42 protein-coding genes and 2 rRNA genes (2 of these 44 cut by a window edge) are annotated in these 57,671 nt (G+C 72.4%); 23 read left to right on the forward strand and 21 right to left on the reverse strand.

The genetic code is table 11. The features are described from left to right. Positions 1–1,133, reverse strand: partial view of a glycoside hydrolase family 18 protein gene (locus AC5L3C_RS31750; protein WP_493652517.1) — the 5' portion only. Its footprint begins 100 nt before the window's first position; only the first 1,133 of its 1,233 coding nucleotides appear in the window; its start codon is at positions 1,131–1,133; its stop codon lies beyond the left edge, outside the window. A gap of 310 nt (positions 1,134–1,443) precedes the next feature. On the opposite strand from AC5L3C_RS31750, the gene AC5L3C_RS31755 reads away from it, so the two are divergent. Next, positions 1,444–2,616 carry an acyl-CoA dehydrogenase gene (locus tag AC5L3C_RS31755; protein WP_493652519.1) on the forward strand — a complete coding sequence of 391 codons (1,173 nt, stop codon included), beginning with the start codon at positions 1,444–1,446 and terminating at the stop codon, positions 2,614–2,616. Here AC5L3C_RS31755 and AC5L3C_RS31760 read toward each other — a convergent pair. Continuing rightward, entirely contained in the window at positions 2,579–2,821 is a 243-nt protein-coding gene (locus AC5L3C_RS31760; protein WP_185930895.1) for a hypothetical protein, read from the reverse strand. The genes AC5L3C_RS31755 and AC5L3C_RS31760 overlap by 38 nt on opposite strands. A gap of 114 nt (positions 2,822–2,935) precedes the next feature. Then, the gene (locus tag AC5L3C_RS31765) at positions 2,936–3,370 is read right to left on the reverse strand and encodes a hypothetical protein (protein ID WP_493652521.1); all 435 of its coding nucleotides are present in this window, start codon (positions 3,368–3,370) and stop codon (positions 2,936–2,938) included. A 215-nt stretch (positions 3,371–3,585) separates the two neighbouring features. Between AC5L3C_RS31765 and AC5L3C_RS31770 the strand changes: the two genes are divergently transcribed. The 4 genes from AC5L3C_RS31770 (at position 3,586) to fxsA (ending at position 8,101) form a co-directional block, all read left to right on the forward strand. Then, positions 3,586–4,026: an Lrp/AsnC family transcriptional regulator gene (locus AC5L3C_RS31770; RefSeq protein ID WP_125508282.1), complete on the forward strand. Its 441-nt coding sequence runs from the start codon at positions 3,586–3,588 to the stop codon at positions 4,024–4,026. 361 nt (positions 4,027–4,387) lie between these two features. Then, entirely contained in the window at positions 4,388–5,992 is a 1,605-nt protein-coding gene (locus tag AC5L3C_RS31775) for an amidohydrolase (protein ID WP_493652522.1), read from the forward strand. Positions 5,993–6,570: 578 nt separating this feature from the next. Beyond that, on the forward strand, positions 6,571–7,446 hold the full coding sequence (locus AC5L3C_RS31780) for a polyprenol monophosphomannose synthase (RefSeq protein WP_493654108.1): 876 nt from the start codon (positions 6,571–6,573) through the stop codon (positions 7,444–7,446). 73 nt (positions 7,447–7,519) lie between these two features. Next, positions 7,520–8,101: an FxsA family membrane protein gene (fxsA, locus tag AC5L3C_RS31785; RefSeq protein ID WP_493652524.1), complete on the forward strand. Its 582-nt coding sequence runs from the start codon at positions 7,520–7,522 to the stop codon at positions 8,099–8,101. A 126-nt stretch (positions 8,102–8,227) separates the two neighbouring features. Here fxsA and AC5L3C_RS31790 read toward each other — a convergent pair whose 3' ends face one another. From AC5L3C_RS31790 to yczE, 4 genes are all read right to left on the reverse strand, one after another. Further along, entirely contained in the window at positions 8,228–8,602 is a 375-nt protein-coding gene (locus tag AC5L3C_RS31790) for an RNA polymerase-binding protein RbpA (RefSeq protein ID WP_003977404.1), read from the reverse strand. Between the two features lie 278 nt (positions 8,603–8,880). Next, positions 8,881–10,227, reverse strand: a complete 1,347-nt coding sequence (locus AC5L3C_RS31795) for an MFS transporter (protein ID WP_493652526.1) — start codon at positions 10,225–10,227, stop codon at positions 8,881–8,883. Between the two features lie 48 nt (positions 10,228–10,275). After that, complete coding sequence (locus tag AC5L3C_RS31800) at positions 10,276–11,043, reverse strand: glycerophosphodiester phosphodiesterase family protein (RefSeq protein WP_493652528.1); 768 nt, start codon at positions 11,041–11,043, stop codon at positions 10,276–10,278. Continuing rightward, positions 11,040–11,705, reverse strand: a complete 666-nt coding sequence (gene yczE / locus AC5L3C_RS31805; protein ID WP_493652530.1) for a membrane protein YczE — start codon at positions 11,703–11,705, stop codon at positions 11,040–11,042. The genes AC5L3C_RS31800 and yczE overlap by 4 nt, the downstream gene beginning before the upstream one ends. A gap of 100 nt (positions 11,706–11,805) precedes the next feature. Here yczE and AC5L3C_RS31810 point away from each other — a divergent pair, with 100 nt between their 5' ends. Next, entirely contained in the window at positions 11,806–13,305 is a 1,500-nt protein-coding gene (locus AC5L3C_RS31810; RefSeq protein ID WP_493652532.1) for an SCO1417 family PLP biosynthesis transcription factor, read from the forward strand. Between the two features lie 1,234 nt (positions 13,306–14,539). Here the strand turns inward: AC5L3C_RS31810 and AC5L3C_RS31815 are convergent. Together AC5L3C_RS31815 and AC5L3C_RS31820 are read right to left on the reverse strand one after the other, a co-directional pair. Then, positions 14,540–16,276 carry a P-loop NTPase family protein gene (locus tag AC5L3C_RS31815; RefSeq protein WP_493652534.1) on the reverse strand — a complete coding sequence of 579 codons (1,737 nt, stop codon included), beginning with the start codon at positions 16,274–16,276 and terminating at the stop codon, positions 14,540–14,542. 50 nt (positions 16,277–16,326) lie between these two features. Beyond that, complete coding sequence (locus tag AC5L3C_RS31820; protein WP_024887312.1) at positions 16,327–16,521, reverse strand: hypothetical protein; 195 nt, start codon at positions 16,519–16,521, stop codon at positions 16,327–16,329. Between the two features lie 261 nt (positions 16,522–16,782). Between AC5L3C_RS31820 and AC5L3C_RS31825 the strand changes: the two genes are divergently transcribed. Then, positions 16,783–17,175 (forward strand): ankyrin repeat domain-containing protein, encoded by a 393-nt coding sequence (locus AC5L3C_RS31825; RefSeq protein WP_493652536.1) that lies wholly within the window; start codon positions 16,783–16,785, stop codon positions 17,173–17,175. 300 nt (positions 17,176–17,475) lie between these two features. Next, complete coding sequence (locus AC5L3C_RS31830; protein WP_493652538.1) at positions 17,476–18,894, forward strand: HEAT repeat domain-containing protein; 1,419 nt, start codon at positions 17,476–17,478, stop codon at positions 18,892–18,894. Between the two features lie 838 nt (positions 18,895–19,732). Here the strand turns inward: AC5L3C_RS31830 and AC5L3C_RS31835 are convergent. The 5 genes from AC5L3C_RS31835 to AC5L3C_RS31855 form a co-directional block, all read right to left on the reverse strand. Then, entirely contained in the window at positions 19,733–20,602 is an 870-nt protein-coding gene (locus AC5L3C_RS31835; protein WP_493652539.1) for a 5-oxoprolinase subunit C family protein, read from the reverse strand. Continuing rightward, entirely contained in the window at positions 20,599–21,234 is a 636-nt protein-coding gene (locus AC5L3C_RS31840; RefSeq protein ID WP_493652541.1) for a 5-oxoprolinase subunit B family protein, read from the reverse strand. Before AC5L3C_RS31840 ends, AC5L3C_RS31835 begins: the two co-directional genes overlap by 4 nt. Further along, entirely contained in the window at positions 21,231–21,989 is a 759-nt protein-coding gene (locus tag AC5L3C_RS31845; RefSeq protein WP_493652543.1) for a LamB/YcsF family protein, read from the reverse strand. Before AC5L3C_RS31845 ends, AC5L3C_RS31840 begins: the two co-directional genes overlap by 4 nt. 85 nt (positions 21,990–22,074) lie before the next feature. Next, a complete protein-coding gene (locus AC5L3C_RS31850) occupies positions 22,075–22,920 on the reverse strand; it encodes a putative hydro-lyase (protein WP_493652545.1) in 846 nt (281 codons plus the stop codon). Further along, positions 22,917–24,236, reverse strand: a complete 1,320-nt coding sequence (locus AC5L3C_RS31855) for an MFS transporter (RefSeq protein ID WP_493652547.1) — start codon at positions 24,234–24,236, stop codon at positions 22,917–22,919. The genes AC5L3C_RS31850 and AC5L3C_RS31855 overlap by 4 nt, the downstream gene beginning before the upstream one ends. Before the next feature lie 133 nt (positions 24,237–24,369). Between AC5L3C_RS31855 and AC5L3C_RS31860 the strand changes: the two genes are divergently transcribed. The 4 genes from AC5L3C_RS31860 to AC5L3C_RS31875 all read left to right on the forward strand — a co-directional run bounded on the left by AC5L3C_RS31860 (position 24,370) and on the right by AC5L3C_RS31875 (position 32,320). Continuing rightward, a complete protein-coding gene (locus AC5L3C_RS31860; protein ID WP_493652548.1) occupies positions 24,370–25,074 on the forward strand; it encodes a GntR family transcriptional regulator in 705 nt (234 codons plus the stop codon). Between the two features lie 100 nt (positions 25,075–25,174). Continuing rightward, positions 25,175–26,701 (forward strand): hypothetical protein, encoded by a 1,527-nt coding sequence (locus tag AC5L3C_RS31865; RefSeq protein WP_493652550.1) that lies wholly within the window; start codon positions 25,175–25,177, stop codon positions 26,699–26,701. A 52-nt stretch (positions 26,702–26,753) separates the two neighbouring features. Continuing rightward, positions 26,754–27,635, forward strand: coding sequence for a hypothetical protein (locus AC5L3C_RS31870; protein ID WP_493652552.1), 882 nt, complete (start codon positions 26,754–26,756; stop codon positions 27,633–27,635). Positions 27,636–27,667: 32 nt separating this feature from the next. Then, positions 27,668–32,320, forward strand: coding sequence for a hypothetical protein (locus AC5L3C_RS31875; protein WP_493652553.1), 4,653 nt, complete (start codon positions 27,668–27,670; stop codon positions 32,318–32,320). A gap of 36 nt (positions 32,321–32,356) precedes the next feature. Here the strand turns inward: AC5L3C_RS31875 and AC5L3C_RS31880 are convergent, their stop codons facing one another. Continuing rightward, entirely contained in the window at positions 32,357–32,950 is a 594-nt protein-coding gene (locus AC5L3C_RS31880) for a hypothetical protein (RefSeq protein ID WP_493652555.1), read from the reverse strand. 421 nt (positions 32,951–33,371) lie between these two features. On the opposite strand from AC5L3C_RS31880, the gene AC5L3C_RS31885 reads away from it, so the two are divergent. Genes AC5L3C_RS31885 through AC5L3C_RS31905 form a run of 5 tightly spaced genes read left to right on the forward strand, consistent with a single transcriptional unit; the run spans position 33,372 to position 41,483 of the window. Further along, a complete protein-coding gene (locus AC5L3C_RS31885; RefSeq protein WP_493652557.1) occupies positions 33,372–36,356 on the forward strand; it encodes a nitrate- and nitrite sensing domain-containing protein in 2,985 nt (994 codons plus the stop codon). Continuing rightward, positions 36,353–36,787 (forward strand): roadblock/LC7 domain-containing protein, encoded by a 435-nt coding sequence (locus AC5L3C_RS31890; RefSeq protein ID WP_125508323.1) that lies wholly within the window; start codon positions 36,353–36,355, stop codon positions 36,785–36,787. The genes AC5L3C_RS31885 and AC5L3C_RS31890 overlap by 4 nt, the downstream gene beginning before the upstream one ends. 9 nt (positions 36,788–36,796) lie before the next feature. Beyond that, a complete protein-coding gene (locus AC5L3C_RS31895; RefSeq protein ID WP_125508324.1) occupies positions 36,797–37,192 on the forward strand; it encodes a DUF742 domain-containing protein in 396 nt (131 codons plus the stop codon). A 24-nt stretch (positions 37,193–37,216) separates the two neighbouring features. Further along, positions 37,217–40,900: a hydantoinase B/oxoprolinase family protein gene (locus tag AC5L3C_RS31900; protein WP_493652559.1), complete on the forward strand. Its 3,684-nt coding sequence runs from the start codon at positions 37,217–37,219 to the stop codon at positions 40,898–40,900. After that, entirely contained in the window at positions 40,881–41,483 is a 603-nt protein-coding gene (locus AC5L3C_RS31905; RefSeq protein ID WP_125508328.1) for a GTP-binding protein, read from the forward strand. The genes AC5L3C_RS31900 and AC5L3C_RS31905 overlap by 20 nt, the downstream gene beginning before the upstream one ends. A 78-nt stretch (positions 41,484–41,561) precedes the next feature. Here the strand turns inward: AC5L3C_RS31905 and glpK are convergent, their stop codons facing one another. The 3 genes from glpK to AC5L3C_RS31920 all read right to left on the reverse strand — a co-directional run bounded on the left by glpK (position 41,562) and on the right by AC5L3C_RS31920 (position 45,202). After that, a complete protein-coding gene (gene glpK / locus AC5L3C_RS31910; protein ID WP_493652561.1) occupies positions 41,562–43,073 on the reverse strand; it encodes a glycerol kinase GlpK in 1,512 nt (503 codons plus the stop codon). A gap of 34 nt (positions 43,074–43,107) precedes the next feature. After that, on the reverse strand, positions 43,108–43,833 hold the full coding sequence (locus AC5L3C_RS31915; protein WP_493652563.1) for an MIP/aquaporin family protein: 726 nt from the start codon (positions 43,831–43,833) through the stop codon (positions 43,108–43,110). 334 nt (positions 43,834–44,167) lie between these two features. Then, on the reverse strand, positions 44,168–45,202 hold the full coding sequence (locus AC5L3C_RS31920) for an IS110 family RNA-guided transposase (RefSeq protein ID WP_493650086.1): 1,035 nt from the start codon (positions 45,200–45,202) through the stop codon (positions 44,168–44,170). 249 nt (positions 45,203–45,451) lie between these two features. Here AC5L3C_RS31920 and AC5L3C_RS31925 point away from each other — a divergent pair, with 249 nt between their 5' ends. Both AC5L3C_RS31925 and AC5L3C_RS31930 read left to right on the forward strand, forming a co-directional pair. After that, positions 45,452–46,261 carry a M15 family metallopeptidase gene (locus tag AC5L3C_RS31925; protein ID WP_493652565.1) on the forward strand — a complete coding sequence of 270 codons (810 nt, stop codon included), beginning with the start codon at positions 45,452–45,454 and terminating at the stop codon, positions 46,259–46,261. Positions 46,262–46,322: 61 nt separating this feature from the next. After that, on the forward strand, positions 46,323–46,841 hold the full coding sequence (locus AC5L3C_RS31930; RefSeq protein WP_493654109.1) for an NUDIX domain-containing protein: 519 nt from the start codon (positions 46,323–46,325) through the stop codon (positions 46,839–46,841). On the opposite strand, the gene AC5L3C_RS31935 is transcribed toward AC5L3C_RS31930, so the two are convergent. Then, positions 46,832–49,210, reverse strand: coding sequence for a glycoside hydrolase family 31 protein (locus AC5L3C_RS31935; protein WP_493652567.1), 2,379 nt, complete (start codon positions 49,208–49,210; stop codon positions 46,832–46,834). The genes AC5L3C_RS31930 and AC5L3C_RS31935 overlap by 10 nt on opposite strands. Positions 49,211–49,423: 213 nt before the next feature. Between AC5L3C_RS31935 and AC5L3C_RS31940 the strand changes: the two genes are divergently transcribed. After that, a complete protein-coding gene (locus AC5L3C_RS31940; protein WP_493652569.1) occupies positions 49,424–51,391 on the forward strand; it encodes an acetoacetate--CoA ligase in 1,968 nt (655 codons plus the stop codon). Positions 51,392–51,492: 101 nt separating this feature from the next. Further along, the gene (locus AC5L3C_RS31945; RefSeq protein WP_493652571.1) at positions 51,493–52,383 is read left to right on the forward strand and encodes a DUF8829 domain-containing protein; all 891 of its coding nucleotides are present in this window, start codon (positions 51,493–51,495) and stop codon (positions 52,381–52,383) included. Between the two features lie 73 nt (positions 52,384–52,456). Here AC5L3C_RS31945 and ptsP read toward each other — a convergent pair whose 3' ends face one another. Then, the gene (ptsP, locus tag AC5L3C_RS31950) at positions 52,457–54,127 is read right to left on the reverse strand and encodes a phosphoenolpyruvate--protein phosphotransferase (protein ID WP_493652573.1); all 1,671 of its coding nucleotides are present in this window, start codon (positions 54,125–54,127) and stop codon (positions 52,457–52,459) included. Positions 54,128–54,205: 78 nt separating this feature from the next. Then, positions 54,206–54,655: a PTS sugar transporter subunit IIA gene (locus AC5L3C_RS31955; RefSeq protein ID WP_493652575.1), complete on the reverse strand. Its 450-nt coding sequence runs from the start codon at positions 54,653–54,655 to the stop codon at positions 54,206–54,208. Between the two features lie 565 nt (positions 54,656–55,220). Between AC5L3C_RS31955 and AC5L3C_RS31960 the strand changes: the two genes are divergently transcribed. Beyond that, positions 55,221–56,748 (forward strand): 16S ribosomal RNA (locus tag AC5L3C_RS31960). A gap of 309 nt (positions 56,749–57,057) precedes the next feature. Continuing rightward, a 23S ribosomal RNA gene (locus AC5L3C_RS31965) occupies positions 57,058–57,671 on the forward strand (it continues 2,510 nt past the right edge of the window). Together the 16S and 23S rRNA genes form the textbook arrangement of a ribosomal RNA operon.

A 57,671-nucleotide genomic window follows, 5' to 3' on the forward strand; every position in this document is an offset into this window, starting at 1 on the left:
GTCGCGATGGTGGCCGGGGTGTCGTAACTCCACCATTCGCTGCCGCACTTGGCGTAGGCGGTGCCGCCGACCGTGCCGGTCGCCGGGCACTTTGCCCTGAGTACCTTGTAGTCGTCGATCCCGGCCTCGTAGGTGCCCGGCGCGGGTCCGGTCGCCGTGCCGCCCGGCGCCGACTGCGTCACCCCGGTCCACCCGCGGCCGTAGAAGCCGATGCCGAGCAGCAGCTTGCCGGCCGGTATGCCGAGGCCCTTGAGCTTGGCGATGGCGGCCGCGCTGTTGAACTCGGCCTTCGGGATGCCGTCGTACGAGGTCAGCGGGGAGTGCGGAGCGGTGGGCCCGGCGGCGTCCCAGGCGCCGAAGAAGTCGTACGTCATCGGGTTGTACCAGTCGACGTACTGGGCGGCGCCCGCGTAGTCCGCCGCGTCGATCTTGCCGCCGGCTGTGGCGTCCGCCGTGATCGCGGCGGTGACCAGGTTCCCGGAGCCGAACTCGGCGCGCAGCGCCGCCATCAGGTTCCGGAAGGCGTCCCGGCCGCTGGAGTCGCAGGTGGCACCGCAGGCGTTCGGGTACTCCCAGTCGATGTCGATGCCGTCGAAGACATCGGCCCACCGGCTGTTCTCGACCAGTTCGTGGCAGGACCGGGCGAACGCGGCCGGGTCCTTCGCCGCCTCGCCGAAGCCGCCGGACCAGGTCCAGCCGCCGAAGGACCACAGGATCTTCAGGTCGGGGTGCTTCTGCTTCAGTTCGCGCAGTTGGTTGAAGGTGCCGCGCAGGGGCTGGTCCCAGGTGTCGGCGACGCCGTCGACGGACTCGGCCGCGGTGTAGGTGCGCTCGGTCGCGGCGAACGAGTCGCCGATCGCGCACTTGCCGCCGGTGACGTTGCCGAAGGCGTAGTTGATGTGGGTGAGCCGGTCCGCGGAGCCGGAGGTCTCGATGTTCTTGACGTGGTACTGCCGGTCGTAGGTGCCCCATTCGGTGAAGTAGCCGATGACCTTGGAACCGGCGGCCTCCTGAGCCGAGGTCGCGGCGGCGGTCGGGGCGCCCGCGCCGGCGAGCAGTCCGGCACCGAGCACGGCGGCGCAGGCGGCGGACAGAAGCGCCCGCAGCGTGCGGGGGCGGTGGGGGGATGGCATGTCGATGACTCCTCGTGGGGGAGGGGAGCGCGCGCATCGGTGGGGCCAAACCCTAGGAGGACTAGACCATTTGGTCAATGGTGCGTACCAATCCGGATCGCTGAAAGGGTGTGGCGAAGGTATCTTTGGTGAGCGGTCGTTAACTGGTGACTCGATGCCCCCGATCGGGCATACTCACAGCGCACAGCCGCTGGTCAGCAGCTTCCGAGACCCGGGAGCGCGAGCATCGGCCAGGCACCGACAGACCCGGCGGAGCGGCCCCCACCCAAGGCGCACGCCGATGTGCCCGAACAGGGAGGAGAGCGTCGCCATGACCGACCGCGCCCCGCAGCCGGTGGACCGGCAACTGCCCACGGACGAGGCCCGGGACCTGATCTCACTCGTCCGCGACATCGCGCAGCACGAGATCGCTCCCCGGGCCGCCGAGGAGGAGGCCGAGGGGCGCTTCCCGCGCGAGCTCTTCACCCGGCTCTCCGAACTGGGCCTGCTGGGTCTGCCCTACGACGCCGAGCACGGCGGCGGAGAGCAGCCCTACGAGGTCTACCTCCAGGTCCTGGAAGAACTCGCCATGGCCCGCCTCACCGTCGGTTTGGGCGTCAGCGTGCACACCCTGTCCTGTTACGGGCTCGCCGCCTTCGGCACCAAGGAACAGCGGGCCGAGCACCTCAGCGCGATGCTCGACGGCGGTCTGCTGGGCGCCTACTGCCTCTCCGAGCCCGCCTCCGGCTCGGACGCGGCCTCACTGCGCACCAGGGCCGTGCGCGACGGCGACGCCTGGGTGATCACCGGCAGCAAGGCCTGGATCACCCACGGCGGCATCGCCGACTTCTACACGGTCATGGCCCGCACCGGCGAGGAGGGCCCGCGCGGGATCACCGCGTTCCTCGTGCCGGGCGACGCGGAGGGGCTGAGCGCCGCCGCGCCGGAGAAGAAGATGGGCATGAAGGGCTCGCCCACGGCCCAGGTCCACTTCGACGGCGTCCGGGTCCCCGACACGCGGCGCATCGGCGAGGAGGGGCAGGGCTTCGCGATCGCCCTGTCGGCGCTGGACGGCGGCCGGCTCGGCATCGCCGCCTGCGCCATCGGCCTGGCCCAGGCGGCGCTCGACGAGGCAACCGCGTACGCCACCGAGCGGCGGCAGTTCGGCAGGCCCATCGCCGACTTCCAGGGGCTGCGCTTCATGCTCGCCGACATGGCCACGCAGATCGAGGCGGGACGGGCGCTGTATCTGGCGGCGGCCCGGCTGCGCGACGCGGGACGTCCGTTCGCCAAGCAGGCCGCCATGGCCAAGCTGCACTGCACCGACACGGCCATGCGGGTCACCACCGACGCCGTGCAGATCCTCGGCGGCTACGGCTACACCGCGGACTTCCCCGCCGAGCGCTATCTGCGCGAGGCCAAGGTGCTGCAGATCGTCGAGGGCACCAATCAGATCCAGCGCATGGTCATCGCCCGCCACCTCGCGGGGCCGGAGACGCGCTGAACTGGCCGAGCCCCCGCCAGGGCGCGGCGAGCCGGGTCCACTCCGGGTCGTGCCGCCCGGGCAGGGTGCGGCCCCGGTCGGCCCAGGTCCGCAGGAGATCGCGGTAGATCGGCGGATCGGGAAGCCGGGGCGCGGCCGCCTCCAGGGGAGGCGGCACGAAGACATGGCGTTGACGCCCGGTCGTCGAGTACGTGGGGGTCGTCATGCCTGGGCAACGCGGGAGCGGCCGGGCGAGTCACCGAACGCCGGAATAGGGCGTGCGTTCAGGGGTGTCGGGCGGACGAGGGCGGCGGACGGTCGCCACCCCCGCCCCGGGGGCTCAGGCGGCGTGGTGCCGCATCACCGGGACCCTGATGGGGCGCGAGCCCGGGCCCCCGACGTGCGAGAACGGCTGGGTGCGCCAGTCGAGCCCCTGAGGGAGCGTCAACAGCAGGGCGGTGTCCTGCTCCTGGGGCGCGACGGACTCGTCGGCCGGCCGCGCCTCGGCGGCCGGACGGCCGGTACCGGCGCAGACGGTGAGTCCGAACGGGTTCCACGGCGAAGCGCACAGCGCGTGCTCCGGCAGGACGTCCTCGTCCGCCAGCAGGGCGATGGGCTGTGCGCAGTCCGGGCAGATCACCCGGTACATCTCGAAGGTGTCGTACGCGTCGGGTTCGTCGTCCAGGGCGTCGGGTTCGACGTACTCCGGCTCGGGCGTGACGGCCGGCTTCTGCCGCTTGGACGTGGTACGACCAAGGCGCTTAAGACTCTGCATTGGGTTCTCCCCCTCGGGCTGGGCCGTGAAGGCGCTGCGGCCTCGACCACAGCAAGCACTTCCCGTCGCCCTGAGGGCGTAATCACGAGAACATCACGAAGACCGTCCGAAGGTTGTGGCGTTCGTCACATGCCGCTCGCAGGTGCCCGCACGGCGAGTCCGCGGCCCGCGCTCAGGTATCCGGGACGATCACGTGCACTGTAGGTTCTTGCGCCATGGAGGAGCTGGACCGACAGATCGTGCAGCTGCTCGTCAAGGACGGGCGGATGAGCTACACAGACCTGGGCAAGGCCACGGGCCTGTCCACGTCGGCCGTGCACCAGCGGGTGCGGCGGCTGGAGCAGCGTGGCGTCATCCGCGGCTATGCCGCGGTCGTCGACCCGGAGGCCGTCGGCCTGCCCATGACCGCGTTCATCTCGGTCAAACCGTTCGACCCCAGCGCTCCGGACGACATCGCGGAGCGCCTTGCCGGGGTGCCCGAGATCGAGGCCTGCCACAGTGTGGCGGGCGACGAGAACTACATCCTCAAGGTGCGGGTGTCGACGCCGCACGAGCTGGAGGAACTCCTCGCGCGGGTGCGGTCGCTGGCGGGGGTGTCGACGCGGACGACGGTGGTCCTGTCGACACCGTACGAGGCGCGTCCGCCGCGGATCTGAGGCGCGCGCCGGGGGTGTGTCGCACACTCGGCGTTTGAACAGGTGCCCGGTGTCGGCGCCGGCCGGGGGTGGGTCGCGCAGCCCGGCGCTTACGGGGTGCCTCCACCACTCTCGGCCGGCGCGGCCGCCCACGGATCGCACGGATCGCGGCAGACGCCGACGGCGGGGAGGGGGTGGGGTGGGGGTGTTCGCCCGCAGTGGCTGGCGCGTCCGCGCCGTTCAGCCCCACCAGCGAACTCGATCGCGCCAGTCCGAGGACGGACACCCCCACCCCACCCCCGCACCACCCACCCACCCCAGGCGGCGGCGCCGGTGGAACCCTGCGTGCCGCGCGCACGCGCCGACGCGGGAGACTGTGGGCATGAGTGAACGCACCGCCGAGTCCCGCACCGTCCTGCTCCGCCGCGGAGAGGTCCACAGCCCCGCCGACCCCTTCGCAACCGCGATGGTCGTCGAACGCGGACAGGTCGCCTGGGTAGGCTCCGAAGGCGCCGCCGACGGCTTCGCTGACGGGGTCGACGAGGTGATCGACCTCGACGGCGCGCTCGTGACCCCCGCGTTCACGGACGCACACGTCCACACCACGTCCACCGGCCTCGCCCTCACCGGCCTCGATCTCTCCGACGCCCCCTCGCTGGCGGCCGCGCTGACCCGCGTACGCGAGTTCGCCGCCGCCCGCCCCCACGACCGCGTGCTGCTCGGCCACGGCTGGGACGCCGCCCGCTGGCCCGGCGGCCGCCCCCCGGCCCGCGCGGAACTCGACGAGGCCACCGGCGGCCGCCCCCTCTACCTCACCCGGATCGACGTGCACTCCGCGGTCGTCACCACCGCGCTGCTCGACCTCGTCCCCGGCACCGTGACCCGCGAGGACCGCCCGCTCACCGGAGACGACCACCACGCGGTGCGCGCCGCCGCCCTGGGCGCCGTCACACCGGCCCAGCGGACCGAGGCCCAGCGGGCCGCCCTCGCCCATGCCGCCTCCTTCGGTATCGGCACGGTCCACGAGTGCGGCGGCCCTGAGATCTCCTCCGAGGACGACTTCACCGGCCTGCTGCGGCTCGCCGCCGACGACAGCGGCCCGCGCGTGGTCGGCTACTGGGCGGAACAGGACGTCACCAAGGCCCGCGAGCTGGGCGCGACCGGCGCCGCGGGCGACCTCTTCGCCGACGGCGCCCTCGGCTCGCACACCGCGTGGCTGCACGAGCCGTACGCCGACGCCGCCCACACGGGCACCGCCCACCTGGACGCCGCGGCGGTGGCCGCCCACGTCGTCGACTGCACCGAGGCGGGCCTCCAGGCGGGCTTCCACGCCATCGGAGACGCCGCCGTCGGCGCCGTGGTCGACGGCGTCCGCGCCGCCGCCGAGAAGATCGGCCTCGCCCGCGTCCGCGCCGCCCGGCACCGCGTCGAGCACGCCGAGATGCTCACCCCCGAGACCGTGGCCGCCTTCGCGGAGCTCGGCCTGACCGCCTCCGTCCAGCCCGCCTTCGACGCCCTGTGGGGCGGGGACGCGGGCATGTACGCCCGGCGCCTGGGAGCGGAGCGGGCCCGCACCCTGAACCCGTTCGCGGCGCTGCTGCGGGCCGGCGTGCCCCTCGCCTTCGGGTCCGACAGCCCGGTCACCCCCTTCGACCCCTGGGGCACGGTTCGCGCCGCCGCCTTCCACCGCACGCCGGAGCACCGGATCTCCGTCCGCGCCGCCTTCACCGCCCACACGCGCGGCGGCTGGCGCGCCGTCGGGCGGGACGACGCGGGCGTCCTGGTGCCGGGCGCACCCGCCGACTACGCCGTGTGGCGCACCGGCGAGCTCGTGGTCCAGGCGCCCGACGACCGGGTGGCCCGCTGGTCCACCGACCCCCGCTCCGGCACCCCCGGCCTGCCCGATCTCACCCCCGGCCGTGACCTGCCGGTCTGTCTGCGCACGGTGGTCGGCGGTCGCACGGTCTTCGTACGGCCGGGCGAGTGATCTACGGGGACGGCGCGGTGACGATCATGCACCGCGCCACTCGTGCGCGACCTGCGCATCCTCGTCGCTGACCAGGCATTTGAACCACATTACGCAGGTCAAACGACTGTTGACAGGCGGCGGCGGGGGGCCGGTAGGTTCGGCCGGGTCCACCACCGGACGCCCGACCGGGGAACTTCCGGCCACTCGGGTCAGCGCCGCTGGGTCAGGGACGGTGTGCCGCACCGGCGCACCGCCACTGGGAGCCAGGCTCAGCGTCGGCGCCGTACCGAGGGAACGTTCCAGCCGGCCGGGGAGGTGCGACCCCGGGTGGGGCCCGGGCGCTCAGTAGACAACGGCTTCAGGTCGATCCGCAGCCGGCGGATCCCAGGCCGGCCCGAAGGGCGCCGGGCCCCCATCCGCTGCGGCATCCCGCGCGGCCCCCTGGTCCGAAATTCCTGGTCCGCAACCTCTGGTCCGAAACCCCCATGGCTACCCGATCTTCGGCCAACGACACCACCGTACGAACGTCCTGTCGCGTCGACGCGGACCGCGCCGACTATGGTGGGATCCTGCGCACAGGACATGAAGGGGCAGCAGTGGACGACGGCGGCGGGACCCTCGAGGCGGGATCCCAGGGGCGGAGCTTCGGCCCGCTCGGTACGGCTTTGGTGATCATCCCGACCTACAACGAGGCGGAGAACATCAAGGCGATCGTCGGCCGGGTGCGCGAGGCCGTCCCCGAGGCGCACGTGCTCGTGGCCGACGACAACAGCCCCGACGGCACCGGCAAACTCGCCGACGAGCTGGCCGCTGACGACGATCATGTCCAGGTGCTGCACCGCAAGGGCAAGGAGGGCCTGGGCGCGGCCTATCTCGCCGGTTTCCGCTGGGGCATGGAGCACGGCTACGGCGTGCTGGTCGAGATGGACGCCGACGGCTCCCACCAGCCCGAGGAACTGCCCCGCCTGCTGACCGCGCTCAAGGGCGCCGACCTTGTGCTCGGCTCGCGCTGGGTGCCCGGCGGCCGGGTGGTGAACTGGCCGAAGTCCCGCGAGTTCATCTCGCGCGGTGGCAGCCTCTACTCGCGGATGGCGCTCGACCTCCCGCTGCGCGACATCACCGGCGGCTTCCGCGCGTTCCGCCGCGAGACCCTGGAGGGCCTCGGACTGGAGGAGGTGGCCTCGCAGGGGTACTGCTTCCAGGTCGACCTCGCCCGTCGCGCGGTCAAGGCGGGCTACCACGTGGTCGAGGTGCCGATCACCTTCGTGGAGCGTGAGCTCGGTGACTCCAAGATGAGCCGTGACATCCTCGTCGAGGCGCTGTGGCGGGTCACCGCGTGGGGCGTGGGGGAGCGCGTCGGCAAGGTCCTGGGACGCGGCGACGACAAGCGCCCGAAGGCGGACGCCCGGCAGCCGCAGGCGCGACCGGAGGCCCGGCGTTCCGAGGCGGAAGTCGGGCAGCCCAAAGCGTAGGCCCACGACCGGGGAAACCGGTGCCGGCCGCCTGCTTATCCCGCTCTGAGCCGGACCCAGGCACACTGGGAGCATGACGACTGGCGCTCAGACCCCGCATTCCGTCCGGCCCCGGCGCTCCCGGCTGCGCGCGTTCCTGCCGCTCGCCGTCGCCGCGTGGTTCGTTCTGGAGATCTGGCTGCTCACGCTGGTCGCCGGGGCGTCGAACGGCCTGGTGGTCCTTCTCGTCCTGATGGCCGGCCTGATCCTCGGCTCGGTCGTGATCAAGCGGGCGGGCCGGCGGGCGTTCCAGAACCTCACCGAGACGCTGCAACAGCAGCAGAGCGGCGCGCTGCCCGAGCCCCGGCCGAACAGCGAGGGCAACGGCCTGATGATGCTGGGCGGCCTGCTCCTGATCATCCCCGGCCTCGCCTCGGACGCGCTGGGGCTGCTCCTGCTGGTGCCGCCGGTCCAGAAGGCCGTGAGCCGCTATGCCGAGCGCACCTTCGAGCGCAAGCTCCGTGAGGCCACCCACGGCTCCCTGGGGGATGCCTTCCAGCAGGTCCGTATCCACCGGCCCGACGGCAAGGTCGTCCAGGGCGAGGTGATCCGCGACGAGTCCGGCGGCACTCCGGGTGACGCCCCGCAGGACCCGCGTCCGCCGCTGACCCGGTAGTAACTCGACCCCGCGATCCCCCGCCGCGCGGGCATGCGGACAGGACCGTGGGCGCCGTACGGATACGGCGCCCACGGTCCTGTTACCGCTGCGCGATGGTGCTGTGCGCCCGGACCCCCGCAGGGATCAAGCCGACTTGCGGCTGTCCCGGGGGTGCACCGCGATGTTCATCGCACCGGAACGCAGAACGGCTAGACGCTCCTCGAGGACCTCTTCGAGCTCCTCTCGGGTGCGCCGCTCCATCAGCATGTCCCAATGCGTACGCGCGGGCTTGGCCTTCTTCTCCTCGGGGCCGTCGCCGTCCACCAGGAGTGCCTGGGCACCGCAGACCTTGCACTCCCACTCCGGCGGGATCTCCGCCTCGACCGAGAAGGGCATCTCGAAGCGGTGCCCCTTCTCGCATGCGTACTCCACGGCCTGGCGCGGGGCCAGGTCGATGCCGCGGTCCGTCTCGTAGCTGGTCACCACGAGGCGCGTGCCGCGAAGAGCTCGCTCACTCATGAATCGTGCCTCCCGGGCTTGTCGCCCACAGGACAGGTGTCGCTGTCGTCGTCATCCGGTCAACGTCCGGTCGGCGGTAAAGATTCCCGTTCCGTGTCCCGTTCCGGGTCCTGCGTCGCCGTCGTAGCCGCAGCCTTGTCAACCATTGCAGTACCCACCGACGCCCGATTTGTCACATCTGCTAGTAGATGTGACACAGCGTTTCGGCATCTTTGACGCGCAGTAACGGTACGCCTGGCAGGCCAAACGCGTACACTACAGCCCTTTCGTGCCGAGTGCTAAATCCGTTCGGGGACGGGGTTGCCCGCGTCGGCGATCGCCCGCCGCACCGGCACCCGCGCGAGCAGCACGAAGCCCAGCACGAAGAAGGCGACCAGCGAGATGATCGCGTCCCGGTAGCTGCCCGTGAGCTGGTACGTCAGCCCGAACAGCAGCGGCCCGAGCCAGCTCATGCCGCGGTCGCTCAGCTCGTACGCCGAGAAGTACTCGGCCTCCTTGCCGGGCGGCACGAGGTGCGAGAAGAGCGAGCGGGACAGTGCCTGGCTCCCGCCGAGCACCAGGCCGATGCCGGCCGCCAGCACGAAGAACCACACGGGGGCCCCGGCCGGCAGGAAGTACCCGGCGCCCAGCGTCAGGGTCCAGGCCACCAGCGACCCCAGGATGGTGCGCTGCGCGCCGTACCGCCGGGCCAGCCGGCCGAGCGCCAGCGCGCCCGCCACCGCCAGCACCTGCACCAGCAGCACGGCGACGATCAGCGTCGACTGCCCGAGCCCCAGCTCCTCGGAGCCGTACACCGAGGCCTGGGAGATCACCGTCTGGATGCCGTCGTTGTAGACCAGGTACGCCAGCAGGAAGGCGAGCGTCAACGGGTGTCGGCGCATGTCGCGGACGGTCGCCGCGAGCTGCCGGAACCCCGGCAGGGCCGCCTCCCGCGCGGGGGCACGGCGGTCGCGCAGCCGGCGCAGCGGCACCAGTGCCCAGGCGCCCCACCACAGACCGGCCGACGCCAGACAGATGCGCACCGCCATGGACTCGGAGACCCCGAAACCGGCGTGCCCGCTGTAGAGGGCGAGGTTCAGTACGAGCACCAGCGCCCCGGCACCGTAGCCGAAGGCCCACCCGCGCGAGGAGACCGCGTCGCGCTCCTCGGGCGCGGCGATCTGCGGCAGATAGGAGTTGTAGAGCATCATCGCCACGGACTGCGCCGCGTTCGCCACGACCAGCAGCACACCGCCGAGCAGATAGCGCTGGCCGTCGAGGAAGAACATGCCCGCCGTGGCCGCCGCCCCCGTGTACGCCGCGGCCGCAAGCAGCGGCTTCTTCCGGCCGGTGCGGTCGGCGGCGGCACCCACCAGCGGCATCGCCAGCACGGCCAGGATCACCGACAGGGAGACCGCGTACGCGAAGAAGGATCCCGCGCGCACCGGGATGCCCAGCGGGTGGACGAACCCGTCCGCGTCCGCCGCGGCCTCGGCGACCGACGTCAGATAGGGGCCGAGGAACACGGTGAGCACGCTGGTGGAGTACACGGAGCACGCCCAGTCGTAGACGTACCAGCCGCGCTGCTCGCGTCGCCGGCCGGCGGCCTCGTCGTCCGCCGGTGACCGCACGGTCTCGGTGCCCACCCGCCGCCTCGCTTCCCGTGAACGCGGAGGCGACGGGGCGCGGGGGTCTCAGACCCAGATGCCGCGGTCCTCCATGACCTTGCGCAGTGTGTCGATGTGATCGGTCATGATGCCATCCACGCCGAGGTCCAGGAGCCGGTGCATGTGCTCGGCCTCGTTGACGGTCCACACGTGGACCTGCAGCCCCCGCGCGTGGGCCGCCCGCACGAACCGGTGGTCCACCACCCGCACACCCGACTGCACCTCGGGGACCTGGGCGGCGACGGCCGAGCGGCGCAGCGCCGTCGGCATCCCCCACGACCGCAGCCGCAGGTTCAGCACCCCACGGGTGCCGTACGACGTGGCCAGCCGCGGCCCGGCCAGCCGCTGTGCGCGCACCACGCGGGCCTCGGAGAACGATCCGACGCAGATGCGGTCCCACGTGCCCGTGCGCGCGATGAGGTCCAGCAGGGGCAGCAGGGCCGGCTCCGCTTTCACATCGATGTTCCAGCGTGTGGCGGGGAAGGTCTCCAGGAGTTCCTCGAACAGGGGGACCGGCTCCTCGCCCGCCACGCGGGCCTGCGCGACGTCGCGCCACGGCAGGTCGGCGATCCGGCCCGCGCCGTCCGTCACCCGGTCGAGCGTCGCGTCGTGGAAGGCGACGAGGCGGCCGTCGCGCGTGGCGTGGACATCGGTCTCGATGTACCGGTAGCCCGCCTCGACGGCGCACCGGAACTGCCGCACGGTGTTCTCCAGACCGTCCGCCGCCCCGCCCCGGTGGGCGAAGGCGAGGGGGCCGGGATGGTCGAGATAGGGGTGGCGTATCCGCGGGGTCACGGACGCAGTATCGCGCGCCGCGGCCGGCCCTCGGCAACGACCCGGCTGCCGTCGGACTCCGACGGGACGGTGAAGAGACGCAGGAACACCTGCGCCAGCGGGCCGATGGCCACCGCGTACAGCAGGGTGCCGACGCCCACGGTGCCTCCGAGGAGGAAGCCCGTGACCACGACCGTGATCTCGATGGCCGTACGGACCAGGCGGACCGACACCCCCGTGCGCCGGTTCAGCCCCGTCATCAGGCCGTCGCGCGGGCCGGGACCGAAGCGGGCGGCGATGTACAGCCCGGTCGCCGCTCCGTTCAGCACGATGCCCGCCGCCATCAGCACCACCCGTGCGGCCATGGCGTGCGCGTCCGGCAGCACGGCCAGCGTCGCGTCCATCGCCGCGCCGATCACCAGGACGTTGGAGACGGTGCCCAGTCCGGGACGCTGGCGCAGCGGGATCCACAGCAGCAGCACGGCGGCGCCCGTGATGGTCAGCACCAGCCCCATCGACAGACCGGTCCGCTCGGACAGGCCCTGGTGCAGCACGTTCCAGGGTTCGAGACCGAGCCCTGAGCGCACCAGGAGCGCCGAACTCGCCCCGTACAGCGCCAGCCCGGCGTACAGCTGCAACAGTCGTCGTGCGACATGTCCGTGCCGGGACGAGTACCTGGCCAAAACGTGCCCCCCTGTGGTGGAAGTGGACCGATGCGTGTCACCCTGTTGCGTGACTGGTCATGCCATCCATGGCCAATCCGGGGAAGGTGGACTGATTATCATGGCGCAGTGGACCTCGGCAGTGGGGGCGGCGCAGCTCGCCCGGCTGCTCAACTCCCAGCAGGACCGGCCGGCCGGCCCCGGCACCCGGCGCCCGCCGGCCTACCGCGCGCTCGCCGACGGCATCCGGCTGCTGGTGCTCGAGGGGCGCGTGCCGGTCGCCGCGCGGCTGCCCGCCGAGCGGGAGCTGGCGCTCGCGCTGTCCGTCAGCCGCACCACCGTCGCCGCCGCCTATGAGGCGCTGCGTGCCGAGGGCTTCCTGGAGTCGCGGCGCGGCGCGGGCAGCTGGACCGCGGTCCCGGCGGGCAACCCGGTCCCCGCGCGGGGACTGGAGCCGCTGCCGCCCGAGGCCCTCGGCTCCATGATCGACCTCGGGTGTGCCGCACTCCCCGCCCCGGAGCCCTGGCTCACCCGTGCCGTCCAGGGCGCCCTCGAGGAGCTCCCGCCGTACGCGCACACGCACGGCGACTATCCCGCCGGGCTCCCCGCGCTGCGGTCGATGATCGCCGACCGCTACACCGCGCGGGGCATTCCGACCATGCCCGAGCAGATCATGGTGACGACCGGCGCGATGGGCGCGATCGACGCCATCTGCCACCTCTTCGGCGGCCGTGGTGAACGCATCGCCGTCGAGTCGCCGTCCTACGCCAACATCCTCCAGCTGATGCGGGAGGCCGGCGCGCGGCTCGTCCCCGTCGCCATGGCCGAGGGGCTGACCGGCTGGGACATGGACCGCTGGCGCCAGGTGCTGCGCGAGGCGGCCCCGCGGATCGCGTACGTCGTCGCCGACTTCCACAACCCGACCGGTGCGCTCGCCGACGAGGACCAGCGGCGCCGGCTGGTGGACGCGGCCCGCTCCGCGGGGACGGTGCTGGTCGCCGACGAGACGATGAGCGAGCTGTGGCTCGACCCGGACGTGGAGATGCCGCGCCCGGTGTGCGCCTTCGACCCGGCGGGATCCACGGTGATCACGGTCGGCTCGGCGAGCAAGGCGTTCTGGGCCGGGATGCGCATCGGCTGGGTCCGCGCGGCGCCCGATGTGATCCGCAGCCTGGTCGCCGCACGCGCGTACGCCGACCTGGGCACGCCCGTGCTGGAACAGCTCGCCGTGAACTGGCTCTTCGGCACGGAGGGCTGGGAACAGGCGGTGGGGATCCGGCGGGCCCAGGCCCGGCAGAACCGGGACGAACTGGTGAGCGCGGTGCGGCGTGAGCTGCCCGACTGGGAGTTCGAGGTGCCGCGCGGCGGCCTCACCCTCTGGGTGCGCACCGGCGGCCTCTCCGGCTCGCGCCTGGCCGAGGCGGGGGAGCGGGTCGGCGTACGGGTGCCGTCCGGACCCCGGTTCGGAGTGGACGGGGCCTTCGAGGGCTACGTCCGGCTGCCGTTCACCGTGGGCGGCGCGGTGGCCGAGGAGGCGGCGGTACGGCTGGCCGCGGCGGCCCGCGTGGTCGAGTCCGGCGGCACCTCGGGCACGGAGGCCCCGCGCACGTTCGTGGCGTAGCCGCACGGCAGGGTGACACGGCCGCCGTCGACCGCCGTGCTCCGTAGCCGTCCGCGCCTCAGGCCGGTGGCACGCCCCACCGGAGACGCCGGCGGGACCGCCGCCGGTACGGCCCTCACCCGGACCGGCCACGCGTACCCACCAGCGACCGGCCTCCGCCCGTCGCTTCCGCACGGGGCCCCCACGCGGGGCCCCCACGCGGGGCCCGCATCCGGACGGCCGGCATGCACGCGGGCGCACGCCGGCCCGCGCCAGTTGGCCGGCCGCGAGCGGCCAGGCCGGCCTTGCCCCCGGGGGCAAGGGTGTCGCGGGGCAGCCGGGGCCGGTGGGCGCGGCACGGTTCGGCCCCGTGACGGCAAGGTCAGCGGGTGCACGGCGGCCGGCTCGCCGCGCGAGCCACGGCCTCCGCGGGCCCGGGGCGGGAACGGTGTTGTGGGGGAGTCGGGAGTCCGGTGCGGGCGCGGTGTGGCCCCGTGCCCGTGATGGAATGCGGCGCACGCGGGCCCGGTCGGCGTGCGGGGGCGCGGGTCGGAATGGTGACGTGGGGAGTCGGGAGTCCGGTGCGGGCGCGGTGTCAGCGGGTGCACGGCGGCCGGCTCGCCGCGCGAGCCACGGCCTCCGCGGGCCCGGGGCGGGAACGGTGTTGTGGGGGAGTCGGGAGTCCGGTGCGGGCGCGGTGTGGCCCCGTGCCCGTGATGGAATGCGGCGCACGCGGGCCCGGTCGGCGTGCGGGGGCGCGGGTCGGAATGGTGACGTGGGGAGTCGGGAGTCCGGTGCGGGCGCGGTGTCAGCGGGTGCACGGCGGCCGGCTCGCCGCGCGAGCCACGGCCTCCGCGGGCCCGGGGCGGGAACGGTGTTGTGGGGGAGTCGGGAGTCCGGTGCGGGCGCGGTGTGGCCCCGTGCCCGTGATGGTCTGCGGCGCACGCGGGCCCGGTCGGCGTGCGGGGGCGCGGGTCGGAATGGTGACGTGGGGAGTCGAAGTCCGGTGCGGGCGGCGGTGCGTTCCCGTGGCCGCAAGGGTCGGCGGGTGCATGGCGGCCCGGTTGGCGCGTGGGCTTCGCCCCCCGGGGAGCGGGAACGGTGTGGTGGGGCAGTCGGGAGTCCGGTTCGGGCGCGGCGCGGTGCGGCCCCGTGGCGGCAAGGGTCTGCGGGCGCGAGGCTTTGCCCTCCGGCGGCGAGGGGCGGCGGCGTTGGGGGAGTCCGGTGCGGGCCGGTGGTTTCGTGACCACAAAGGTCAGGAGGTCTCGGCGACCGCCGCTTCCGCGGGGACGGGTTTCTCGGGGGCGGAGTCGGAGGCCGTCCGGTCCGTGGGGGCTCCGGTCTCCACGGGGACCTTCTCCGTCGTCACCTTGTCCAGGCGCACGGACTCCCCGGACCCCGCCCCCGGCGCCGCGGTCTCCTCGTCCAGCCGCTCCGGCTCCTTGTCCAGCCGCTCCGGCTCCTCGTCCACCGGTGTCGTCCGGGGCGGCAGCAGATCCAGAACCGCCTGCCGCTGGGCGTCGCTGGTCGCGTCGTCGTACGGGTCCGGCGTCGCCGGCACCTGGAGACGGTGCACCGGCCCCGAACCCAGGCGGGCGTAACCACGCCCCGGCGGAACCTGGTCGACCGGCGTGGTGTGCGGGGGCGCGCCCAGGACGGCCGCCAGCTGCTCGGCCGTCGCGGGCCCGAGGACGACACGCGCGCGCGTGTGCTGCCGTACCGGGCCGGCGAGCGCCTCGAGGCTGTCGAACTGTTCCGCGACGACCACGGTGACGTTCGCCGCGCGGCCGTGCCGCAGCGGGACCTGGAGCAGCGACTGGGGATCCTTGCGGCCGTCGGCGTCGGCGACCTGGGTGAACGCGGTGGGCCGGTCCAGCAGGAGCCACAGGGGTCGCCTGGTGTCCTCCGGCGGAGGGTCGCCGGCCTGGTGCGCACGGTTCGCGGCGATCAGCCGGCGCTCCGTCTCGTGCGCGGCCCACTCCAGGCTCGTCAGCGCCCCGGCGAGCCCGCACTCCACGGCCAGCACGCCGTCCCGGCCGGTGAGGCAGGCGTACTCGCCGGTACCTCCGCCGTCGACGATCACCACGTCGCCGTGGTGGAGGGCCTGCAGGGCGACGGAGCGCAGCAGCGTGGAGGTGCCGCTGCCCGGCTGGCCGACGGCGAGCAGATGCGGCTCGGTCGAGCGCAGACCGGTGCGCCAGACGACGGGCGGCACGTCGCGCTGCTCCTCGCCGTGCACTCCGTGAGTGAGCGGGAGTGTGCGCTGCACCCGGATGGGGTCGGTGAAGCCGAGGACCGTCTCGCCCGGGGCCGTGACGAAGGGCTGCGCGGCGATGTCCGTGGGCAGCGGCGCGAGAACGCGGACGGTGAGCTGGTTGCCCTCCTCGTCCCACGCGAAGTGGTATTCGCGGCCACGCCCCGACTTGGCACCGAGCAGATGCTCGATCCGCGCGCGGGACTCCGGCTCGCCGTCGGTGAAGTAGGCGGGGTACGCGATCACCAGATGCGTGATGCGGCCGTCGCCGTCGAAGTCGTACTCGGTGAAGACCTGCCCCCAGTCGCCGCCGTGGGCGTAGAGCGGTTCCGGGTCCTCGGCGGTGGAGAAGTACGGGACCAGGGCCTCGTAGAGCGACCTCAGGCGCTGGGCCCGGGTCGGGTCGGGCCCGTCCGGTGCGGCGGGGGCGCGGTCCCGGCCCTGCCAGGCCGCGGCCGCCATCAGGCTGATGACGGCGAACAGCGGGCCGTACGGCGCGAGCGCCACGACCAGCAGCACCGAGGCCGCCAGGAAGAGCAGCGCACCGCGGTGGTCCTTCGGTGTGTCGGCCCATCTGCGCCGCCCGGCGGAGGCCAGCCGGCGCAGACCGCGCGTGATGGTGATCAGCGGATGGAGGACATCCGTGGCGCTGTCGGCCGCCGCCTTGGCCAGCTCCCGGCTCCGGGCGAGCTGTGTGCTGCCGTTGCTCAGAATGCGGGGGAGGGGGCGCCGGGCCACTGCGGTCTCCAGGGGGTCGTACGGGCGGGCGGGGCGTGGGCGAGGGCGGGTCAGAACTTGAATCCGCCCAACAGGCCGGCCAGGCTCTCGCCGCCCGCCTTGATGCTGGGCGCGATGGCCGTGCTGGCCAGATAGAAGCCGAACAGCATCGCCACCAGGGCGTGCGACAGCTTCAGTCCGTCCTTGCGGAAGAAGACGAAGACGACGATGCCGAGCAGCACCACGCATGAGATCGAGATGATCATGTGAGTTCTCCTGGTTCGCGGGGACAGTCACCATGAGTACTTCCAGGATCACAGAATGTATCTATACGATAAAAGGTGCAACTGGGTGGATTTTCGTCGAATGCGCCCGGACGGGCCCGCCGTGATCTTTCCCGCGGGCGGTACAGGTCATGTGCCGCCCGAGCCAGTACGCTGGCGATTCACCCGTACGGCTTGCACCGCTCGCAGACGTACGTCCTGTCCCCGATGCGTGAAGCAAGTGCAGTGAGAGGCGGTCCGGCGATGACTGAAGCCCCCGACCCCGAGGTCGTGGAGCTGGCGACCAAGATCTTCGACCTGGCCAGACGCGGCCGGACCGAGGAACTGGTGGCCTACGTCGACGCGGGCGTGCCTGCCGACCTCACCAACGACCGCGGCGACTCGCTCGTGATGCTCGCCGCGTACCACGGTCACGCCGGGGCGGTACGGGCCCTGCTCGAGCGCGGCGCCGACGCCGACCGTGTCAACGACCGGGGCCAGACACCACTCGCGGGGGCGGTTTTCAAGGGGGAGACCGAGGTGATCGAAGCCTTGTTGAAGGGCGGCGCCGATCCATCCGCGGGCACCCCCTCGGCCGTCGACACGGCCCGGATGTTCGGCCGTACGGAACTGCTCGAGCTGTTCGGCGAGGGCTGAGCGGCCCGCTCCGACCAGCAAGGACACGGAAAACGGGGGAGGCGGTACAGGGCCGCCGAAATTTCGGTCGCGGTAGATGTGACCGCCGGGTCATCATGACGACGTGATTCACGGACGCGATGGCTGGGCAAGTGTTGCCGCACCGCGCGGGCCGTGATGCGGTCCGCATGGGCCACCGACGAGAGGCAGAGAGAGATGGTCTACAGCAAGCAGGAAACGGCGGGCGCACCGACGTGTTGTCACGCGGCCAGGTAACGCACGTCCCCGGTTGCGTCGACGCTTGATGTGAGGCTGTTTCCCATGTTCGATCCGGTCATAGCGCCCAGCGGTACGTTGCTCGGCCTGCTCCAGCGGGGCCGCGGCGACGGCACGCTGCACGCGCTCACCGCCCCGCGCTCCGAAGCGCTCGCGGCACTGAACGACTGTGTGCTGCGCGACCCGCGCCACGACTGGCAGGTGGAGAACCGCTCCCTCTACTACGCCCGCCTCTACCTCGATCTCCACGGTGAACTGGACGCGATCGAGTCCCACCTCTTCGACCCCGAGGATGTCGTCGACACCGACGAGTCCCGCACCGGGCTCGCCCTCGCCGTCCTGGGCCACCTCGCCTCCTACGGCAGGCGGGACGCCCTCGAACTGCTGCGCAGGTACGCCGCCCACGGCACCAACTGGGCCTGGGCCCTGGACGAGCTGGCGCTCCGGGACGACGACGCGGGCCTGCGCGCCCTGGCGGCCCCCGTCCTCGCGCGGTTCGCCACCGACGCCGAGGGCGAGGCGGAGCTGGCCGCCACCGTCCGCGACGCCTTCGAACCACGGCCCTGGCGGCTATGGGCCGACGATCCGCGCGCATCCATCGCCACGCGGGTGCGTGCCGCCCAGGAGGCCGGCTGCTTCGACCGCTGGCAGCGCCAGATGCGCCCCAGCGGGCCGCGCCCCGGCTGGAGCGTGCAAGCGGTGTTCGAATGGGCCCAGCAAGGCGTCGAACGCGGCGCCGCGCTCCATGTCCCGGCCGCCCGATGTCTCGGCGCTGTCGCGGGCCCCGAGGACCGGGCCGAGATCATCCGGGCCGCCGAGGACGGCAGCGAGGGAGCCCGCTGCACCGCCTTGCGGTACCTGGCCGACTGCAACGACCCCGACGCCCTGCAACTGATCGAGCGCGCCGTGGCCACCGGCTCCGCACCCGTCGTGGACGCCGCCGTCGACGCCTTCGAACGCATGTGCAGTCTCGCTGCCATCGACCGGGCGCGCGGCTGGGCCCGGCGGCCCGACCCCCTGGGCGCCGCCGCGGGCCGCGTCCTCGCCTGCCGGGGCGGGCTCCAGGACCGTGACCTGGTCCTCGCGGCGCTCCGGGAGGCCGTACGGGGCGACGGACCCGACACGCCCACCCTGTGGACCCTCGTCGACGGCGCCGGACGGCTCGGCATCGCCTGCGCCGCCCCCGTGCTCCGCCACATCTACCGCGAGACCGCCTCCTCCCACCTGCGCGGCAGGGCAGCCCGCGCCCTCGCCGCCACCGACCCCTCCTTCGCCACCGGCTTCGCCGTCGAGTGCCTGTGGGACTGCGAGGAGACCACCCGCGAGATCGCCGCCCGGCACGCCGAGACCGGCGACACCCGGGTCGTCGACCGCCTCCGCCGCCTGGCCGCCGACCCGGCCGAGGAGGCCGAGGTCCAAACCGCCGTCCGAAGCCGAATCACCCCCGGCGAGACCCCCGTGTAACCCCCGCCCGGCGAGACACCCGCCGGAACCCGCCCCCACCGGCGGCGCGCCCCGCATCCCCCGCAACCGGCCACCGGGCCCACCCACTCCGGCCGCCGACGCGATGCTCCACCGCACGGACGCGAGCATGCGCCTCGGGCGCGGTCGCGGGGGTCCCCGGCGCGCCGGGGGCGGCACGCCCTTGCAGGTCCGCCGGCGGGCTGTCCGGCTCTTGCCGTTGGTGCGATGCACGTCCGGGTGCGGTGCGAGGCGCGGTTCCGCCGCAGGTCGGCCGGTGGCGCCGTGCCAGGCCTCCTGCCGCGTGTGCCCGCCCCGGTGCCGGCGCGATGCACCGAAAGCGTCGGCCGGATGGCCGGCGGTCGCCGGAGCGCTGTTGGTCGGTCGCTTCGCGTGATGCTGCCGGGCTTTTTCGCTCACCGGACGTCGGCGCTATGTGCCACGGCTCGCGGGCGAGAGCTTGCGCTGGGCCTGCCTGCCCCTGGTGCCGGCGCGATGCGCCGCAGCGTCGGCCGCACGCCCGGCGTTGCTCCGGCGCCGGATCGTCGGCCGCTCCGCGTCGTGCCGCCGGTCCTGCTCGCTCTGGTCCTCGGTGCCGGTGCGCCATCGCGCGAGGCCCCATTGCGGGTCTTTGCAGCGCCAGGTGGTCGGCCGCTCTGCGGCTTGCCGACGTGGCCGCTGAGGGCATGAGCACGTGCCCCCGCCCCCGTTGAGGGCGGCCTTCTGGCGCGGGCGCGGCATGCTGCTCCTGGCCGCTGTCCCCCTCCGCCGGCTCCGGTCGCGCAACGCGCCGTCGCGTGGGGTGCGGTTGCGCTTCCCTCCTGTTGCGGGGCGACCGCCTTCAGCGGCGGCTCGCCGGTGTGAAGCGGAGTGGTGTGCCGGGGCGGGATTGGGCTGCGGCGGGGAGGCCGGTGGGGTGGACGACGGCGATGACCGGGTAGCCGCCGGTTGTCGGGTGGTCGGCCAGGAAGACCACCGGCGTGCCGTCGGGGGGGACCTGGACGGCGCCCAGGACCATGCCCTCGCTGGGGAGTTCGTCGTTCCGGGCCCGTTCCAGGGCCGGGCCGGTCGTGCGCAGTCCGATGCGGTTGCTCGCGGGGGACACGTGGTACGTGCGGGACGTCAGGAGCCGTACGGCGTCGGGGGTGAACCAGTCGTCGCGCGGGCCCGGGGTCACGCGCAGCACGAGTTCCGCCGGAGGTGCCGGCTGCGGGGCGACGTCCACGGGCGCGTGGACGTCGCGCGGAGTGCCGAGGGGGAGCACGGCACCGTCCGTGAGGGGGGCCGGGCCGAGACCCGAGAGCAGGTCGGTGGAGCGGCTGCCGAGCACCGGTTCGACGGCGACCCCGCCGGAGACGGCGACATAGGCACGCACACCGCGCACCGCCGCGCCCACGTCGAGCACGGACCCCGCGCGCACCCGCACCGGCGCGCCCCAGGCGACCGGACGGCCGTCCACCGTGACGGGGCAGGGCGCCCCGGTGACCGCCACCGTGACCGCCGAACGGGGGCGGACGGAGCAGCCGTCGAGGGTCGTCTCCAGCACGGCCGCGTCCGGGGCGTTGCCCGCCAGCCGGTTGGCGAGCGCCGCGGCAGGCCCGTCCAGCGCCCCGGAGCGGGGCACCCCGAGATGGGCATGGCCGGGGCGGCCCCGGTCCTGCACGGTGGTCAGGGCCCCCGGGCGGACGACGGCGAGCGCACGGTCCGTCATGCCGCCGGCCCCGGTTCCGGCCCCGCCACCGGGACGAACCGCACGCGCGTACCGGGCGACAGCAGCGCCGCCGGCACACGCGTGTGGTCCCACAGCACGAGGTCGGTCGTGCCGATCAGCTGCCAGCCGCCCGGCGAGGAACGCGGGTACACGCCCGTATAGGGGCCGGCGAGCGCCACCGCCCCCGCGGGGACGGCGGTGCGCGGGGTCGGCCGGCGGGGCACGTCGTAGCGCGACGGCAGACCGGTGAGGTAGCCGAAGCCGGGCGCGAACCCGCAGAAGGCGACCCGGAACTCGGCACCCGCGTGGATGCGGGCCACCTCCCGCGCGGGAACACCCCAGTGCGCCGCGACATCGGCGAGATCAGGGCCGTCGTAACGCACCGGGATCTCGACCGTCTCCGTGGCGCGCGGGGGCACCGGCGGCAGATCGAGGGCGGTCAGTTCGGCGGCCAGCCGGGCGGGCTCCGGCAGGCCGTCGAGCAGCACGGTGCGCGCGGCCGGGACGATCTCCCCGGCCGGCAACCTGCCCTCCGCGCGGCGCCGCAGCAGTTCCGCGTGGAGCGCCTGCGCCTCGTCGTCCGAGGAGACCTCGACGAGCAGCGCGTCCGCGCCGACGGGCAGCACCCTCATGCGAAGGCCTCCACCCTGACCCCGGACGTCTCCAGCGCGGTCCGCACCCGCCGGGCCAGGTCCACCGCGCCGGGTGTGTCGCCGTGCAGGCACAGGGAGCGCGCCCGCACCCCGACACGCCGCCCGGACAGCGTGTCCACCTCCCCGCGGCGGGCCAGTCCCACCGAGCGGGCCACGACGGCCTCCGCGTCGGTGACCACCGCGCCCTCCTCGGGACGGGGCACCAGCGTGCCCTCGTCCGTGTACGCCCGGTCGGCGAACGCCTCGGGCACCACGGGCAGCCCCGCCTTCCCGGCCAGCTCCAGCAGCCGTGAGCCCGGCAGCCCCAGCACGGGCAGCGCGGGATCCACCAGGACCACCCCGTCGACCACCGCGCGGGCCTGTTCCTCGTCCCGCACGACCCGGTTGTACAGCGCCCCGTGCGGTTTGACGTAGGCCACGCGGGCGCCCGCGGCGCGGGCGAACACCTCCAGGGCGCCGATCTGATAGGCCACCTCGGCCGCCAGTTCGGCGGGTGGCACGTCCATCGCGCGCCGCCCGAAGCCGGCCAGGTCCCGGTAGGAGACCTGGGCGCCGATCCGCACGCCGCGCTCGACCGCGCGCTCGCACACCCGGCGCATGGTGGCCGCGTCGCCGGCGTGGAAGCCGCAGGCCACATTGGCGCTGGTGACCACGGACAGCAGCCGCTCGTCGTCGGTGAGCCGCCAGCGGCTGAAGCCTTCGCCGAGGTCGGCGTTGAGATCGATCGAGGTCATGAGCGGGTCGTGTCTCCTGTCCGGGTGGGTGGTTGCGTCGTCCGGGCGCGCGACGGCGTCGCGCGGATGCGAGTGCGCGGCACCGTCACACCACGCGGAACTGTTCGTCCCGGGCGTCACTGACGAACATCCGGCCCGGTGCGTGGGTGATGGCGAACGGCGGGCGTGAGGCCATCACCGCGGTCTGCGGGGTCACTCCACAGGCCCAGAACACCGGGATGTCGTCCGGCTCGAAGTCCACCGGGTCACCGAAGTCCGGGCGGCCCAGGTCGCCGATGCCCAGCCCGAAGGGGTCTCCGCAGTGCACGGGGCCGCCGTGGACCGCCGGGAGCAGGCTGCTCTCCCGGATCGCCGCGGAGAGCATCCCGGGCGGCACCGGCCGCATGGACACCACCATCGGCCCGCTCAGCCGCCCCGCCGGACGGCACTGCCAACTCGTGACGTACATGGGCACGTTGCGTCCCTGCTCCACATGCCGGACGGGAACGCCCGCCGCGGAGAGCGCCCACTCGAAGGTGAAGCTGCAGCCGATCAGGAACGACACCAGATCGGGACGCCAGTACGCCCGCACGTCCGTCGGCTCGTCCACCAGTTCCCCGTGTTCCCACACCCGGTAGCGCGGCAGGTCGGTGCGCAGGTCGGCGCCGTCGGCCAGGACGGTGGTCACCGCTCCGGCGTCGGTGACGTCCAGGACCGGGCAGGGCTTGGGGTTGCGCTGGCAGAACAGCAGCATTTCGTAGGCCCAGTCGGCGGGGACCGAGACCAGGTTGGCCTGGGTGTGACCCGCGGCCACACCGGCCGTGGGGCCCGCCAGGCCCTCCCGGAAGCGGGCGCGCGCCGCGCGGGGGCTCCACGTGTGCGCGCGGTCGTCGACGAGGGTCACGGGGCGGTGGTCCACGACGGTCGGCGCGCGCTCGTCGGTGTGGTTCACGCCAGTTCCTTCCCACGCGTCTCCGGCAGCCCCAGCAGCGCCAGCGCCGCCAGGCCGTAGCCGATCGCTCCGAAGACCAGCGCCCCGCCCACGCCCCAGCTGTCGGCCAGGAAGCCGACCGTCGTGGGGAAGACGGCGCCCACGGCGCGCCCGGTGTTGTACGTGAAGCCCTGTCCCGTGCCGCGCACCGCGGTCGGGTACAGCTCGCTCAGATAGGAGCCGAAGCCGCTGAAGATGGCCGACATGCAGAACCCGAGCGGGAAGCCGAGCACCAGGACGAGGCTGTCGGCGCCGCTGGGGATGTTCGTGTACGCCAGGATGCACACGGCCGAGAGCAGGGCGAACAGCCAGATGTTGCGCCGTCGGCCCAGCCGGTCGGTGAGATAGCCGCCGGTCAGATAGCCGATGAAGGCACCCGAGATCAGGAAGGTCAGATAGCCGCCGGTGCCGACGACCGACAGGTCGCGTTCCGTCTTCAGATAGGTCGGCACCCACGTGGCGAGCGTGTAGTAGCCGCCCTGGACGCCGGTGGACAGCAGCACGGCGAACACCGTGGTGCGCAGCAGTCCTGTCGACCTGGGCCGGTCCGGCTGGAAGATCGCCGAGAACGAGCCCTTCCGGGCGCTGTTCTCCCGCGCGGCGGCCGCCTCGGGCGCGTCCTGGACGCTGCGCCGCACCCAGACGACGAGCAGGGCCGGCAGTGCGCCGGTCCAGAACATCACGCGCCAGGCCAGGTCGTCGTCCACCAGGGAGAAGACCATCGTGTACACGATCACGGCCAGCGCCCAGCCCACGGCCCAGGAGCTCTGGACCGCGCCGAGGGTCCGGCCGCGGTGCCTGGCGCTCGCGTACTCGGCGACCAGGATCGCGCCGACCGCCCACTCACCGCCGAAGCCGAGTCCCTGAAGCGCCCGGAACACCAGCAGTGTCTCGTAGTTGGGCGCGAAGCCGCAGGCCACGGTGAAGACCGCGTAGGTGATCACGGTGAGCAGCAGTGCCTTCACCCGGCCGACGCGGTCCGCCAGGACACCGGCGAGAGCGCCGCCGACCGCGGAGACGACCAGGGTGACGGTGGTCAGCAGGCCGGTCTGGCCGCTGTTGAGACCGAAGTACGCGGACAGCGCGACCATGGTCAGCGGCAGCGTGAAGTAGTCGTACGAGTCCAGGGCATAGCCGCCGAACGCGCCGCCGAAGGCGCGTCGGCCGCGCGGCCCCAGCGCGCGCAGCCAGCCCAACGCCCCGTCGTCCGCCGTGTTTCCGGGCGATGCGGGGCGTGGTGCGTCGGTGAGGGCCTTCGGTGGTGGGATCGCGCTCATGGGCACCTCGCAGAGGGAGGACGGAGGGTGCGGAAGAAGTGAGCCGTGCCGTGAGCAGCAAAGTAGAGGATCGTTGAACGATCCTTCAATACCCGTGTTGTCTCGTCCTCCGGTGTGCGATTGAATTCCGGGCATGACGGAGCAGCTGAGCGGACTGGCCGACGACCGCGCCCTGTTGGGCCGTACCAGCACCGCCGAGCGGGTCGCGGACATCCTCAGGAGCCGGATCGCCGAGGGCTACTTCCCGCCCGGGACCCGGTTGTCGGAGGACAGCATCGGCGGGGCCCTCGGTGTGTCGCGCAACACACTGCGCGAGGCGTTCCGCCTGCTCACGCACGAGCGGCTGCTCGTCCACGAACTCAACCGCGGGGTGTTCGTCCGGGTGCTCACCGTCGAGGACGTCGAGGACATCTACCGCACCCGACGGCTCGTCGAGTGCGCCGTGGTACGGGGCCTCGGCGACCCGCCCTACCCGCTCGACGCGCTCGCCGGCGCGGTCGAACAGGGGCACCGGGCCGCGCGCGAAGGTGACTGGAAAGCAGTGGGTACGGCCAATATCCACTTTCACCGCGAACTGATCGCGCTCGCCGCGAGCGAGCGCACGGACGAACTGATGCGCAGTGTCTTCGCCGAACTGCGGCTGGCCTTCCACGTGGTGGACCACCCCAAGCGACTGCACGAACCGTACATCGCGCGAAATGTCGAGATTCTCGATGCGCTTCAGGCGGGCGAACGGGAGAAGGCCGAGCAACTGCTCGCCGCGTACCTCGACGTGTCGCTGGAACGCGTGGTGGAGGTGTACCGGCGCCAGGTGGGGGAGGAGGGTCGGGGCGGCTGACCATACGCGGCCGGCGCGTGCGGCCCGGCGACAACCGTGACGCCGGGGCGCATCTGCCTCGTTTGGGTTGTTGTCAGACCGAGGACCTAGTCTGTGCACCGTGACCTCGCCTTCATCGACGGACAGCGTTCCGCCCCAGCTCAGCGCGGGGCCGCGGCCCGCACCGGGCCCGGCCGCCGACGAGGGGCTGGCGCGGCGGCTGCGCGCGCTCGCCTGCACCGCGCCGCTGCACGACCTCGACGCGCGCAAGGCCAACCTGGCCGGTGAGTACTCGGTCTACGGCATGGCGGAGATCGCCCTCGCCGCCATCGACCTGGTCACGCTCAACATGGACTTCGACACCGGCGCCGACCACGACCAGATCGTCGCCCGGCTCATCCCGCGGATCGCCGCCCAGGCCCCCCGCCGCCCCGCCGCCGAACACGAGCGGGTGGCCCGGTGGGTCCTGGAGAACCTGATCAACGTCGGCAGCGTCGACCGCGGCTTCCGCGCGGTGTACGGCGTGTTCGGGGCGGACGGCACCTATGTACGCCGCGACTACGACTTCAAACTGGTCGAAGAGGTCCCCGGCCCCGGCGGCACGGTGTACCTGCGGACCACGGACGAGGCGGTCAACGTCCTGGTCGGAGCCCTGGACACCGACGTCACCAGCGCGCAGATCGCCGCCGAGGTCAAGCTGGAGGTGCTGATCAGCCGGGGCCGGCTCGCCGACGCCCAGCTCGCCGCCGAACAGGCCCGCTACCGCACCGTCCAGTACTCCGAGACCCTGCGCCGCGCCCTCGAGGCCACCCGCCGCAACGTCCGCGCGGTGGACTGGCTCAGCGCCGTACCCGACATGATCACCGAGGCCCTCGACCACGTGGCGGACCGCTACCGCCACGAGAACGCGATCCTCACCAACATCCGCAGGGCCCGCGACGAGTCCGAGGACCCCGAGCACAAGCGCCGCGCGGCCGAACTGGTGGACATCGTCAAGGACTGCATCCGGCGTCACACGCAGTTGCAGTCCCGGCTGCTGGAGGCGGGCCCGCTGTTCCGCGCCGAACAGGACCGGCAGGCGTTCGCCACCCCCACGGCCACGTCCGGCACCGACCTGTACGGCCACCTCCTCGCGCCCCTGCTCCCGCTGCCCGTCGAGCGGGCCTCCCGGGTCACCGACGCCTTCTTCACCCACGGCACCGGACTGCGCACCCCGGTCTCCGTCCGGGTCGCCGACCTGGTCGACCTCCTGCTGACGCCGCCCGTGGAGCGCGAACACCTCGGCGCCGAGATGCCGGAGCCCGACCTGATCGCCACACCCGACGACAGCCGGTTCAGCGAGGAGCAGCTGGCCGCCGCCACCGAGCTGCTCGACCTGCCCGCCGACGCGCCCCGTCGCCTGTCGGGGCTGCTCGCCGAGGCCCGCCGCCAGGACCCCGAACTGCCCTACCTCGTCGCCCTGCTGGCCGTCCACGCCGCCAGCCCCCCGGTCGGCACCGCCTACCGCCAGGGCGAACGCAAACTGCTGTTCGCCGTGGACGACGGCACCGAGCTCGACGACCCCGAGTTCGGCGGCGCCGACCTCATCGTCGGCACCGCCCTGCTGGACGCGGCGGGCATGGCCGCGGACCGGACGGAGGCGGCATGACCGCGCGAGCAGCGACCCGCACCGACGTTCCCCACAGCGAGGAGTCCCGACCGTGACCGAGCATGTCGAGTGGAGCGAGCCGGAGGCCCCGGCCGCACCGGCGAGCGCCGCCGTCACGCCCGCCGACGCCGCCGACGCGGCACGGCTCGTCGCCTTCGGCCTCCAGCCCAAGCTCCAGCCCGCCCGCGACCAGGAGTACGCCGACCTGCTCCGCCGCTACCGCGAGGACCCGCCCTTCGCGCGGCTCGCCGACGCCGTGGCCACGGGCCTGGGACTGATCGTGCTGGAGGTGTCGCCGCGCGCGGGCATGGCCGTCACCGCCGCCGAGGACTCCGTGTTCGCCGTCCGCATGGGCGACTACGCGCGCCGCACCTCCGCCGACGGCGCCGACCGGTTCCTGCACGGGCTCGCCCACCTCGCCGTCGCCGCCATGGCCTTCCCCCGCCCCGAGGACCTCGCCGACGACGGCTACATCGGCCGCGTCACGGTCAACGGCGTGGACGCCTTCGTCCGCCAGGCCTGCCACCGCCTGGAGGAGCGCGCCGCCGAACAGGGCGAGAACACCGACCCGGCCAGCGACGCCCCCGGCCTGGAGGCCGCCTGGCGGGTCTGGGCCCGGCGCAGCGCCACCGGCGCCACCAAGGACGCGCGCCGGCTCGCGGGCTCCACCACCGGTATCGTCGCCAAGGCCGTCACCTTCCTCACCGACTCCGGCTTCCTGCAGCGCACCGGCGACGACAACGGCGGCACGTACCGCACCACCGCCCGCTACCAGCTCCAGGTCCGCGACCTGGCGGGCAGCGCCGCCCTGGCCGAACTGCTGGAACTGGGCGTCGTGCCGGTCACCGACGGCACCCCCACCCTGCTGCCGCCCCAGGACGCCGACGGCCTCGAACTGGCCGCCGACGCCGGCCTGCCGTTCCACTCCGCCTGAACGCCCCCCACCAAGCCTCACGAGAGTCCGCCATGTACGAGCTGTCCCGGGTCCGCCTCTACTCCATCGGGCCGGCTGGCGCGCGGTACGCCGACACCGTGCTCGACCTGCGCGGTGTCGGCGCTGTCGTGCCGGACCCCGCGCCCACCCAGGCGGAGTTCTTCGAGGAGGAGCCCGCGGGACCGCCGCGCCGCCCGGCCCCCGCCGGTGTGCTCTTCCTGGAGAACGGCGGCGGCAAGTCCGTCCTGCTGAAACTGATCTTCTCCGTGATGCTCCCCGGCCACCGCAACACCCTCGGCGGCGCCAGCTCCGGAGTGCTGCGCAAGTTCCTGCTCGCCGACGACTGCGGCCACGTGGCGCTCGAATGGCAGCACGTGCAGACCGGCGAATGCGTCGTCGTCGGCAAGGTCAGCGAATGGCGGGGACGTCAGGTCTCCAACGACCCCAGGAAGTTCGCCGAGGCCTGGTACTCCCTGCGCCCCGGCCCCGGACTCGGCCTGGACAACCTCCCCGTCGCCGAGTCCACGGCCGTACGGCCGCCCGCCGAGGGCCAGTCGGGCGCCCGGGGACGGCGCCGCACCATGAAGGGCTTCCGCGACGCCCTCACCGAGGCGGGCAAGAACTACCCGCACCTCGAGGTGCACTGGGAAGAGATCCACGAGCGCTGGACCGAACACCTCGGCGACCTGGGACTCGACCCGGAACTCTTCCGCTACCAGCGGGAGATGAACGCCGACGAGGGCGAGGCCGCCGGCCTCTTCGCGGTCAAGAAGGACTCCGACTTCACCGACCTGCTGCTGCGCGCCGTCACCGACACCCGCGACACCGACGGACTCGCCGACCTCGTCAGCGGCTTCGGCAGCAAGCTCGGCCGGCGCGCCGAACTCATCGCCGAACGGGACTTCACCGCCGGGTCCGTCGACCTGCTGGGGCGGATCGTGGAAGCCGCCGGCGCCCGCACCCGCGCACGCGAGATCCACACTGCCGCCGAACGCCGCACCCGCACCCTGGCCCGCAGGCTCTCCGCACGCGGCGCACAGGAACGTGTCCGCGCCGCCGACCTGGCCGGCCGGGTCACCGCCGCCGCCTACGCCGTCACCCACGCCGAATCGGCGCGCGAGCACAGCGCGCTCGTCTCCGCCGAACTCGCCTACCGGCACGCCTCCCTGGCGCTCGCCGCCGCCGAGAAGTCCGCCGCCGCCCAGAAGCGCGAACTCGCCGACGCGCGCACGCTGTACGCCGGCTGGCAGGCCGCCGAGGCCGTGCTGCGCCACCGCGCCGCCGCCGACCGCGTGGCCCGCGTCTCCGCCGCGATCCGGGAGGCCGAGCGGGATGCCGCCCCCGCGCTGGCCGCACGCGCCAAGGCCGCCGTCGACCTGGTACGCGCCCTGCACGTGGCCGCCCGGAACGCCGAGAACCTCGCCAACGAGGAGGAGGAGCGGTCGGCCGCCCTCCAGGAGGCCGGCGACGGCGCCCACCGCGACGCCACCGCCGCCGCCACCGAGGCGCAGCGGGCCCGCAGCGAGATCGGCCACCTGCGCCAGCGGCTCGCCGAGGTCGAGCAGGAGACCGCACAGGCCGTGCGCGCCGGCTGGCTCGACGACAGCGCCCCCGACGCCGACCCCGCCCGCGCCGCGCTCGCGGCCAGCGACGCCGAGAAGTCGGCCGTCGCCGCCTGGGACACCGCCCGTGAGGCCGCCCGCCGGGCCACCGACCACGCGCGCGAGACCGCCGCCGCCGAGAGCCGCGCGGAACTCACGGCCGCCCGCGCGGCCGACGCCGCCACCGCGGCCGGACGCGCCCTCGACGCCGAGCGCCGCACCGCCGAGGCCCTCGCCGCCGAGCGGCGGCTCGCGGACCTGCTGAGCCTGCCCGGAACCGCGGCAGGGCGAGGGGCCACCGTGCCGGGCCCACGCACCGACGGGCAGCGCACCACACATGCCTCCGACGCCGCTCCCGCCCCCGGCGAGGGCCTCCTCACCCCGGAGGAACTCGACCGTTTCGCCGACGAACTGCGCGAGCTGCTCGACGACGCCGTCTCCTCCGCCGAACGCCAGCTGTTCGACCTGCGGACCGCCGCCGCGGACGACTCCCGGATCCTCGGCGCCCTCGGTGACGGCGGACTGCTGCCGCCCGGCCCGGACGTCCTGGCCACGGTCGAGTTCCTCGGCGAGCACGGCATCCCGGCCCTGCCCGGCTGGCGCTACCTCGCCCAGGCCGTCGACCCGGCCGACCACGCGCGCGTGCTCGCCGCCCGTCCCGAGCTGGTCGACGGCGTCATCATCACCGACCCCGGCTCCCATGCCCGCGCCCGCGAGGCGCTGAGCGACGCGGCACTGCTGCCCCGGTCCGCCGTCGCCGTCGGCACCGCCGCCGCCCTGCTCGCCCCCACCCCGGCGCCGGACACCGACGCCGGTGACGTCTTCCTCGTACCGCCGAACCCGGCCATGCACGACGAGCACGCCGCCGACGAGGAACGGCAGGCGCTGCGCGCCCGGGCGACCGAGCGGGACGAGGCGATCCGCGCCCTGGCAGCCCGGCTCGGCAAGGACCGCGAACTGGCCGCCCGGCTCGCCTCCTGGCGCACCGGCTGCCCGCCCGGCCGCCTCGCGGAACTGGCCGCGACGGCACAGCACGCGCGGGCCTTCGCCGAGGAGGCCGAGGCCGAACTGGCCGAGGCGCGCACCGCCCGCGCCGAGGCCGAGGAGGCCGCCGGCGAGGCCGCCCATGTCCGCGACGAGCGGCAGGAGGCCGCACAGAGGGCCCGGCGCGCCGCCGACGCGCTGGCGGGGCTCGCCTTCCGGCTGCGCGAACGGGCCGGCTGGCAGGCCAAACTGCGCGAACTGGCCGACGACGCCGCAGAGGCGGAGGCCCGCGCCCAGGCCTGTCTGGAGCGGGCCCGCGCCGCCGACGAGGACCGCCGCGCCGCCCAGCGCGCGGCCGACGACGCCCGGCGCACCGCCCGCGCGCTGCGCGCCGAGCGCTCCGAGATCGCCGGCGCCCCCGACGACGTACCCGAGGACGGCACCGGAGCGCCGCAGGCGTCCCTGCCCGCCCTGCGCGAGGCGTACCGGGCCGCGTCCCAGGTGTACGAGAAGGTCGGCGTCGGCACCGACTTGCGCGCCGAGCAGGCCCGCGCGGAGAGCGACGAGAGCGCCGCCCGCGCGGAACTGGACCGGCTCAGCAACAAGGTCCGCACCCGCGCCGAACAGTTGCTCCAGTCGCCCGACGGCTCCGACGGGCCCAGCCGGCAGGCCGCCGCCGCCCGCGCCGAGGAACTGGTGCAGCTGCTGGAGACCAGGATGTCCGGCGCGAGCGAGCAACTCGGCCGGCTGCGCGGCGAGGCCGAACGGCTCGCGCCCGAGGACGGCGGGGCGCATACCGAACTGCCCGAGGAGCTGGTCCCGCGCGACGCCGAGCACGCACAGGCGCTGCTGCGCACCGCCACCGCCGAACTCGCCTCCCGTGACGAGGCGCTGAGCCAGGCGCGGGAGGCCCACGCCGAACTGCTCCAGGCGCACCGCGGCGCCGAGGACGCGGCGAGCGGCTTCGACGAGATCGCCGCCATGCTGCGCGACCTGCTGCGCGAGCACGCAGCCGAGGAGGAGCAGGAGGAGCCCGAGCCCTATCCGGGCAGCCCGGACGAGGCCAGGCAGGCCGCGGCCGACGCCCGCCGCTCCCTGCGCGGCTGCGCCGCCGATCTGTCCGCCGCCGAGTCCGCCGTGCGCGAGGCGAGCGACGTCCTCGTCCGGCACGCCAACTCCACGCGCTACGAGCAGGTCCGCACCCCCGCACGCCAGCAGATCCGTGAACTGCCCGCCTCCGCGCTGCCCGAGCACGCCCAGAAGTGGGCGGACGCCTTCGCGCCCCGGCTCCGGGTCCTCACCGACGAGCTGGAACAGCTCGAACGCAACCGCGACTCGATCGTCGACCGGCTGCGGGGCCTGGTCGAGTCCGCCCTGGCCACGCTCCGGTCGGCCCAGCGGCTGTCCCGGCTGCCGGAGGGCCTCGGCGAGTGGTCCGGGCAGGAGTTCCTGCGCATCCGCTTCGAGGAACCCGACCAGGCCACCCTCACCGAGCGCCTCGGCGAGGTGATCGACGAGGCGACCCGGGCGGCCGTCAGGAAGAACTCCGACCTGCGGCGCGACGGCATGTCACTGCTGCTGCGCGGGGTCGCCGCCGCCCTCCAGCCCAAGGGCGTCGCCGTCGAGATCCTCAAGCCCGACGCGGTCCTGCGCGCCGAGCGGGTGCCCGTGGGCCAGATGGGAGACGTGTTCTCCGGCGGTCAGCTGCTCACCGCCGCCATCGCCCTGTACTGCACGATGGCCGCCCTGCGCTCCAACGACCGGGGCCGGGACAAGCACCGGCACGCCGGAACGCTGTTCCTGGACAACCCCATCGGCCGCGCCAACGCCACCTATCTGCTGGAACTCCAGCGGGCCGTCGCCGACGCGCTCGGCGTCCAGCTGCTGTACACCACCGGCCTGTTCGACACCACGGCCCTCGCCGAGTTCCCGCTGGTCATCCGGCTGCGCAACGACGCCGACCTGCGCGCGGGCCTGAAGTACATCAGCGTGGAGGAGCATCTGCGGCCGGGGCTTCCCCAGCAGGACCCGGCCGAGGAGGCACACAGCGAGATCACCGCGACCCGGATGTTCAAGCGGCCCGCCGCGGCGAGCGGCTGAGCGGACGCCGTCTGTCTGCGGGCGGAGGCCGCCGGGTCAGGGGTGGGAGAGCTGCCCGGCGCCGCCGCCCCTGCCTATGCGCGTCCGCGCACGCTGGGCGGAGCGCTCCTGGCGGCGGGCCCGGCGCCGCTCGCGCCGCAGGGCGCGCGCGGTGCTGCTGGGCACGGACACCACGCCGTTGCGCTGGTTCCAGACCTGCCGGGTCACCCATACGTCCAGTGCCGCCCAAGTGGCCAGGATCGTACTGACCACACTGCTGATGACCATCGGGAAGGCCAGCCAGGACCCGGCCAGCGTGCACAGGAAGGCCACCATGGCCTGAATCAGTGTCACCGCGGCCACCAGCACCGCGCGCACGGCCGCCGTACGGACCGGATCCGGCAGCCGGCGTCGCCGCGCCGGCTCCTCGACCCACAGCGGCCGGTAGCGCGCCTGTTCGCGGGCCCGCCCGGGCTCCTCGGCCCCCCGCTCCGCCGTGCCGGCCCCGCCCTCGCGCACCGGTCGCCCGCCGGTCGCCGCAGTGCCCTCGCCCGCGGGTGTACCGCGGCCGGGTGCCCCGGCGTCCGGCCGCGCCGTCACCTGCGCCGCCGCGCCGTCCTCGGGCGCCTCGCTCCGCTCCGCCGTGCCCATCAACGTGTCACTCCCCACCGCCGGCAAACCGCTCGTCCGTGTCCGAAGACCCGACTCTCCACTGGCTGCCCGGCTTGCGCTGTTTTACGCCGCCCAGGTGCGGGACACGGCTCCTGTGGCCGATTCCGCCCCCATATCCCACACAGAAGGACGAACGGCACGTCGTGAAGATTCCCCGATGGGAAAGAAATCGGCCAACTGTCATGAGCCGCCGGGGAGATCGGCCCGGACAGCATGCCCCGGATCCGGGGCGGTAATCTCCCGCAATGCCCGGACAACACACGATCTCCCGCCACCAGCACGGAACACCAGCTTCCGGACGGGTCTTCGAGTAGACCCCGGCGCGGTAGTAGGCTCGCGCCGTTTGTTGACGCACATGTGTATCCCCCGGGTCCGCCGGGGGGCCGAGCTGGGGGAGGCCATGCGCTTTCGCGGGAAGTCCATCCGCCGGAAGATCGTGGCGCTGCTTCTTGTGCCGCTGGTGTCCCTGACGGCTATCTGGGCCTTCACCACGGTGATCACGGGTCGCGAGGCAAGCCACCTCTTCGACGTGTCGGCCGTGATGGAAGAGGTCGGCTATCCCGTCGAGGACACCGTGCGCGTGCTGCAGGAGGAGCGCCGACAGACCCTCGTGTATCTCGCCGACCCCCGCGCCTCCGACGGACTCGCCGCACTCCGCCGCAGCCGCAACGCCACCGACAAGGCCGTCGAGAAGGTCCACCGCAGCGCGGCCGACGCCGAGGTGCGCGAGGCCATGCACGGCGACAGCGACGAACTGAGCGCGGTACTGGAGGCCTTCAACGGCATCGAGTCCCTCAGGCGCAGCGTCGAGGACGGCACCGTCGACCGCTCGCAGGCCCTCGCCCTCTACAACGGTCTCGTCGACCCGTGCTACGTGCTGCTGGACAACCTGCACGTGGTCGACGACGTCGAGCTCGACAAGCAGTACCGCGCCCTGGTCAGCCTCGCCCGCGCCCGCGAACTGCTCTCCCGCGAGGACGCCCTGCTCGGCTCCGCCCTGATCGTCGGCAAGCTGTCCCGCTCCGAGGTCCGCGACGTCTCCGACCTCATGGCGCAGCGCACGGTGGTGTACGACGCCTCACTGCCGCAGCTGCCCGCGGCCGAACGCGACCGCTTCGAGGCCTTCTGGAAGAACGCCCCGTCCGCCCCGCTGCGCGTGGGCGAGGAGGCCGCCGTCTCCTCCGGCACCGGGACGCCCCGCGGGATCACCGCGAAGAGCTGGGACACCGCCGCCGGCAACGTGCTCGCCGAACTCGGCACGCTCAACGACCAGGCCACCGACCGCTACCAGGACCGCGTGCGCCCCGTCGCCCTGGGCATCATCACCCAGGCCGTCATCGCCGGTGTCCTCGGACTGCTCGCCCTGCTGTTCTCCCTCTTCCTCTCCATCCGCGTCGGCCGCGGACTCATCCGCGACCTGCGCAAACTGCGCCTGGAGGCCCACGAGGCGTCCGGCGTGCGGCTGCCCAGCGTGATGCGCCGCCTCTCGGCCGGTGAACAGGTCGACATCGAGACCGAGGTCCCGCGCCTGGAGTACGACAAGAACGAGATGGGCGAGGTCGGCCAGGCCCTCAACACCCTCCAGCGCGCCGCCGTGGAAGCGGCCGTCAAGCAGGCGGAACTGCGCGCCGGCGTCTCCGAGGTGTTCGTCAACCTCGCCCGCCGCAGCCAGGTCCTGCTGCACAAGCAGCTCACCCTGCTGGACACCATGGAACGCAGGACGGAGGACACCCAGGAACTCGCCGACCTGTTCCGCCTCGACCACCTCACCACCCGCATGCGCCGGCACGCCGAGGGCCTGGTGATCCTCTCCGGCGCCGCGCCCTCCCGGCAGTGGCGCAAACCCGTCCAGCTCATGGACGTCGTACGCGCCGCCGTGGCCGAGGTCGAGGACTACGAGCGCATCGAGGTCCGGCGGCTGCCGAGGGTCGCCGTCACCGGCCCCGCCGTGGCCGACCTCACCCACCTCGTGGCCGAACTGCTCGAGAACGCCACGGTGTTCTCCCCGCCGCACACCGCCGTGCAGGTCCTGGGCGAGCGGGTGGGCAACGGCTTCACCCTGGAGATCCACGACCGGGGCCTCGGCATGGCGGCCGACGCGCTCCTGGACGCCAACCTGCGGCTCGCCGAGACGTCGGAGTTCGAACTCTCCGACACCGACCGGCTCGGGCTGTTCGTGGTCAGCCGTCTCGCACAGCGCCAGAACGTCCGGGTCTCCCTGCAGCCTTCCCCCTACGGAGGCACCACGGCGGTCGTCTTCATCCCCGACACCCTGCTGACGGACGACGTCCCGGACACCAACGGCGTCGGCTTCCGCCTCGACCGCCCCCGCCGCGCCAAGGACCGGGAGCCGGAGGAGAACGGCCGTGCCGCGCTCTCCCAGGTGCCGGTCGAACTGCCCCGGCTGCCCGCCTCGCTGCTGGACGGTCCGGTGGAACTGGAGGCCCCCGTCGACCTGGACGCCCTGGAGGACTTCCCCGGCGCCCTGGACGACGAGGACAGCGAGCACGGCGGCCTCTTCCGCCCCCGCCGCCCCGCCGGCGCCGAGGACGAGCGGCCGGGCCGCGGCCATGAGTCCGAGCGGCACGGGGCCGGCGTCGCCGAGGTGCCCGAAGCCGACGACCGGACGGGCGCCCCGGTTCCGCTCGCCCGCAGGACCGCCCCGAAACTCGTCAGCTCCCACGGCCGTCCGGTCGGCGACCAGCGCGCCCGCGGGCAGCGGACGGAGGAGGGGACGGCCACGCCCTCCCGCTCCGAGCCGGACGCGGCGCCCCCGCTGCCCTCCCGCCGCCGTGGTGGCGATCCCCTGGCACGCCGGGCGGCCGGCCGCCCGGGCACGGGCCCGGACGCCCTGTCCCCGCTGCCCTCCCGTCGCCGCGCCGACCGGCTCACCTCCGGCCTCGAGCGCGACGACACCGATGCGGACGCACCGCCGCTGCCCTCCCGCCGGCGCGCCGCCGAGACCCCCGGCATCGGCGACGCGGGGCGGGACGGCGCTCCGCAGGCCACCGGCTCCGCGGAAGGGGCCCGGCCGGAGCCGCCGGCCGCGCTGTCCCGGCGCACCCGCCGTCCCACGAGCGGGGCGGGCGGATCCGACGACCCGCCACCGGCCACCGGTGCACCGGCCGCGGGCTCCCCGCCGCCCGGCGCCGGAGGGCTGCCCCGGCGGGTCCGGCAGGCCAGCCTGGCCCCCCAGCTCAAGCGCAGCGCCGCGCCTCGGAACGCGGACCGGGCCCTGCCCGTTGAACGGGACGCGGACGAAGTGCGCAGCCGTATGGCCTCGCTCCAGCGAGGCTGGCAGCGCGGCCGCGAGGAGAACGCCGCGGGCGACGACGCCGACAGCGGCACAGCAACACGACGAACGACAGAGGGGGACGGTCGATGACCGCACCAAGGGCCACCGGCCACACCGAGACCGACAAGGGGGAGCTGAACTGGCTCCTGGACGACCTCGTGGACCGCGTCGCCAGTATCCGCAAGGCCATCGTTCTCTCCGGCGACGGCCTGCCCACCGGGGCGTCGAAGGACCTGACCCGGGAGGACAGCGAGCATCTGGCCGCCGTCGCCTCCGGCTTCCACAGCCTCGCCAAGGGCGTCGGCCGCCACTTCGAGGCCGGTGAGGTCCGCCAGACGGTCGTCGAACTCGACGAGGCGTTCCTCTTCGTCACGGCCGCCGGCGACGGCAGCTGCCTCGCCGTCCTGACCGACGCCGACTCCGACGTCGGCCAGGTCGCCTACGAGATGACGCTCCTGGTCAAGCGGGTCGGCGTACATCTGGGCACCGCCCCGCGCACCGATCTGCCGGCGGGCGGGTAGTGGGATGTCATGAGCGCTGACGGTCAGGGTAGTAGCCACTGGTTCGACGACGAGGCAGGACCGGTCGTCCGCCCCTACGCGATGACGCGGGGCCGCACCACCAGTGCGGCCCAGCACCGCCTCGACCTGATCGCGACGGTGGTCACGGAACCGCACGCGGGCGACCCGGAGGACGATCCCACCCTCTCCCCGGAGCACGTGGACATCGTGGGACTGTGCCGCGAGAACTCGCAGACCGTCGCGGAACTCTCCGCCGAACTCGACCTGCCGATCGGAGTGGTCCGGGTCCTCGTCGGAGACCTCGTCGATGCGGAATTCGTCCATGTGAACCGGCCAGTACCTCCGGCGGAACTGCCGGACGAGAGTATTCTGCGCGACGTGATCAACGGCCTCCGGGCGCTGTGACCGGCGCGGAAGCGGAGTACTGACGTGACAGGCTGGCAGTTCTGGGTCGACCGAGGCGGCACCTTCACCGACATCGTCGCGCGGCGCCCCGACGGCCGGCTGCTCACCCACAAGGTGCTGTCCGACCGTCCGGCGGCGGACGCGGCGCCGCCGGACGCCGGCCGTGAGACGGCAGGCACCGACGCGGCGGTCGTCGGCGTCCGCGCCCTGCTGGCGGGGTCCGGCGAACCCATCGACGCCGTACGCATGGGGACCACGGTCGCCACCAACGCCCTCCTCGAACGCACGGGCGAGCGGACACTGCTGGTCATCACCCGCGGCTTCCGTGACGCCCTGCGCATCGCCTACCAGAACCGCCCCCACATCTTCGCCCGCCGCATCGACCTGCCCGAGCTGCTGTACGAACGGGTCGTCGAGGTGGACGAGCGCATGGCCGCCGACGGCACCGTCCTGCGGGAGCCGGACCTCGATGCCCTGGCCGGACCGCTGCGCCGGGCCCATGAGGACGGGATCCGGGCCGTCGCCGTGGTGTGCATGCACAGCCACCTCCACCCCGCCCACGAACAGCGGATCGGCGAGCTCGCCGCCCGCATCGGCTTCCCGCAGATCTCGCTGTCCAGCGAGGTCAGCCCCCTGATGAAGCTCGTCCCGCGCGGGGACACGGCCGTGGTCGACGCCTACCTCTCGCCCGTGCTGCGCCGCTACATCCGCCACGTCGCCGACGAACTCGAAGGCGTACGGCTGATGTTCATGCAGTCCAACGGCGGGCTCACCGAGGCCGGCCGGTTCCGCGGCAAGGACGCCATCCTGTCCGGCCCGGCCGGCGGCATCGTCGGCATGGCGCGCATGTCCCAGCTCGCCGGCTTCGACCGCGTCATCGGCTTCGACATGGGCGGCACCTCCACCGATGTCTCGCACTTCGCGGGCGAGTACGAACGCGTCTTCACCACACAGATCGCCGGAGTCCGGCTCCGCGCGCCCATGCTGGACATCCACACCGTCGCCGCCGGCGGCGGCTCCGTCCTCCACTTCGACGGCTCCCGCTACCGGGTGGGCCCGGACTCGGCGGGCGCCGACCCCGGCCCCGTCTGCTACCGGCGCGGCGGACCCCTGGCCGTCACCGACGCCAACGTCATGCTCGGCCGCATCCAGCCCGCCCACTTCCCCGCGGTCTTCGGCCAGGACGGGGACCGGCCCCTCGACGCCGCGCTCGTGCGCGACCGCTTCACCGCCCTTGCCCGCGAGATCCGCGAACACACCGGCGACGACCGCACCCCCGAACAGGTCGCGGAGGGCTATCTGCAGATCGCCGTCGCCAACATCGCCGCCGCGGTGAAGCGGATCTCCGTGCAGAAGGGCCACGACGTCACCCGGTACGCCCTGACCACCTTCGGCGGCGCGGGCGGACAGCACGCGTGCATGGTCGCCGACTCCCTCGGCATCCGCACCGTCCTCGTCCCGCCCATGGCGGGCGTCCTGTCGGCACTCGGCATCGGCCTCGCCGACATCACGGCCATGCGGGAGCAGTCCGTCGAGGCGCCCCTGGAGCCCGCCGCGATGCCCGGCGTCCACAAGACCGCCGACGACCTGGAGAGCGCTGCCCGCGCCGAACTCCTCGCCGAGGGCGTCCCCGGCGAGCGGATCGAGGCCACCCGCCGCGCCCAGCTCCGCTACGACGGCACTGACACCACCCTCACCGTCGAGCTGACCGAGCCCGAGACGATGCGGCGCACCTTCGAGGAACGTCACCGGGCCACGTACTCCTTCACGCTCGACCGCCCGATCGTCGTCGAGGCCCTCTCCGTCGAAGCCACCGGCATCACCCGGCCCCCGGATCTCTCCGCCCTCGCCCCCTACGAGGGCAACCCGGAGCAAGCCCCCGCGGCCCCGGTCACCGTCCGCCTCCATACCGGCGGCGCCTGGCGCGACGTACCCCTGCACCGCCGTGAGGACCTTCCTCCCGGACGGACCGTCACCGGACCGGCGATCATCACCGAGTCCGGCGCGACGACCGTCGTCGACGACGGCTGGCGGGCCGCCGCGACCGGTCACGGGCACCTGGTCATGGAACGCGTCGCGGTCACGCAGAGTTCCGATCTCGGCACGGCAGCCGATCCCGTTCTGCTGGAGGTCTTCAACAACCTCTTCATGTCCATCGCCGAGCAGATGGGCGCCCGGCTCGAGTCCACCGCCCAGTCCGTCAACATCAAGGAGCGTCTGGACTTCTCCTGCGCCCTGTTCGACCCCGACGGAAACCTGGTGGCCAACGCCCCGCACATCCCCGTCCACCTGGGCTCGATGGGCACCAGCGTCAAGGAGGTCATCAAGCGCCGCGCCTCGGACATGCGGCCCGGGGACACCTACGCCGTCAACGACCCGTACCACGGCGGCACCCATCTGCCCGACGTCACCGTGATCACCCCGGTCTTCGGCACCGAGCCCTCCGGCGACACACAGCGTGACCGCGAGGTCCTCTTCTACGTCGCCTCACGCGGCCACCACGCCGAGATCGGCGGCATCGCCCCGGGCTCCATGCCGGCCGGCAGCCGCACCATCGACGAGGAGGGCGTCCTCTTCGACAACTGGCTGCTCACCGAGAACGGCCGGTTCCGCGAGGAGGAGACCCTCCGCCTCCTCACCGAGGCTCCCCACCCCTCCCGCAACCCGGCGACCAACCTCGCCGACCTGCGCGCCCAGATCGCCGCCAACCACAAGGGCGTCGAAGAGGTCGGCCGCATGATCGAGAACTTCGGGCTCGACGTCGTCCAGGCCTACATGAAGCACGTCCAGGACAACGCCGAGGAGGCCGTGCGCCGCGTCATCGACGCCCTCGACGACGGCGACTACGCCTACGAGACCGACTCGGGCGCCGTCATCCGGGTCGCCGTCCGGGTGGACCGGGACAACCGGTCCGCGACCATCGACTTCACGGGCACCTCCGCGCAACTGGCCACCAACTTCAACGCCCCCTTCTCGGTGGTCAACGCGGCCGTCCTGTACGTCTTCCGCACCCTGGTCGCCGACGACATCCCGCTGAACGACGGCTGCCTGCGCCCGCTGCACATCGTCGTCCCGCAGGGCTCCATGCTCGCGCCCGAGCCCCCGGCCGCCGTCGTCGCGGGCAACGTGGAGACCTCCCAGGCCATCACGGGCGCGCTCTACGCCGCCCTCGGCGTCCAGGCGGAGGGCTCCGGCACCATGAACAACGTCACCTTCGGCAACGCGCGCCACCAGTACTACGAGACCGTCGCCTCCGGTTCCGGCGCCGGAGACGGCTTCCCCGGCGCATCCGTCGTACAGACCCACATGACCAACTCGCGGCTCACCGACCCCGAGGTCCTGGAGTGGCGGCTGCCCGTCAGGCTCGAGGAGTTCGCGGTGCGCCGCGGCAGCGGAGGCGCCGGCCGGTGGCGCGGCGGGGACGGGGCCGTGCGCCGGATCCGCTTCCTGGAGCCGATGACCGTCTCCACGTTGTCCCAGCACCGCAGGGTGCCCCCGTACGGCATGGCGGGCGGCGCACCCGGAGCACCGGGCGCCAACCGGGTCGAGCGGGCGGACGGCACGGTCACCCCGCTCGCCGGCAGCGACTCCGCGGACGTCGGCGCCGACGACGTACTCGTCATCGAAACCCCCGGCGGCGGGGGATACGGCCCGCCGCCCGAACCCCATCAAGCAGGAGAAGAGATCGATGATCTTCGGGCGTTCTGAGCGCGGCAAGCCCCCGGTCGAGCCCGTCACGCTCAAGATCCTGGTGGCCGGCGGATTCGGCGTGGGCAAGACCACGCTCGTCGGCGCGGTCAGCGAGATCAGACCGCTGCGCACCGAGGAACTCCTCACCGAGGCAGGCCGCCCGGTCGACGACACCAGCGGTGTGGAGGCCAAGAACACCACCACCGTGGCCATGGACTTCGGCCGCATCACGCTCCGCGAGGACCTGGTGCTGTACCTCTTCGGGACCCCCGGACAGGAGCGCTTCTGGTTCATGTGGGACGAGCTGTCCGAGGGCGCCCTCGGAGCCGTCGTCCTCGCCGACACCCGGCGTCTCGAGGACTGCTTCGCGGCCGTCGACTACTTCGAACGGCGCTCCATACCGTTCCTCGTCGGCGTCAACTGCTTCGACGGCGCGCCCCGTTACCCGGGCGACGACGTCCGCCGGGCCCTCGACCTCGACGACCACGTGCCCCTGGTGATGTGCGACGCGCGGGACCGGGAGTCGGTCAAGGAGATCCTCATCGGCGTCGTCCAGCACGCCATGGCGCAGGCCTCGCAGCGACGCGCCGTCACCACCTGAGCCGGGCCGCCGGGACGCGGCCCGCACTCCGCCGACCGGAGCACGGGCCGCCGCGCGAAGGACGGGACGGCCACGCGGTCAGTCGTCGCCCTCCTCCATCCAGCCGAAGCTCTTCTCCACCGCCTTGCGCCAGTTGTGGTACTCGCGGTCGCGCACCGACGCCTCCATGACGGGCGTCCACTCGGCGTCCTTCGCCCAGTGCGACTTCAGCTCGTCCAGGCCGTTCCACACCCCCGTGGCGAGCCCCGCCGCGTAGGCGGCGCCCAGGCAGGTCGTCTCCGACACACGGGGCCGGATCACGGGCACCCCGAGCACATCCGCCTGGTGCTGCATGAGCAGGTCGTTCTTCGTCATGCCGCCGTCGACCTTCAGGGTGCTGATCCGCACCCCCGAGTCCTGGTACATGGCGTCCACGACCTCGCGCGTCTGCCAGCTCGTCGCCTCCAGCACCGCGCGCGCGAGGTGGGCCTTCGTCACGTACCGGGTGAGTCCCGTGATCACACCCCGCGCGTCGGACCGCCAGTACGGGGCGAACAGGCCGGAGAACGCGGGCACGATGTACGCCCCGCCGTTGTCCGCCACGCTGCCCGCGAGCGCCTCGATCTCGTCCGCGCTGCGGATGATGCCGAGCTGGTCACGGAACCACTGCACCAGCGCCCCCGTGATGGCGATCGACCCCTCCAGGCAGTAGACGGGCGCCTCGTCACCGATCTTGTAGCCCATCGTCGTGAGGAGCCCGCTCTTCGACGGCACCGGCCGGCTGCCCGTGTTCAGGAGCAGGAAGCTGCCCGTGCCGTAGGTGTTCTTCGCCGTGCCCACGTCGTAGCAGGCCTGCCCGAAGACCGCCGCCTGCTGATCGCCCAGGGCCGAGGCGACCGGGACACTGGCGAGTTGGCCCACGGCGGTGCCGTACACCTCGGAGGAGGACCTGATCTCCGGGAGCATCGCCTCGGGGACGTTCATGGCGGACAGGATGGAGGCGTCCCACTGGAGTGTCTCCAGGTTCATCAGCATGGTCCGCCCGGCGTTGGTCACATCGGTGACGTGCCGTCCGCCGTCCGTGCCGCCCGTGAGGTTCCAGATCAGCCAGGAGTCGATGGTGCCGAAGGCGATCTCGCCGTTCTGCGCACGCGCCCTGAGCCCGGGCACGTTGTCCAGCAGCCAGGCGGCCTTCGGCCCGGAGAAGTAGCTGGCCAGCGGCAGCCCGGTCTGCTCACGGAAGCGGTCCTGCCCGTCGGAGCCGCCCAACTGGCCGCAGAGCGCGGCGGTCCGGGTGTCCTGCCACACGATCGCGTTGTGCACGGGCTTGCCCGTGGTCCGGTCCCACAGGACCGTCGTCTCCCGCTGGTTGGTGATGCCCAGCGCGCTCAGCTGCTCCGCCCGCAGCCCGGCCTTGGCCAGCGCCCCCGCGACCACCGCCTGCACCTTGGACCAGATCTCGGTGGCGTCGTGCTCCACCCAGCCCGGCTTCGGGAAGATCTGGCGGTGCTCGCGCTGGTCCACGGCGACGATCGCGCCGTGCTGGTCGAAGACGATGCAGCGACTGGAGGTGGTGCCCTGATCGATCGCGGCGACGAACTTGTCCGTCATGACGTCCCCTTCGTCGGTTCGTGCGGAGGTTCGTTCAGAAGGCTGCGTTGAAGACGAGCCCGGCCAGCGCCGCGCCGATGAGCGGCCCCACCACGGGAACCCACGCGTACCCCCAGTCGGAGGTGCCCTTGTTCGGGATCGGGAGCAGGGCGTGCACGATGCGCGGTCCCAGGTCACGGGCCGGGTTGATGGCGTATCCGGTCGGACCGCCGAGCGAGAGGCCGATGCCGACCACCAGGAACGAGACGATGAGGATCGAGGTGCCCGACTCGCCGAGCCCCTTGGTCAGGCCGAACGCGAGGATCGGCAGCACCAGGGCCATGGTCGCGATGATCTCGGTGATGAGGTTCGCGACGGGATTGCGGATCGTCGGCGTCGTGGAGAAGACCCCGAGCGTCGGCTGGGCGATGTCCTCCTCGGAGTTGGCCTGGAACTGCGCGTAGTAGACCAGCCAGCACAGCACGGCACCGAGCATGGCACCGACCATCTCCCCGGCGAGGTAGACGGGGACCTTGCCCCAGTCGCCCGTGTCGATGGCGATCCCGAGGGTGACCGCCGGGTTGAGGTGCCCTCCGGACAGCGGGGCGGCGGTGTAGGCCCCGGCCATCACGCCGAAACCCCAGCCCAGCGCGATGACGACCCAGCCGGCGTCCTTCGCCTTCGAGTAGTTCAGTACGACGGCCGCGACCACGCCTGCGCCGAACAGGATGAGGATCGCGGTGCCGATGACTTCCCCGACGAATATGTCTCCGTTGCTCATGGCGGCTCCTAGGCCCCGGCCCGGGACCATCCGCCCCGGACCTCACGTGCAGGGTGCGTTTCCCATGGCGACTTCAGCCGAAGGCAGGGAGAACCCGCGCCCCGCCCGGCGTCCGTGACGAGCGTGCCGACGCAGTCGAATCGCCCGTGGGGAGAGGGCCTTGTCGCAGGGGACCCCAGGAAGTGGCGTGCCGGATTACACCAAGATGTACGGCGATGTCGACTGACACCGGAAGTGTTCACCGGCACTCAGGGAGCGTCAAGGTCGCCGGCAGGAACGGTTCTCGGCCACCTGATTTCCCGAACGAGTCGACTCCTGATAGCGCCTCTGTGTGTCAAGCGGCCTGAGCGAGGTGGTTCCGTTGATCTCGTTTCATGATCCGGTAGACCACGTTGGACAGGCGTCGCTTGAGGGCCCGGCGGGCCTCCGAAGGGGTCTTCCCCTCACTGATCTTGCGGAGGTAGTAGTCCTGCCCGCGCCCGCCGTCGCGGATCTGGCAGACGGCGATCGTGTGCAGCACCGAGTTCAGCGCGCGGTTGCCACCGGTGTTGAGCCGGTGGCGGACGTTGTTGCCGCTGGAGGCGTCCAGTGGCGCGCTGCCGGTGTAGCTGGCGAAGTGATGCTCGGTGGGGAACCGGGCGACGTCCCCGATGTGGCCGAGGACCTTCGCGGCCAGCACGGTGCCCAGGCCCGGCAGGGTGGTCAGCGTCGTGCGGGTCGCGGCGACGGCCTCGCGCATTTCGGCTTCGTTGTCCTTGACCTGCCGGTCCAGTCTGCGCAGGTCGGCCAGCAGATCACGGGCTATGTCCCGGCGGCAGTTGTCGGTGGCCGTGACCGGCCGGACGCCCTTCATCAAGGCGGCGGCCTTGTCGGCCGACAGGCCGGTGGGGGCTCCGCCGGGCAGGAGATCACGCAGGACGGCGTGGAGCCGGTTGAGGACGCGGGTGCGCTCGTGGACCAGGTCGTCCCGGCGCTCGGTCAGCAGCCGCAGGATCGTGGTCTGGTCTTCGGGGACCACGGGTCGCAGGTCGTGGCGGAAGAGGGCGGCCTGGGCGACGTGGAGGGCGTCCTTCGCGTCGGTCTTGCGGTCTCCGCCGGTGGCCAGCAGCCGGGCCCGGGCCGACAGGGTGGAGGGCACGTCGACCACGTTCTCGCCCGCGGCGGCCAGCTGCTGGGCGAGGGAGCGGCCCAGGCCGCCGGCGCCTTCGACCGCGAAACGACGGTCGGGCCACTGCTCGCACCAGCGCATCAGCTGGCGGAAGGTTCCGGCGTTGACGACGAACCGGCGCTGGGCCACCTGGTGGCCGGCGGCGTCCACGGCGACGGCGGTGTGGGACGACTTGTGGGGATCGACACCGATCAGGATCACAGGCTGCTGCCCTCGCACTCGATGAGACAGGAAGGGGAGTGCGGTGGGCACCCTGACTTGAAGTCACCGTGTCGCCTTCATGCCTCTGTCGAGCCACACCGCGCGGGTGTCGGCCGGCGGCGGCACGCTATCAGTGAGCCAGCCCGAGGGCGGCAAGGAGCACTGCGGGCCCGTGCCGACCGACACCCTGGACGCTACGGCTGCAGACCGAGCGTCTGGGGTTGATTCAACAAGTCAGGAGCAGGGGGCATGACACGACTCTCCACCGTGGTCCGCGGCCTGGCCACCACCATCGCCGCCCTGCTCACCGCGACCGCCGCTGCCGCCCCCGCCCGCGCGGAATCCGAACCCAAGGCTCCCCAGGACTTCGTGGCGCTGAACCGCGTGGACCCGACGATCCTTCAGGAGATTCGCTACTTCACCCCGCACAACTTCGTCGGCGAGCCCATAGACGGCTACCGGCAGCCCCTGTGCATCCTCACGCGGCCCGCCGCCGAAGCCCTCCGCACCGCCCAGACAGCACTCCTGCGCCAGGGCTACACCCTCAAGGTCTACGACTGCTACCGGCCGCAACGCGCGGTGGACCACTTCGTCCGCTGGGCCAAGGACCTCGACGACCAGAGGATGAAGGCCGAATTCTACCCGAACGTCGACAAGAACCGGCTCTTCGCCGACGGCTACATCGCGGAGCAGTCCGGCCACAGCCGCGGCTCCACGGTCGACCTCACCCTGGTGAAACTCCCCGCCACGCCCACCCGGCCCTACCACCCCGGAGAGCCCCTCACGCCCTGCTTCGCGCCCCAGGACCAGCGTTTTCCGGACAACTCCCTGGACATGGGCACCGGTTACGACTGCTTCGACACCCTCAGCCACACCCTCGACCCGCGGATCCAGGGCGAGCAGCGCGCCAACCGGATGCTGCTCAAGACCACCCTGGAGGACCTCGGCTTCGTGAACCTCGCCGAGGAATGGTGGCACTACACCTTCAAGCCGGAGGCCTACCCGGACACCTACTTCGACTTCCCGGTGTCCCACGCGTCCCTGCACGGCCGCCCCTGACCGCCCCTCCGCAGACGCCCTCGCCGTGATCGGATACAGTCCGCGCGTGTCCGAAACTCCCATGGCTCCCAACCCCGCGCCGGACTCCCACTGTTCGAGCTGCGGCGCGCCCTTCGGAGAGGGCGTCTCCGGCTGGCCCCGCACCTGCCCGGCCTGCGACACCGTCGCCTACCGCAACCCGCTCCCGGTCGCGGTGGCCCTCCAGCCCGTGTACGACACCCAGGGCACCGCCCTGGTCGTGGTCACCCGGGCCATCGCCCCGGCACGCGGACGCACGGCCCTGCCCGGCGGCTACGTCGACCACCGCGAGGACTGGCGGCAGGCCGTCGTCCGTGAGCTCGAGGAAGAGACCGGCATCGACGCGGCGAGCCGCGACGTACGGCTCGCCGACGCCATGAGCTCGCCCGACGGACACCTGCTGCTGTTCGGGCTGCTGCCCGAGCGTCCCGCACAGGACCTGCCGCCCTCGGCACCCACCGACGAGACCGAGGGCCACGGCCTGCTCCGCCGCCCCGAGGAACTCGCCTTCCCCCTCCACACCCTGGCCGTACGGGCCTGGTTCGAGGGCCGCTACATCTGATCCCCGGCCCTGCCCAGTCCGCGGACGCGCACCGGGCAGGCCGGCACCTCCACCCCGTCCTCACCCTCCCGCTCGACGACGAGCCGCGGACCCGACCACCGCACCGCGTACCGCTCGATCTCCGGCTCCTCCCACCCGTCGCCGGCGTCCGGCACCACCAGCCCGCCCCCGCTCCGCCCCCGGGCCGGCGCCCACACCTCGAGCTCCGTACCGCCGTGCGCACCCCGGACCGGCACCACGGAGCCTCCGCGCGCGAACACCGGGATCCGCCCCAGCGGCGCGTCGACCAGCACCCGGGCCGGCCCCTCGTACGCCCGTTCCGTCGCCGTGTCGTACCACCGCCCGCGCGGCAGCACGACGGCCCGCCGGTCCGCACCCGGATCGAGCACCGGAGCCACCAGCAGACAGTCACCGAGCAGAAAGGCGTCCTCGCAGTCGCGCACCGTCCGCTCCTCCGGCGCCGCCCACCACACCGGCCGCACGAAGGGGGCCCCGGTACGCCGCGCGAGGTGTGCCAGCGTCATGAAGTACGGCAGCAGCCGCCGGCGTTCGAGCAGTGCCGCGCGCGCGTGCCGGAGCACCTCGGGACCGAACTCCCACGGCTGCCCGCCCCCCGCACGCGGACCGGAGCGCGTACGGAACACGGGCAGATAGGCGCCCAGCTGGAGCCGGCGCAGATACAACTCCGGCGACCGCTCCCGGTCCGAGCCGCCGAGGTCCGGACCGGCCCACGGGATCCCGCACAGCCCCAGCCCCAGCGCCAGCGCCAGCGACGACCGCAGCCCGGGCCAGCCCGACCCCGCCATGGCCCACCACACCCCGCCGTGGCGCTGCGTACCGGCCCACCCCGAGCGCGACAGCACGAACGGCCGGTCCCGCGGCGCCTGCGCACGCAGCCCCTCGTACGCCGCCCGCGCCATGCACAGCCCGTACACGTTATGCGCCGCGCGGTGATCACCGTCCCCACCGTCCAGCGCGTGCCGGGCCGACCGCGGCAGCGTCGGCTCCCCGAAGGCCGTGAACGACGTCGGCTCGTCCAGCGTGTGCCAGAAACCGGCGAACCCCTGCGCCAGCCGCTCCGCGTACAGCGCGCCCCACCACGCACGCACGCGCGCGTGCGTGAAGTCCGGGAAGACCGCGTCCCCCGTCCACGCCACTCCCCGGACGACCTCGCCGTCGGTGCCCCGCACGAAGACGTCCCGGCCCGTCCCGTCGTCATACACGGCGTTCCCGGGCGTCGCCCCGACGGCGGGAGCGACGACCGACACCAGCCTGACTCCCTTGCGCAGCAGCTCGTCCGCGAGGACCGGCAGCTTGGGGAACCGCTCCCGGTCGACGGTGAACGGCTGCCGGTCCTCGAAGTGGGACGCACCCAGGTGCACGGCGTCCAGCGGCACCTCGTGCGCCAGGTGGTCGTCCACGACCCGCCGCACCTCGTCCTCACCACCCCCGCCCGCCCAGGCGTGCTGGTGACCGAGCGCCCACGCGGGCGGCAGCGTGGGCGCACCGGTGAGCGACGCCCACGCGAGCAGCACCCGCGCGGGAGTGCCGACCACGACCCAGCAGCGCAGCGGACCGCCGTCCATCTGCAGCTCGCTCGTGCCGGGCCGGTCGTGCCCGGAACCCGCGCCCTCCTCACCCTCCCGCAGCGTCACCGTGCCGTCCCACGCGCTGTCGTGGAACACCAGATGCGTGCCCGCGTCGGCCACCACCAACTGCACCGGCATCGTGACGGACGGCGGACCGTCCCCGGCCTCGATACCGTGCCGGGGACCGGTGTTCCACAACCGGTACGCGCCGTCCCGCAGCCGAGGCCCCGACGCCCGGCCCCCGAGCCCGAAGAAGCGGGCGTCCGCCGGCACCTCGGACCGCTGCTTCCAGCGCGCGGCGCCACCCCCGGCCGGCTCCCACCACAGCGGCGGCAGATCGCGCCGCAGCGTCACGCCGCCCGGCGTCTGCACCTCCACCGCGCCGTGCCGCGAGACGACGACCGTCACCCGCTCGGCCACCACGCGCCAGCCACCGTCCGTGTCCGGCTCCAATTCCGCCCGCGGATCCGCCTCGGGGCAGCGGCCGGCCAACGCGTAGGACGGCTCGGGTGCCGCGCCGTCCCAGCCCCGGAACACGGCGCCGTTCACCGCGACGAAGATCCGCAGGTCCGAACGGGTGAACCGGATCACACCGCCGCCGGGCCCCGGCTCCACCTCCCGCACCGTTCCGGGCACCCGCGCCCGCACCGGTCCGCGCGGCGGCAGCCCGGCGGCGTCCGCCCGCATCCTGCGCCACGCTGCTCGTACGGAACGCACCCGCTGCGCCGCCCCCACCGAACCGACCGACTTCATCGAACGCACCAGGTCACGACCGTTCATGTTGCTCACCCTGTCACCGATCGAGCCGGGCGAGGGTGTCGTTCAACTCCCGTTCACCCGTGATCGGACCACATCCTCACGACACGGACTATGTGGGGGGCACCCTGGTGCGGAAGTCGATCACGTGGCATCGTCCCTGTCAGCCGCGTCACGCGCACACCCCAACCCGTGCGCACAGGACGCACACGACGCGCACAGTCCGGGAGCCGCCCCATGTCGACCGAGAACCCCCAGCCGCTCTGGCAGCCGGATCCGGAGCGTATCGCCCAGGCACGGATCACCTCGTTCCAGGCATGGGCCGCCGAGCACCACGACGCCCCCGCCGAGGGCGGCTACGCGGCGCTCCACCGCTGGTCCGTGGACGAGCTGGACACCTTCTGGAAAGCCGTCACCGAGTGGTTCGACGTCCGCTTCTCGACACCCTACGAGCGCGTGCTGGGCGACCGCTCGATGCCCGGTGCCCAGTGGTTCCCCGGAGCGACCCTCAACTACGCCGAACACGCCCTGCGCGCCGCCGAGTCCCGGGCGGCCGAACCGGCCCTCCTCCACGTGGACGAATCCCACGACCCCCGCCCCGTCACCTGGGCCGAGCTGCGCCGCCAGGTCGGCTCCCTCGCCGCCGAACTGCGCACCCTCGGGGTACGTCCGGGCGACCGCGTCAGCGGCTACCTCCCGAACATCCCGCAGGCCGTCGTCGCCCTCCTCGCCACGGCGGCCGTGGGCGGCGTGTGGACCTCCTGCGCCCCCGACTTCGGCGCACGCAGCGTCCTCGACCGCTTCCAGCAGGTCGAACCCGTCGTCCTGTTCACCGTCGACGGCTACCGCTACGGCGGCAAGGAGCACGACCGCCGCGACGTCGTCGCCGAACTCCGCCGCGAACTGCCCACCCTGCGCGCCGTCGTGCACATCCCCCTGCTCGGCACCGACGCACCGGACGGCGCCCTCGCCTGGGCCGCCCTCACCTCCGCGGACACCGAACCGGTCTTCGAACAGGTCCCCTTCGACCACCCGCTGTGGGTGCTCTACTCCTCCGGCACCACCGGACTGCCCAAGGCGATCGTCCAGTCCCAGGGCGGCATCCTCGTCGAACACCTCAAACAGCTCGGCCTCCACTGCGACCTGGGCCCCGAGGACCGCTTCTTCTGGTACACCTCGACCGGCTGGATGATGTGGAACTTCCTCGTCTCCGGCCTCCTGACCGGCACGACGATCGTCCTGTACGACGGCAGCCCCGGCTACCCCGACACCGGCGCCCAGTGGCGGATCGCCGAACGCACCCGCGCCACCCTCTACGGCACCTCCGCCGCCTACGTCATGGCCTGCCGCAAGGCCGGCGTCCACCCTGCACGCGACTACGACCTCTCCGCCGTGAAGTGCGTCGCCACCACCGGCTCACCCCTGCCCCCCGACGGCTTCCGCTGGCTGCACGACGAGGTCCGTGACGACCTGTGGATCGCCTCCGTCAGCGGCGGCACGGACGTCTGCTCCTGCTTCGCCGGAGCCGTACCGACCCTCCCCGTGTACATCGGCGAGCTCCAGGCACCCGGCCTGGGCACCGACCTGCAGGCGTGGGACCCCAGTGGCAAACCCCTGACCGACGAGGTCGGCGAACTCGTGGTCACCAATCCCATGCCCTCCATGCCCATCCGCTTCTGGAACGACCCCGACGGCAGCCGCTACCACGACAGCTACTTCGACACCTACCCCGGCGTCTGGCGGCACGGCGACTGGATCACCATCACCTCACGGGGCTCCGTCGTCATCCACGGCCGCTCCGACTCGACCCTCAACCGCCAGGGCGTCCGCATGGGCTCGGCCGACATCTACGAAGCCGTCGAACGCCTCCCCGAGATCAGGGAATCCCTCGTCATCGGCGTCGAACAGCCCGACGGGGGCTACTGGATGCCCCTGTTCGTCCACCTGGCGCCCGGCTCCACCCTGGACGAGGACCTGCAAGGCCGCATCAAGCGGACCATCCGGGAGCAGCTCTCACCCCGACACGTCCCCGACGAGATCATCGAGGTGCCCGGAGTCCCGCACACCCTCACCGGCAAGCGCATCGAGGTCCCGGTCAAGCGCCTCCTCCAGGGCACCCCGCTGGACAAGGCCGTCAACCCGGGCTCCATCGACAACCTCGACCTGCTCGCCTTCTACGAGGACCTCGCCCGCAAGCGCGCCTGAACCCCGCCCCGGCCCGCCCGGGTACACCCTCGTCTCCCCCTCGTTGTCAGTGCCGCCGATTACTGTGAGTGAGCATTGATCGACCGTGCAGAGGGGGAGACATGGCGTACACCGACCACCGGACCCTGCGGCGCGTCCTGCGCCGCGAGATCGTCGGCACCATCGGCCTGCTGACCGACGACCACGACTTCCGCGCCATGCGGCGCTACGACAGCTTCGTCTTCGACGACCACACCACCTACCTCAAACACGTCGAAGCCGTCCTCAGGACCCGCGCGCTCCAGGGCAGCCACACCACGGTGGCGCTCTTCGACCCCGCGGACTACGCGGAGTTCTGCGCGAAGAGCGGCCTCGACCCCGACACCCACACCAGCCGGTCCCGCTTCACCGCAGAACTGGCGTCCACGGGGCCCGCCGTCCCCTACGACGGCCGGCCGCTGGCCGACCTCCTGCCCACCCTCGTCGACGAGGCCGTCCGACAGACCACCTGGGAGTACGCCACCACACTCCTCGCCCGCCTCGGCCCCTGCGCCTCCTGCGGCGAGGATCTCGGCCGCGCCGCCTTCGCCCGCGCCGCACACCTGCTGCTGCGCATCCTCGACACCGCCCAGCCCGGCGACCGGCACCTGGTCTGCAGCGTCTCCGGACCCCCGGAAACACTCGTGGCCGTCCTGCACGCGGACGACCTCGACGGCCGCCCCGACATCGACGAGACCGAGGCACTCGAATTCACCACCGTCCTGGCCGTCGGCCTCGCCACCGCGAGCCCCGGCGGACTGGTCATGCGGACCAGCACACCCGGTGCCCCCGACCGCGTCCACGGCTGGCGGCTGCGCGCCCACGCCCTAGAGCCCCTCACCGCCGGAGAGGTGTTCGACGCCTACTGCACCGACGCCGAATCCGGTGAGCTCATCGGCCCCGAGTCGAACGTGGACTACTGCGAGCCGCCCGACCTCGGAGAGGAGGGCCCGGACCCGGCCCACCGGCACTGACCCGGGGGACAGCGCCGAAGGGGCGCCCCACCTCTTGGCGGAGCGCCCCTTGCGGAAACCGGTCGCGGTGCGGCTACTCGCCCGACAGCACCGCCTGAGCGGCGGCGCGGGCGTCCTCGGCACTGTCCGCCGCCCGGGCGGCCGCCGCGGCCCGCTCGCACTGCGCCAGCGTGAACTTCGCCAGCGACGCCCGCACATACGGGATCGACGCCGCACCCATGGAGAGGGAGGTGACACCCAGACCGGTCAGCACACACGCCAGCAGCGGATCGGCGGCCGCCTCACCGCACACACCGCAGCTCTTGCCCTCGGCCTTCGCCGCCTCGGCGGACAGCGCCACCAGATCCAACAGCGCCGGCTGCCACGGGTCCTGCAGCCGGGAGACCGCACCGACCTGCCGGTCCGCGGCGAACGTGTACTGCGCGAGGTCGTTCGTCCCCAGCGACAGGAACTCCACCTCCTGCAGCACCGAGCGCGCCCGCAGCGCTGCCGACGGAATCTCGACCATGGCACCGAACTTCGCCCGCAGGCCGGCCTCCCGGCACGCGTCCGCGAACGCCTTGGCATCGGCCCGGTCCGCCACCATCGGAGCCATGACCTCGAGGTACACGGGCAGCCCTTCCGCGGCCCTGGCCAGCGCCGTCAGCTGGGTACGCAGCACCTCGGGATGGTCCAGCAGCGCCCGCAGACCGCGCACGCCCAGCGCCGGGTTCGGCTCGTCCGCCGGAGTCAGGAAGTCCAGCGGCTTGTCCGCGCCCGCGTCCAGCACACGCACCACGACCCGGCCCTCGGGGAACGCCTCGAGCACCTGCCGGTACGCGGTGACCTGCTTGTCCTCGGAAGGAGCGTTCTTGCTGTCGTCCAGGAACAGGAACTCGGTGCGGAAGAGACCTACGCCCTCCGCGCCCGCCTCGACCGCGGCCGCCACGTCCGCCGGACCGCCGATGTTGGCCAGCAGCGGCACCTTGTGACCGTCCGCCGTCGCACCCGGGCCGGTCGACGCGGCCAGTGCGGCCTTGCGCTCGGCAGCCGCCGCCTCGAGCCGGGCCCTCTCCTCGTCGCTCGGGTTCAGGAAGACCTCCCCGGTGCTGCCGTCCACCGCTATCAGCGTGCCCTCGGCGAGCTCACCGGCGCCCGGCAGGGCGACCACGGCCGGGACACCGAGCGCACGGGCCAGGATCGCGCTGTGGCTGGTCGGCCCGCCCTCCTCGGTCACGAAGCCGAGCACCAGCGTCGGGTCCAGCAGCGCCGTGTCCGCCGGCGCGAGGTCCCGGGCCACCAGCACATACGGCTGGTCGCTGTCCGGCACACCCGGCATCGGCACGCCGAGCAGCCGCGCGACGATACGGTTCCGCACGTCGTCGAGGTCGGCCACCCGGCCCGCCAGGTACTCACCGGCGTTCGCCAGCAGCTCGCGGTACGCGGCGAACGCGTCGTACACCGCCCGCTCGGCCGTGCTGCCGACAGCGATACGCCGCTCCACGTCGGACAGCAGCTCGGGATCCTGCGCCATCATCGCCTGTGCCTCGAGCACCGCCTGGGCCTCGCCCCCGGCGAGATTGCCGCGCGCCGTCAGATCGGCCGCCACCGCCTCCACGGCCTTGCGGGCACGCCCTTGCTCACGTTCCGCGTCCTCCGGCGCGATCTGCTTCGCGGGCGGTTCGAGTACCGCCGTACCCATGTGCCGGACCTCGCCGATCGCCACACCGTGGCTGACACCGACGCCTCGCAGCGTTGTTTCCATCTCACCCGTCTCCGCTAGTGCGGCGGCACCAGCCGCCGTGGTGGTTGTCCTGAGGGCCGTCAAGGGGACGGCGGTGGGTCACTTCCAGAGGAAGAGGCTGTCGCCGGCCTTCACATCGCCGTCCTCGCGAAGCTCGGAGAGCGCGTCCGCGGTGGCCTCCAGGGCCACGACCGGGCAGACCGGGGACTTACCGGCGGCCTCCACGGCGGCAGGGTCCCAGCGCGCGATGCTCTGACCGCGCGTGACGGTGTCGCCCTTGTTGACGAGCAGCTCGAAACCCTCTCCGTTGAGCTGCACCGTGTCGATGCCGAGGTGGGTGAGCACACCGTGGCCGTTCTCGTCCACGACGACGAACGCGTGCGGATGCAGGGAGATGATCACACCGTCGACGGGGGAGACGGCCTCGGAGGGCGACCGCTCGGGGTCGATCGCCGTACCCGGGCCGACCATGGCGCCGGAGAAGACGGGGTCGGGCACGGACGCCAGTCCGATGGCCCGTCCGGCAAGCGGGGACGTCACGGTGGTCATGGGAAGCCTCCCAAGGCGTGGAGATCTGTACGAGCGCCGTCACTGCCTGTCTCCGGCGTGCTGTTCAGCAGGGTATGTCATATGACGTACCGGTTCCGGGGGCAGGTCCGGCTCTTGGTCTAGACGAGAGGTCTAGACCACCTACCCTAATCGATTTGCACGCAGTGTGCGACCGCTGTACAGTTCTACTTCCTGCTCGGGGATGAGTGACACGCTCGAGTGTCTGTGCCCGGCAGGCAACCCAACTCTTCAGATCCTCTCTTCGGATCACTTTCCGCATGCCTGCGGGAGGGTGGTCAGAGGGCCGGAAAAACCCTGATAGAGTCGGAAACGCCGAAGGGAAGCGCCCGGAGGAAAGCCTGCGAGGGTGAGTACGAAGGAAGCGTCCGTTCCTTGAGAACTCAACAGCGTGCCAAAAGTCAACGCCAGATATGTTGATACCCCGTCTCCAGCTTCTGCTGGGGCGAGGTTCCTTTGAAAAAACACAGCGAGGACGCTGTGTGCGAGGGGACTATTCCTCCTCTCGCACCGCTCTCGTGGTGTTCATCCCGATTACGGGAAAACATACACGGAGAGTTTGATCCTGGCTCAGGACGAACGCTGGCGGCGTGCTTAACACATGCAAGTCGAACGATGAACCACCTTCGGGTGGGGATTAGTGGCGAACGGGTGAGTAACACGTGGGCAATCTGCCCTGCACTCTGGGACAAGCCCTGGAAACGGGGTCTAATACCGGATACTGAACCGTCTGGGCATCCAGGCGGTTCGAAAGCTCCGGCGGTGCAGGATGAGCCCGCGGCCTATCAGCTTGTTGGTGAGGTAACGGCTCACCAAGGCGACGACGGGTAGCCGGCCTGAGAGGGCGACCGGCCACACTGGGACTGAGACACGGCCCAGACTCCTACGGGAGGCAGCAGTGGGGAATATTGCACAATGGGCGAAAGCCTGATGCAGCGACGCCGCGTGAGGGATGACGGCCTTCGGGTTGTAAACCTCTTTCAGCAGGGAAGAAGCGAAAGTGACGGTACCTGCAGAAGAAGCGCCGGCTAACTACGTGCCAGCAGCCGCGGTAATACGTAGGGCGCGAGCGTTGTCCGGAATTATTGGGCGTAAAGAGCTCGTAGGCGGCTTGTCGCGTCGGTTGTGAAAGCCCGGGGCTTAACCCCGGGTCTGCAGTCGATACGGGCAGGCTAGAGTTCGGTAGGGGAGATCGGAATTCCTGGTGTAGCGGTGAAATGCGCAGATATCAGGAGGAACACCGGTGGCGAAGGCGGATCTCTGGGCCGATACTGACGCTGAGGAGCGAAAGCGTGGGGAGCGAACAGGATTAGATACCCTGGTAGTCCACGCCGTAAACGGTGGGCACTAGGTGTGGGCGACATTCCACGTCGTCCGTGCCGCAGCTAACGCATTAAGTGCCCCGCCTGGGGAGTACGGCCGCAAGGCTAAAACTCAAAGGAATTGACGGGGGCCCGCACAAGCGGCGGAGCATGTGGCTTAATTCGACGCAACGCGAAGAACCTTACCAAGGCTTGACATACACCGGAAAGCATTAGAGATAGTGCCCCCCTTGTGGTCGGTGTACAGGTGGTGCATGGCTGTCGTCAGCTCGTGTCGTGAGATGTTGGGTTAAGTCCCGCAACGAGCGCAACCCTTGTCCCGTGTTGCCAGCAGGCCCTTGTGGTGCTGGGGACTCACGGGAGACCGCCGGGGTCAACTCGGAGGAAGGTGGGGACGACGTCAAGTCATCATGCCCCTTATGTCTTGGGCTGCACACGTGCTACAATGGCCGGTACAATGAGCTGCGATACCGCAAGGTGGAGCGAATCTCAAAAAGCCGGTCTCAGTTCGGATTGGGGTCTGCAACTCGACCCCATGAAGTCGGAGTCGCTAGTAATCGCAGATCAGCATTGCTGCGGTGAATACGTTCCCGGGCCTTGTACACACCGCCCGTCACGTCACGAAAGTCGGTAACACCCGAAGCCGGTGGCCCAACCCCTTGTGGGAGGGAGCTGTCGAAGGTGGGACTGGCGATTGGGACGAAGTCGTAACAAGGTAGCCGTACCGGAAGGTGCGGCTGGATCACCTCCTTTCTAAGGAGCACTTCTCACCAACTCCGGTTGGTCAGAGGCCAGTACATCGGCGAACGTCTGATGCTGGTTGCTCATGGGTGGAACGTTGACTACTCGGCACACTTGATCGTCTTCTGCTGCTAGTACTGCTCTTCGGAGCGTGGAACGTTGAGGGAAGCGGGGAGTGTGTCGGGCACGCTGTTGGGTGTCTGAGGGCACGGCCGCAGGGTCGTTCCTTCGGTGCCGGCCCCAGTGAACTCGAGCTTCTGGCTTGGGGTGATGGGTGGTTGGTCGTTGTTTGAGAACTGCACAGTGGACGCGAGCATCTGTGGCCAAGTTTTTAAGGGCGCACGGTGGATGCCTTGGCACCAGGAACCGATGAAGGACGTGGGAGGCCGCGATAGGCCCCGGGGAGTCGTCAACCAGGCTTTGATCCGGGGGTGTCCGAATGGGGAAACCCGGCAGTCGTCATGGGCTGTCACCCTTGCCTGAACACATAGGGCAAGTGGAGGGAACGCGGGGAAGTGAAACATCTCAGTACCCGCAGGAAGAGAAAACAACCGTGATTCCGGTAGTAGTGGCGAGCGAAACCGGATGAGGCCAAACCGTATGCGTGTGAGACCCGGCAGGGGTTGCGCATTCGGGGTTGTGGGATCTCTCTTTCATGGTCTGCCGGCCATGAGACGAGTCAGAAACCGTTGATGTAGGCGAAGGACATGCGAAAGGTCCGGCGTAGAGGGTAAGACCCCCGTAGTCGAAACGTCAGCGGCTCGTTTGAGAGACACCCAAGTAGCACGGGGCCCGAGAAATCCCGTGTGAATCTGGCGGGACCACCCGCTAAGCCTAAATATTCCCTGGTGACCGATAGCGGATAGTACCGTGAGGGAATGGTGAAAAGTACCCCGGGAGGGGAGTGAAATAGTACCTGAAACCGTGTGCCTACA

It is taken from the genome of Streptomyces speibonae, assembly GCF_984686075.1.

Bases quoted from the DNA above. Each gene is read 5' to 3' on its own strand.
- AC5L3C_RS31755 (WP_493652519.1), top strand. From the start codon at position 1,444: ATGACCGACCGCGCCCCGCAGCCGGTGGACCGGCAACTGCCCACGGAC.
- AC5L3C_RS31760 (WP_185930895.1), bottom strand. From the start codon at position 2,821: ATGACGACCCCCACGTACTCGACGACCGGGCGTCAACGCCATGTCTTC.
- AC5L3C_RS31765 (WP_493652521.1), bottom strand. From the start codon at position 3,370: ATGCAGAGTCTTAAGCGCCTTGGTCGTACCACGTCCAAGCGGCAGAAG.
- AC5L3C_RS31770 (WP_125508282.1), top strand. From the start codon at position 3,586: ATGGAGGAGCTGGACCGACAGATCGTGCAGCTGCTCGTCAAGGACGGG.
- AC5L3C_RS31775 (WP_493652522.1), top strand. From the start codon at position 4,388: ATGAGTGAACGCACCGCCGAGTCCCGCACCGTCCTGCTCCGCCGCGGA.
- fxsA (WP_493652524.1), top strand. From the start codon at position 7,520: ATGACGACTGGCGCTCAGACCCCGCATTCCGTCCGGCCCCGGCGCTCC.
- AC5L3C_RS31790 (WP_003977404.1), bottom strand. From the start codon at position 8,602: ATGAGTGAGCGAGCTCTTCGCGGCACGCGCCTCGTGGTGACCAGCTAC.
- AC5L3C_RS31810 (WP_493652532.1), top strand. From the start codon at position 11,806: ATGGCGCAGTGGACCTCGGCAGTGGGGGCGGCGCAGCTCGCCCGGCTG.
- AC5L3C_RS31820 (WP_024887312.1), bottom strand. From the start codon at position 16,521: ATGATCATCTCGATCTCATGCGTGGTGCTGCTCGGCATCGTCGTCTTC.
- AC5L3C_RS31825 (WP_493652536.1), top strand. From the start codon at position 16,783: ATGACTGAAGCCCCCGACCCCGAGGTCGTGGAGCTGGCGACCAAGATC.
- AC5L3C_RS31830 (WP_493652538.1), top strand. From the start codon at position 17,476: ATGTTCGATCCGGTCATAGCGCCCAGCGGTACGTTGCTCGGCCTGCTC.
- AC5L3C_RS31835 (WP_493652539.1), bottom strand. From the start codon at position 20,602: ATGACGGACCGTGCGCTCGCCGTCGTCCGCCCGGGGGCCCTGACCACC.
- AC5L3C_RS31840 (WP_493652541.1), bottom strand. From the start codon at position 21,234: ATGAGGGTGCTGCCCGTCGGCGCGGACGCGCTGCTCGTCGAGGTCTCC.
- AC5L3C_RS31845 (WP_493652543.1), bottom strand. From the start codon at position 21,989: ATGACCTCGATCGATCTCAACGCCGACCTCGGCGAAGGCTTCAGCCGC.
- AC5L3C_RS31855 (WP_493652547.1), bottom strand. From the start codon at position 24,236: ATGAGCGCGATCCCACCACCGAAGGCCCTCACCGACGCACCACGCCCC.
- AC5L3C_RS31860 (WP_493652548.1), top strand. From the start codon at position 24,370: ATGACGGAGCAGCTGAGCGGACTGGCCGACGACCGCGCCCTGTTGGGC.
- AC5L3C_RS31875 (WP_493652553.1), top strand. From the start codon at position 27,668: ATGTACGAGCTGTCCCGGGTCCGCCTCTACTCCATCGGGCCGGCTGGC.
- AC5L3C_RS31880 (WP_493652555.1), bottom strand. From the start codon at position 32,950: ATGGGCACGGCGGAGCGGAGCGAGGCGCCCGAGGACGGCGCGGCGGCG.
- AC5L3C_RS31885 (WP_493652557.1), top strand. From the start codon at position 33,372: ATGCGCTTTCGCGGGAAGTCCATCCGCCGGAAGATCGTGGCGCTGCTT.
- AC5L3C_RS31890 (WP_125508323.1), top strand. From the start codon at position 36,353: ATGACCGCACCAAGGGCCACCGGCCACACCGAGACCGACAAGGGGGAG.
- AC5L3C_RS31895 (WP_125508324.1), top strand. From the start codon at position 36,797: ATGAGCGCTGACGGTCAGGGTAGTAGCCACTGGTTCGACGACGAGGCA.
- AC5L3C_RS31905 (WP_125508328.1), top strand. From the start codon at position 40,881: ATGATCTTCGGGCGTTCTGAGCGCGGCAAGCCCCCGGTCGAGCCCGTC.
- glpK (WP_493652561.1), bottom strand. From the start codon at position 43,073: ATGACGGACAAGTTCGTCGCCGCGATCGATCAGGGCACCACCTCCAGT.
- AC5L3C_RS31915 (WP_493652563.1), bottom strand. From the start codon at position 43,833: ATGAGCAACGGAGACATATTCGTCGGGGAAGTCATCGGCACCGCGATC.
- AC5L3C_RS31925 (WP_493652565.1), top strand. From the start codon at position 45,452: ATGACACGACTCTCCACCGTGGTCCGCGGCCTGGCCACCACCATCGCC.
- AC5L3C_RS31930 (WP_493654109.1), top strand. From the start codon at position 46,323: ATGGCTCCCAACCCCGCGCCGGACTCCCACTGTTCGAGCTGCGGCGCG.
- AC5L3C_RS31935 (WP_493652567.1), bottom strand. From the start codon at position 49,210: ATGAACGGTCGTGACCTGGTGCGTTCGATGAAGTCGGTCGGTTCGGTG.
- AC5L3C_RS31940 (WP_493652569.1), top strand. From the start codon at position 49,424: ATGTCGACCGAGAACCCCCAGCCGCTCTGGCAGCCGGATCCGGAGCGT.
- AC5L3C_RS31945 (WP_493652571.1), top strand. From the start codon at position 51,493: ATGGCGTACACCGACCACCGGACCCTGCGGCGCGTCCTGCGCCGCGAG.
- ptsP (WP_493652573.1), bottom strand. From the start codon at position 54,127: ATGGAAACAACGCTGCGAGGCGTCGGTGTCAGCCACGGTGTGGCGATC.
- AC5L3C_RS31955 (WP_493652575.1), bottom strand. From the start codon at position 54,655: ATGACCACCGTGACGTCCCCGCTTGCCGGACGGGCCATCGGACTGGCG.